Below are 57,671 nucleotides of genomic sequence, written 5' to 3' on the forward strand. Positions count from 1 at the left end.
GTGGCTTTTGTTTTTTTCTGTTCATAAGCTTTTTCGGCGCAAGCCAGCAAGCTCTCCCGGCGCCAGCCCGACAGGCGATCCGCCAGGCCCTGCGGCGTCAATTGCGATTGCGGCAACAACCAGCCCCCGCCCTGCGCGCACAGGAACTGGGCATTGGTGGTTTGGTGGTCATCCACCGCATGAGGAAAGGGCACGTAGAGCGCCGCCGCCCCCACGGCCGCCATTTCAGTGACGGTGCTGGCCCCTGCACGGCAGATCACCAAGTCGGCTTGGGCAAAAGCGCTGGCCGTGTCGTCGATGAAAGGCGTCAACTCGGCTTGCACACCTGCCGCTTGGTAATTGGCACGCAAGGCCTCAATTTGTTTGGCGCCACTTTGGTGAATGACCACCGGGCGCACAGCCGCTGGCATCAAGGCCAAGGCCTGTGGCACGGTGTCGTTCAAGGCTTTGGCCCCCAGACTGCCGCCCACCACCAGCACACGCAGAGGGCCGGTGCGGCCTGCAAACCGCATCGCTGGTTCGGCTTGCTCGGTGAAGGCTTTGCGCAGGGGGTTGCCCACCCATCGGCCTTGTTTGAACACCCCCGGAAAAGCCGTGAACACCCGGGCCGCGACCCGGGCCAGCACCTTGTTGGACAGACCTGCCACAGAGTTTTGCTCGTGCAGCACCACCGGTTTGCCGCACAGACGCGCCATCAAGCCGCCCGGCAAGGTGATGTAACCGCCCAGGCCCAGCACCACATCGGGCTGGACACGGCGCACGACTTGCAGGCTTTGCCAGAAGGCGCGCAGCAATTTGAACGGCAGCTTGAGCCAGGTCATGAGGCCTTTGCCCCGCACACCACCAAATTCGACGGTTTCAAACGGGAAGCCGCGCGGCGGCACCAACTGGCTTTCCATGCTGTCGGGTGCGCCCATCCAGTGCACGCGCCAGCCTGCTTCGCGCAAGGCTTCGGCCACGGCCAGGCCCGGGAAGATGTGCCCGCCGGTTCCGCCAGCCATGACCAATGCGCATCGGCGGTTCATGATCGCCCTCCACGCATCAGTTGTTTGTTTTCGGCGTCGATGCGCAACACAATGGCGATGGCCACCAGATTGAGCATGATGGCGGAGCCGCCATAGCTCATCAGCGGCAAGGTCAGCCCTTTGGTGGGCAAAGCGCCCAGATTCACGCCCATGTTGATGAAGGCCTGAAAGCCGATCCAGATGCCCACGCCTTGCGCGACCAGTCCGGAAAAAACTTTGTCCAGCGCGATGGATTGGCGACCGATGACCATGATGCGGCGGCTCAGCCACAAGAACAGAAAAATCGCCACCGACACCCCGACCAGACCGAACTCTTCACCGATCACGGCCAACAGAAAGTCGGTGTGCGCTTCGGGCAACCAATGGAGTTTTTCGACACTGCCCCCCAGGCCCACGCCCCAGATTTCGCCGCGCCCGATGGCAATCAGCGAATGCGACAACTGGTAGCCTTTGCCCAGGGCATAGGCCGAGTTGAAGGGGTCAAGGTAAGCAAAAATTCGCTCGCGCCGCCAGGGCGACAAGACAATCATGATCACGAATGCGACCAGCAAACCGCTGAGGCTCCACATGAACATGCGGACATTCACCCCGCCCAGAAACAGGATGCCCATCGCGATAACGGCGATCACCATGAAGGCCCCCATGTCGGGCTCGGCCAGCAAAAACACACCGGCCACCGTCATCGCCGCCATCATGGGCCACACCGCGCGGATGAAATCTTCCTTCACATCCATCTTGCGCACCATGTAATCAGCCGCATAGATGATGGTGGCCAACTTGGCCAACTCGGAAGGCTGAAAATTCGTGATGCCCAGGGCTATCCAGCGCCGTGCGCCATTCACGCTCTTGCCGATGTAGGGAATCAGCACCAGTGCCAGCAGCACCAATGAACAGACAAACAGGGGGCGTGCCATTTTTTCCCAGGTGGCCATAGGCACCTGAAACGCCAGCAAGGCCACCACAGTGCCCATGGCCAACGACATCACATGCCGCCACAGGTAATGGGTGTGCGTCAGCCGCACCAGACGGGGGTTGTCCGGCATCGCAATCGATGCCGAGTACACCATGACCATGCCCCACATCAGCAAGGCCACCACCACCCAGACCAAGGCCTGATCGACCCCTTGCAGCCGGGCACCTGATCGCCCCGACTGGCCTGCAAACTCATAGCCGCCCAGGTTGACGGGCAAGCCTGCATGGCTGACCGCAGGCGTGCCCCCCGAAAACACGGCCCCCAGGCGTGCCACGGCGGCGCTAACGCGTTGCGACAGGCTCAGGGTCTCGCTCACAGGCCGCCCTCCATCGACACACCGGCCGCATCGGCCAATTCGGCCACGGCCTGACAAAAGACCTGCGCACGGTGCTCATAGTTGTTGAACATGTCCAGGCTGGCGCACGCTGGCGACATCAGCACGGCGTCGCCACTGCGGGCCATGTCTTTGGCCTGAACGACCGCGGCCTGCAGACTGTCGGCGTCTTGCAGGGGCACAGCGCTCAGCTGCAGTGCCTCGCGGATCAACGGGGCATCACGGCCGATCAGGACCACGCCACGCGCATAGCGGCTGACGGGCTCGACCAGTGGCGAAAAATCCTGCCCCTTGCCGTCGCCCCCCAAAATGAGCACCACGCGGCGGTCGGCGCCCAGCCCGTGCAAGGCCGCCACCGTGGCGCCCACATTGGTGCCTTTGCTGTCGTCAAAGTATTCCACCTCATGGATCAGGGCCACAGGCTCCACGCGGTGCGGCTCGCCACGGTATTCGCGCAAGCCATACAGCATGGGCGCCAGCGCACACCCGGCCGTGCTGGCCAGCGCCAGCGCAGCCAAGGCGTTGACGGCGTTGTGGCGCCCCCGAATCCGCAAGGCATCCGCAGGCATCAGGCGCTGAATGTGCAGCTCTTCGGCATCGTCTTTGCGACGGCGTCGGGTTTCATCGGCCTCCAGGGCGCGCACCAGCCAGGTCATGCCGTTCATGACTTCGATGCCGAAATCACCGGGCCGCTGGGGCATGTCCCCGCCAAACGACACATAGGGCCGCTCTTGCGGGCGTTGCAACTTGACGCGAATGGGGGCAGGCCGCATGGCCATGACCTGCACGTCTTCACGGTTGAGCACCATCAGGCCTTGCTGCCCAAATATGCGTGCTTTGGCCGCCGCATACGCACTCATGGAGCCGTGCCAGTCCAGGTGGTCTTGGGTGATGTTGAGCACCGTGGCTGCTGTGGGCTCAAAGCCTTCGCTGCTGTCGAGCTGAAAACTCGACAGTTCCAGCACCCAGACCTGGGGCAAGGCCGGGGCCATGGGGTGCACGCGGACGGGTGCTTCGGGCGCCACGATGCCGGGGGGCAAGGCGGGTGTGGCCTCTTCTTCGTGATCCGCTTTGGCTTTCGCTTGAGCATCCACTTCGGCATCCGCCTCGGTATCCGCCTCGGTATCTGCATGGGCAGCCGTTGTGGCCTCGGCTGCCTCGGTATCCGGGCCTTCGCCTTCTGGCGCTGTCGATGGCTCTGCTGCGGGCTCGGGCTGAATCGGTGCAGGCACGTCATCTGCTGCAAGCGGCGCCTCGGCCTGTGCATCCTGCTCTGTAGCCTCCAGGGCTTGCTGTGCAAGCAGCGCTTGGGCTTGCTCAATGGCTTCGGCCAAGGTGTCGAGCAAGGTGGGTCCGATGTTGCCAGCCACCTTCACCGACTTGCCTGCACGCGCCACCAGTTGACCGGTCAGCGAGGTCACCGTGGTTTTGCCATTGGTGCCGGTGATGGCCAGCACTTGCGGGGCGTAGCCGTAAATGGTTTTCAAATCCTCCAAGGCTGCGGCAAACAGCGTCAGCTCACCGCCTTGCCACAAGCCCACGGCCTTGGCCGCATCCACCACGGGTGCCACCACTTCAGGGGCCAAGCCGGGGCTGCGGAACACAGCGCGCACAGGCGTGCCGTCCACCAGGGCTGCGGTGAAGGGGCCAGACACAAAGCGGACCTGCGGCCACTCGGCCTGCAGGGCGGCCAATTGCGGCGGGGCTTGGCGGGTATCGGCCACGGTCACATCCGCTCCGGCACGGGCGCACCAGCGGGCCATCGCCAGGCCCGAAGCACCCAAACCGAGAATCAGAACATTGAGACCTTGAAGCTGCATGGTTTACCTCAGCTTCAGGGTCGACAAGCCGACCAGGCACAGCAGCATGGTGATGATCCAAAAGCGCACAACCACCTGTGTCTCTTTCCAGCCGCTCTTTTCGAAATGGTGGTGCAAGGGCGCCATCTTGAGGATGCGGCGTCCCGTGCCATATTTCTTTTTGGTGTACTTGAAGTAGCTCACCTGCGCCATGACCGACAAGGCTTCGACCACAAAGATCCCGCCCATGATGGCCAGCACGATTTCCTGGCGCACGATGACCGCGATGGTGCCCAATGCACCGCCCAGCGCCAGCGCGCCCACGTCGCCCATGAACACCTGTGCGGGGTGCGTGTTGAACCACAAAAAGGCCAGCCCGGCGCCCGCCATGGCCGAACAGAAAATCATCAACTCACCGGAGCCGGGAATGTGGGGCAAGAACAGGTATTTGGCGTAAACCGAACTGCCGGTCACATAGGCAAACACGCCCAGGGCCGAGCCCACCATGACCACCGGCATGATGGCCAGGCCGTCCAGGCCATCGGTCAGGTTGACCGCATTGCTCGCCCCCACAATGACCAGGTAGGACAGGATCACAAAGCCGAACACACCCAGCGGATAGCTGACTTCCTTGAAAAACGGCACCATGAGACCGGCTTTGGGGGGCAGGTTGACATCAAAACCGGACATGACCCATTTGGCAAACAAGTCCACCACGCGCAGGTTGGAGCTTTCAGAGATGCTGAACACCAGATACAAAGCCGCCAGCAAACCGATCACCGATTGCCAGAAATACTTTTCCCGCGAGGGCATGCCTTCGGGGTCTTTGTTGACCACTTTGCGCCAGTCATCGACCCAGCCCACGGCGCCGAAGCCCAAAGTCACGATCAAGACGATCCAGACAAAGCGGTTGGACAGGTCAAACCACAACAAAGTGGACGTGGCAATCGACAACAGGATCAGAACGCCGCCCATGGTCGGTGTGCCGCTTTTGGACAGGTGCGACTCCATGCCATAACCGCGGATGGGCTGGCCGATTTTCAGCGCGGTCAGGCGCCGGATCACGGCAGGCCCTGCCGCCAAGCCAATGAGCAGCGCCGTCAGCGCCGCCATGACGGCCCGGAACGTGATGTATTGGAAAACACGCAAGAAGCCCCATTCGGGCGACAAACTTTGCAACCATTGCGCCAAGCTAAGCAGCATGGGCTTCTCCCTGTTGTTGGTTTTGTTCTGAGCGGGGTGTCATCAGCGCCTGCACCACTTGCTCCATCTTCATGAACCGCGATCCTTTGACCACGATGCTTTGAAAGCCCAAGACATTGCGTGTGACGGCGTCGAGCAGATCGGCCATGTCTGCAAAATGCCGAGCCTCGCCAAAGGCCTTGGCAGCGTGCACGCACAAATCACCCAACGTGTAAAACGCCTCAATTCCCCGCCCGGCGGCATAGGCGCCCACTTCGGCATGGAACTCAGGGCCCTGGTTGCCGACTTCACCCATATCGCCCAGCACCAGCAGACGTGGGCCGGGCAACTCGGCCAGCACGTCAATGGCGGCCAGCACCGAATCGGGGTTGGCGTTGTAGGTGTCATCCACCAGCGTGATGTCGGAGCCCGGCACAACGCACGCCCGCGAGCGGCCCTTGACCGGCTCAAACGCCTGCAAGCCTTGCGCCACCGCTTCCAGGGGCACGCCTGCTGCCAAGGCGCAAGCACTGGCCGCCAGGGCGTTCTTGACGTTGTGGCGCCCGGCGATATGCACGCGCACAGGGGCTGTGCCTTCGGCGCTTTTGAGGGTGAATTGCCAGGCCCCGGCTTGCCACAGCACCACCGCCGCGCTCACATCGGCTTGCTGCAAGGCAAATGTGCGGCGGGCACGCTGGCCCGACAGCGCTTGCCAGACGCTGGTGTAGGCATCGTCAGCGGGGAAGATGGCCACCCCGTTGGCAGGCAAGGCCTGGAGCACGGCGCCGTTTTCTTCGGCCACGGCCTTGACCGTGCCCATGAACTCCTGGTGCTCACGCTGCGCGTTGTTGACCAGCGCCACCGTGGGCTGGGCCAGCCGCGCCAGGTAGGCTATCTCGCCCGGGTGGTTCATGCCCAGCTCCACCACCGCGATGCGGTGGTGCGCACGCAGGTTGAACAAGGTCAGGGGCACGCCGATGTCGTTGTTGAAATTGCCCTGTGTGGACAAGGCATCGTCTCCCGCATGGGCGCGCAGGATCGAGGCAATCATTTGCGTCACGGTGGTTTTGCCGTTGCTGCCCGTGACCGCAATCACGGGCACATCAAACTGGGCACGCCAGCCTGCGGCCAATTCGCCGAGCGCCAGGCGCGCATCGGGCACCAACAAAGCGGGCATGCCCACTTCGGCGGCAATGGCCTGGCCTGAGGCCTCACACACCACGGCCACAGCGCCTTGCGCCTTGGCTTGCGCGATGAACTGGTTGCCGTCGAAGCGCTCGCCGCGCAATGCCACAAACAAATCACCGGCTTGCAGGCTGCGGCTGTCGGTGTGCACACGTTGTGCCTCAACGCCGTCCAGCCGTTCCCCCCGGGCCTGGCTGAGCCAGCTCAGCGCCAAATTCAAATTCAGGTGCATGGCGCTCATGCCGTCACTCCTTGCGCTGCGCGGCGCTGCAAGGCCGCCTCGACCTGCGCAACGTCAGAAAACGGCTGCCGCACGCCCAGGACTTCCTGGTAGGTTTCGTGTCCTTTGCCAGCCACCAGAACCACATCGCGGGCATCGGCCTGGGCCACCACCTGTGCGATGGCCTGCGCACGATCGGGCTGAATTTGCACTTGCTCGGGGCTTTTCAGTCCTTGCACCATCTGCGCCAAAATCGCTTCGGGCGACTCCGAACGCGGGTTGTCACTGGTCAGCACCACCTGGTCGGCACAGGCCTGGGCGGCTGCGGCCATCAAGGGGCGTTTGCCAGGATCACGATCACCGCCACAGCCCAGCACACACCACAGTTGACCGCCGCGCTGCGCCGCTTGCGTGCGCAAAGCCGTCAGGGCATGCAGCACGGCATCGGGGGTGTGGGCGTAATCGACCAGCACCAGAGGGGCATCGCCTGTTGTGCCCACGCGCTGCATGCGCCCGGGCACGGCACTGAGCTGCGCACAGGCTTGTACCGCGTGGGCCAGGCTCACGCCCAGGGCGCGCAAACTGCCGATGACCCCGAGCACGTTGTCAATGTTGTAGTCACCCACCAAACAGGTATGCAGCGTGTGCACCTGATCGCCTTCGCGCACCTCAAAGGCCAGGCCTTGCAGGCTGGGCACAGAACGGGCTTGCAAACGGGCCGCACAACGGCGCGAGCAGGTCCAAACATCCAGATCCAGATCCAGCGCCCGGCCAGCCAAACTCTGGGCCAGGCTGGCGCCTTGGGCATCGTCGATGTTGATCACGGCCGCTTGCAAACCAGGCCAGTCAAACAGCGCCTCCTTGGCAGCCCAGTAGGCGCGCATGTCGCCGTGGTAGTCCAGGTGGTCTTGCGTGAAATTGGTGAACACGGCCACGCGAATGTGCGTGCCCGCCAGGCGGTGCTCGGCCAGTCCGATGGACGAGGCCTCGATGGCACAGTGGGTGACGCCAGCATCCACCATGGTGCGGAACTGGTGCTGCATCAGCACCGGGTCGGGCGTGGTCATGCCGGTGGTGGTCAGGTGCGGCAGCTGGCCCACACCCAAGGTGCCGATCAGCCCACAAGCCTGGTTCAGCACGGCGGACGACAGGGCTTGCGCCAACCACCAGGCGGTGGAGGTTTTGCCGTTGGTACCGGTCACAGCCAGCACTTTCAGGGCGTGGCTGGGCTGCTCGTAATAGGCATCGGCCACCTCACCCGTCTGGGCTTTGAGTGCGGGCATCGCGGCCAGGCGTTCATCGCCGTGTTGGCCTGTCAGCCCAGGCCAGGCATCCAGCCCTTCAAGCTCCATCAAGCACGCGCTGGCGCCCTGGGCCAAGGCTTGCGCCACATACTGACGGCCATCGGTCGCAGCGCCGGGCCATGCAATGAAGGCATCGCCCGCCTGCACTTGCCGGCTGTCGGTGCGCAGCTGACCCGTGACGCGCTGGCGCAACCAACGTGCGGCATCGAGGGGACTGTGCAAAGTCTGCATCAGAACGACTCCTCGACAGCCTTGGCCACCACTTGCGGCTTGACCGCCATGTCGGGCTGCACCCCCATCAGGCGCAATGTTTGCTGCACGGTCTGGCTGAACACGGGCGCGGCCACATCGCCGCCGAAATAACGACCATTGCTGGGCTCGTCAATCATCACGGCCACGATGATGCGGGGCGCCTCGATCGGGGCCATGCCCACAAAGAAGCCGCGGTATTTTTTGCTCGCGTAGCCTTTGCCTTCTTGCTTGTGCGCGGTGCCGGATTTGCCTCCCACGGAATAGCCCATGGTCTGGGCTTTCGGGCCTGTGCCGCCGGGGCCTGCGGCCATTTGCAGCATCTTGCGCATGGCCCGGGCCGTCTCGACGCTGATGACGCGTGTGCCCGCCACCTGGTGATCGGTTTTCATGAGCGTTGCGGGCACCACTTCGCCATCACGGGCAAACGTGGTGTAGGCCCGGGCCACCTGAAACAAGCTGGCCGAAATGCCGTAGCCATAGCTCATCGTGGCCTGCTCAATCGGGCGCCAGGTCTTGTAGGGGCGCAAACGCCCCCCCACCACCCCCGGAAAGGGCAGCTGCGGTTTTTGCCCGAACCCGACCTGTGTGAACATCTCCCACATGTCATGGGGCTGCATTTGCATGGCCATCTTGACCGTGCCCACGTTGCTGGATTTCTGAATCACTTCGCTGACGGTGAGCATGCCGTGAGGATGCGCGTCGGTGATGGTCGAGCCGGTGATGGTGATGCGCCCGGGGGCCGTCTGTATGGGGGTATCGGGCCTGACGATGCCTTTTTCAAGCGCCAATGAAACCGCAAAGGGTTTCATCGTGGAGCCCGGCTCAAACGTGTCGGTCAAGGCGCGGTTGCGCAATTGCTCGCCGCTCAGGTTGACCCGTTTGTCCGGCGAGTAACTGGGGTAATTGGCCAGGGCCAGCACTTCGCCAGACTGGGCATCGAGCACGACCACGCTGCCCGCTTTGGCCTTGTTGTCCAGCACGGCTTCGCGCAGCTTTTGGTAAGCAAAAAACTGCACCTTGCTGTCGATGCTCAACTGCAGGTCACGCCCGTCTTCGGGTGGAACCGTCTCGCCCACATCCTCCACCGCACGCCCAAAGCGGTCCTTGATGACGCGGCGAGAACCCGACTTGCCAGCCAGCTGCTTTTGGAACACCAGCTCAACGCCTTCTTGCCCTTGGTCTTCCACATTGGTAAAGCCCACGATGTGGGCTGCAGCTTCACCTTCGGGATAGAGGCGCTTGTATTCCTTGATGTCGTAAACGCCTTTGATGCCCAAGGCCAAAACGCTCTTGACCACCGACTCATCGAGCTGCCTGCGCAGCCAGACAAATGTTTTCTCGTCGTCCTTGAGTTTGCGGTCCAGATCGGCCGAAGTCATCTCGAGCAAACGGGCCAGCTCCCGCTCTTTGGCGGGGTCTCGGTCCATCTCGTCCGGGTTGGCCCAGATGCTGGGCGCAGGCACGCTGGACGCCAGCAGCACGCCATTGCGATCGAGCACGCGCCCCCGGTTGGCAGGCAGGGTCAGCGTCCGCGCAAAGCGCACCTGCCCTTGACGGATAAAAAAATCATTGGCGATCACCTGCACATAAGCCGCACGCACCACCAGCCCCAAAAAGCCCAGGGCAATGGCCGCCACAATGAATTGGCTGCGCCAGACCGGCGTCTTGCTGGCCAGCAAGGGGCTCGATGAAAGCTGCACACTGCGGGTGTTCATGGACGCGCCCCCTTGGCCGATGGGCTCCACTCTGCGGCGGTCACGTACTGGGTGATGGCGGGCGTGGCCTCACGCATTTGCAGCTTTTGCCGTGCCAATTGCTCCACGCGCAAAGGGGTGGCCTGAGCCCGGCGCTCAACCTGCAAGCGGTCTTGCTCGACCTCCAGGCGCTTGGCTTCTTTGCGCGCGCTGTCCAGCGCCATGAACAGCTGACGTGACTCGTAATGGCTGTGCACCAGTGCCATGGCACTGAAGACCACTGCCAGCAAAAGCAACACGTTCAGACGGGTCATGCAGGCACCCCCGTGCGCTCGGCGATGCGCATGATGGCGCTGCGCGAGCGCGGGTTGCCACGCACTTCTTCTTCACTCGGCTTGACACGGCCCAGGGCATTCAGGCGCATGGCCACCGGCTGCGCGAATGGCACGCGGCGGTCCACCACCTCCTTGGAGTGCTTGGCAATGAACTGCTTGACGATGCGGTCTTCCAGCGAATGAAAGCTGATCACCACCAAGCGCCCCCCCTCGGCCAGCACACCCAGGCTGGCTTTCAGCGCCTGTTCGAGCTCTTCAAGTTCGGCATTGATGAAAATCCGAAAAGCCTGAAATGTCCGCGTTGCAGGGTTCTGGCCCGGCTCGCGGGTTTTGACCGTGTCAGCCACGAGCTGGGCCAACTCAGCGGTGGTTGAAATTGGGCCCCGCTCTTGTCGGCGAGCCACAAGCGCCTTTGCAATCTGAAAAGCAAACCGTTCTTCGCCATAGTCACGTATCACCTCCGTGATTTGATCCACTGTTGCCGTTGACAACCACTCGGCCACACTCTCACCGCGCGTGGTGTCCATGCGCATGTCGAGTGGACCGTCGAAACGAAAAGAAAAACCCCTCTCGGGGCTGTCAATTTGTGGAGAGCTGATGCCCAGATCCATCAGCACACCATCGACGCTGCCCGCAGGCAACTCCCCCAGGTTGGAAAAGCCTTCATGCCGGATGGCAAAGCGGGCATCGTCAATGCGCCCGGCCTCTGCAATGGCCTCCAGATCTTTGTCGAACGCCTGCAAACGCCCTTGCTCAGACAAGCGCGACAAGATGAGGCGCGAGTGGCCCCCGCGACCAAAGGTGCAATCGACATACCGGCCGTCAGCACCTGCAGCGCCGTCGAGCAAAGCGTCCACCGCTTCGTTCAAAAGCACCGTGGTATGGGTCAGTGGGGTGTCGGTCATGGTGTTCAGAAAGAGAAGTCCTTGAAGACATCGGGCATCTCGCCTTGCATGGCTTGGGCCTCTTGGGCGTCATAGCTGGTTTTGTCCCACAGCTCAAAGTAGCCCCCCATGCCCAGCAGCATGGTGTCTTTGGAAATACCCGCTGCTTGGCGCAGCTCGGGCGAAATCAGCACGCGGCCGGTGCCATCCATCTCCACATCCATGGCGTTGCCCAGAAAAATGCGCTTCCACCACTGGGCAGACATGGGCAACTGGGCAATGCGTTCGCGAAACTTTTCCCACTCGGGACGGGGGAACACCATCAAGCAGCCATGCGGGTGCTTGGTGATGGTCAGCTGGCCTTGTGCGGTGGCGCTCAGCACGTCACGATGCCGGGTCGGCACAGACAGCCGCCCCTTGGCATCCAGACTCAGCGATGAAGCCCCTTGAAACACTGCGAAGACCTTTTTTCAGTTGCAAGCAGCAACAGCGGGCACTTTTACCCACTTATTTGCACTTTTTTGCACTGTATCAGGAATTCATGGCACCACAAAGATGCGCTGACAGATTTTTTTCAATGAAATCAATGGCTTAGCGACGAAACTGAACGCTCAAAAAGATGGAATACCTTTATAAATTAGACACTTAGAGTTTGTAGTGAAAGTGGCGCCTGAAGAAATAAAAAGAATAAATACCAAATATTCATTAAATATCAAATACCAGAAAAAACCTTCAATAAAAGCCTCAAAGCCACCATGACGACCACTTCGAGTCACAACCTGCGGAAAAATCGCATTTTTGGAGGTCGATGGTGGAAGGCTCTGACGCCTTGCCTGCGATTCGACCTGGCTTGTATTGACGGTGTTCGATCACGCGTAAAAAAACCCCTCAACAGGGGTTTTTCTACAGATCAAAATGATCGGGCCTTCAATCACCAAACATCTTCTGTTTGAGCTCACGTCGCTGCTGGGCTTCCAGAGACAAGGTCGCTGTAGGCCTTGCCAGCAAACGGCCAACGCCAATAGGTTCGCCGGTTTCATCACAATAGCCATAGTCACCTGCATCGATCAGCATGATCGACTGCTCAATTTTCTTGAGCAATTTGCGTTCACGGTCGCGGGTGCGCAACTCCAGGGCATGCTCCTCTTCAATCGTGGCCCGGTCCGCCGGATCAGGCACCACCACAGTGTCTTCACGCAGATGCTCGGTGGTCTCACCGGCACTGTTGAGGATGTCCTGCTTGAGCGTGACCAGCTTGCGTCGGAAATACGCCATCTGCACTTCGTTCATGTACTCACTGTCCGGCATGGCCAGAACTTCAGCGTCTGTGAGCTGTTCTGCCGTCTTGGTTTTCCAATTGTTGGCCAGCTTTGGGTCTTTCTTGATGGGCACGAAAGACATCACCGCAGGCGCTGGCGCACTGGGCAAAAAGCTGGCCTTGGCCGCTGTCGATGCCACCGCAGGTGGCAGTGAGGGCACGGTGATCTGGGCCAGGCGTGCCGAAGGGCGCGTGGCACGAACGAGTTGGTCAGGGCCTGCTGGCGTCGCAACAGGGGTGGGGGCTTGAACGGCAGGTGCCTTCACAGGCTCCGCTTTTTTAACAGTCATAGATTTCGCTTGAGGTGCTGGCGCTGTTTTTTTCACAGACGCCACAGAAGCTGCCTTGGGTTTGGCAGCAGGGCTGGGTTGAGACACTGCTGCCGCGGCTTTTTTGGCCACAGGCTTGGCAGCTGGGATTTTGACTTTGGACACAGGCTCAGGAGCTTGTACCTTCTTTTGAACAGGCACCGCTTTGGCCGCAGGTGCGGCCTTGGCTGTTTTGGCCGTCACCTTGCTGGCAGCAGAGGCGGCCTTGGCGGGTGTCGCATTTTTTTGGGGCGCCGCAGCTTTCGCCTTGGGTTCCTCCGCCTTGGATGCCGGTTTTTTCGAGGTCTTCACGTCTTGTCTCCTAGCCGTGTGAAAGGGCAGGTGTCTGATCACTGCAAACACATTGCAGATGAACCGATAACCTGTACATGTTCATTTCAAACCCTTGTTATAGACCTTGTGGGGTTCGCAAGTCGCCCGCAAAGGGGAGGCTTTCAGGCGGGCGATTGTAGCGACTAGAACGATCAAAAAACGTCTGGCTACGGATTAAAGACAAGTCCACCAGAAAAAAGCCGCCAGGCGGTATGCACGGGCCAGGGTTCAAATCAGGCACTGCTCCAGACCCTGCAACAAAATATCCTTGGGCAAATCAATGCCAATGAACACCATCTTGCTCATTTTGGTCTCGCCATCGGCCCACATCGGCCCCAAATCGCTGCCCATGAGTTGGTGCACGCCCTGAAAAATCACTTTGCGCTCAGTGCCGCGCATGTTCAGCACGCCTTTGTAGCGCAACATGCGGGGGCCATAGATGTTCACGATGGCGCCCAAAAAGTCTTCCAGCTTGGCCGGGTCAAAAGCTCGCTCGGACCTGAAAACAAAACTCTTCACGTCGTCGTCATGGTGATGGTGGTGGCCATGACCATGGCTGTGTTCGTGGTCATGCGAAGGATGGTCGCAGTGCTCGCCGTGGACATGGTCATGGTCGTCTTCGTGCGAGGGGTGATCGCAATGCTCGCCGTGGACATGGTCATGGCCTTCGCTCAGGAAATCCGGGTCGATGTCGAGCTTGGCGTTCAGGTTGAAGCCTTTGAGGTCAAACACCTCGGACAGGGCCACCTCACCAAAGTGCACCACCTTTTGCGGCGCACGCGGGTTCATGTGCTTGAGGCGATGCTGCAAAGCGTCCAGATCAGCGGCCGACACCAGATCGGCCTTGCTGATGAAAATCTGGTCGGCAAAGCCCACCTGGCGACGCGCTTCCTGGCGGTCGTTGAGTTGCTGCGCCGCGTGCTTGGCGTCCACCAAGGTCAAGATGGAGTCGAGCAAGAAGGTCTCAGCGATCTCGTCATCCATGAAAAAGGTCTGCGCCACCGGGCCGGGATCGGCCAGTCCTGTGGTTTCGATCACGATGCGCTCAAAGTTCAACAAGCCCTTGCGGCGCTTGGCGGCCAACAGTTGCAGCGTGGCGCGCAAGTCTTCACGGATGGTGCAGCAAATGCAGCCATTGCTCATCTGGATGATCTGCTCTTCGGTGTCCGAGACCAGGATGTCGTTGTCGATGTTTTCCTCGCCAAACTCATTCTCGATGACAGCGATTTTCTGGCCATGGGCCTCAGTCAAAACGCGCTTGAGCAGCGTGGTCTTGCCCGAGCCCAAAAAGCCGGTGAGGATGGTGGCAGGAATCAGGGCCATGAAATGCTCCGCAAAAGATCAATGACAAGAGGTGGGGAGTGTAGCGATGAATGCAAGAAGCGCTCTGGACGGGTTTCGTCCCGGCGGACGGGAAACGGGGCGAGCGAAGCAATGCCCCGTGTGGACTTCACGCCATTCAGGCAGGGCTGAGCAGCACAGCAGCGGGCGGATCAGGGGCGGGTGCTTGTTTGAGCGAAGCGAGTTTGCACCCGACCCCGCCCGATGCGAGCAGCGCAAGGAACCCGAAGGGTCCTGACTGCGGCTCGCCTTTCTTTGCTTACTTTCTTAGGCGAAGCAAAGAAAGTGAGTGCGCTGCCGGGCGCAACACCCGGCCAACAGACTCAAAAAGATGAAAACAATCGGAATCTGACCCCAATTAAAAACCTCACTTGCGCACCACCACCAGGCCTTTCAAATACTCCCCTTCGGGGAAGTTGATGGTCATCGGGTGGTCGGGGGCGCCTTGCAGGCGTTCGCTGATATAGCCGTCCACGCCCGCATCGGTGCCGGCCAAGGCCACGATTTTGTGGAACAGGTCGGCGCTGATGCCGCCCGAGCAGGAGTAGGTGAACAGCTCACCACCCGGGGCCAGCAACTTGAAGGCCAGGCGGTTGATGTCTTTGTAGGCGCGGGCGGCGCGCTCGGCATGGGCGGCCGTGGGCGCGAACTTGGGCGGGTCGAGCACGATGGCGTCAAAGGTTTCACCCGCTTCGATGAAGGCGCGCAGGCTGGCGTTCACGTCGGCGTCCATGAAGCTGGCGCGGGACTCGTCAAAGCCGTTCAGGCGCACATGGGCACGGGCACGCTCGAGTGCCGGGCCAGAAGAATCAATTGAGGTCACATGCCCTGCCCCACCGGCCAGCGCCGCCACGGTGAAGCCGCCGGTGTAGCAATAGCAATTGAGCACCTTTCCAAATTGGCGGTGGCGCGTGTGCTGGGCAAAGCGGTGGCGGCTGTCGCGCTGGTCCAGGTAAAAGCCGGTTTTGTGACCGGTGGCAATGTCCAACGTCAGCTGCCAGTCGTGTTCGCGGATGGTGATCTCGGTGGGGCCTTCGCCGCGCAACCAGCCAGTGACTTCGGGCAGGCCTTCGAGGTTGCGCACGTTGGCATCGGATCGCTCATACAGACGCGAGAGGCCTGTGATTTTGAGCAAGGCATCGGCAATGACCTGCTTGAAGCGCTCGGTGCCGCAGCTGGTGAACTGGGCGACCAGCGTGTCGGCGTAGCGGTCCACGATCAGGCCCGGCAAGCCGTCCGACTCGCCATGCACCAGGCGCACGCCGTCGCTCTGAATGTCAAACCACTGGCGGGCGGCCAAGGCTTGGGCGATGCGTGCCTCGATGAAGGCCGCGTCAATGCGCTGGGCTTCGTCAAAACTCCAAACACGCGCCCGGATACGCGAGCTGGGGCTGAACGATGCCCAACCCAGAAATTGCCCCGCGTGCGATTCCACACGTACCGTCTCACCGGGGTCACCGCCGCCTTTGGCAATGGCAGAGTCAAACACCCAGGGGTGGCGGCGCAGCAAGGAACGTTCTTTGCCGTCTTTGAGTCGAATGGTTTTCATGGAAGGTATTGTCAGGCACCGGCTGGGCCTGTCCGCTGCGCCGACATTCATGGCTTCGGCGCAAGCCCATGTCGTGACTTCGGCGCAAGCCCAAGCTTATTTGCGCTTGGCTCGAGGGTGCGCCGCATCGTAGGCTTTGGCCAAATGCTGAAAATCCAGCCGGGTGTAGACCTGTGTGGTGGTGATGTTGGCGTGGCCTAAAAGTTCTTGCACGGCCCGCAAATCACCGCTGGACTGCAGCACATGGCTGGCAAAGGAGTGGCGCAGCATGTGCGGGTGCACCGGCGTGGCCAGGCCAGCCAGCAGGCTGCGGCGTCTGAGGCGTTGCTCGACGGCCCGGGCAGTCAGCCGGGTGCCACGGCGCCCGGGAAACAGCGCCAGCGCCAGACTCGACGCACCGGGTGTGGGCTGCGTCAGCAGGCCGGGCACCTGAGGGCGCAGTTCCAGCCAACGCGTCAGCGCCTCGATGGCCGAGCGCCCCAGAGGCACGCTGCGGCGCTTGCTGCCTTTGCCTTGCACCTGCACTTCGGCGTTTTGCAGGTCGATCCAGCCTCGCCCGGCCCGACTGGCCTCGGTGCTGGCCACCACGTCCAGGCCCGTGAGTTCGGCAATGCGCAAACCACAGCCATACAGCAGCTCGACCATGGCGGCATCGCGGGCCTCCAGCCAGGGGTCATCGTCGGTTTCTTCATGCTCGGCCAATTGCACCGCCTCATCCACCCCCAAGGCTTTGGGCAAGGGTTTGGCCACCCGGGGGGCACGCACATCTTGCACAGGGTTGTGGCTGATCAGGCCTTCCCGTCCCAGCCACACATAAAAACCACGCCAGCCGGACAAGATCAGGGCAATGCCCCGCCCGCTGCGCCCAGCGCTGTGCATTTGAGCCACCCAGCGGCGGATGTGCCCGGTCTGCACCTGAAGCAAGGGCACTTGGGCGGCCGCTGCCATGTCGGCCAGACGCGTCAAATCCAGTTGGTAGAGCGTGCAAGTGCGATCGGCCAGGCGTTTTTCAAAGCGCACATGCGCCAGATAGCGGGTGACCAATGGATCGGCGTCGCGTGGCGCCGAAGGGGTGTCAACAGCCATGCCTGCCAGAACTCAGTCCTGGGTCGCGCGCAGCACCGTCAAGGCTGCGCCTGCCAGCTCGCCCAGACGCTCCAGCAAATCGGTGCCCATCTGGCTGTTAAAGCGTTGCGGATCAGGTGAGGCCAGGATCAGCAGGCCAAATGGCGGCTGCCCAGGCGCTGGCCGCAAAGCCAGCAGCGCCAGTGAGGCGGCTTGGGCGGGTTCAGTCAACCACTGAACGGCTTCATAGCCGGAGTTGGGGCCGACATACGGGGTTTCCAGCGAAACCGCCAAGCTTTGCAACGACTCGGTCACCCCTTGGGCATAAGGCGCCGATGCATGCTCAGCGCCCAGTGACCACAGGCGCAAAGCCAGCTGGGGCACCTGGAACAGTTCACGGATATTTTCCAGCGCCGACTCGGCCCGCTGCGCAGGCGGCGTGACCAGCAGATCACACGACCAGCGGTGCAGCTTGTCGGTCAGGATCATGTTTTCATTACCGTGCCGGATCATGTCCATGATGCGGTGCTCCAGCCCTTTGATCTTGTCGCGCAGCATCTGCGCTTGGCGCTCTTGCAGGCCCACGGCGCGGTGGCTTTGGGGGTGCGTCAATTGCACCGTGGCCAGCAGCGAGGCATGGCGCTCAAAAAAGTCCGGCGTGTTCACCAAGTAGTCGGCAATGTCGTCTTCGGTGATGGGGCTCATGGGTTCAGGCGTGGTCATGTCTTGGCTCCAGAAATTCAGGAAAGTATGTCCGGCACGTCGATGTCGCCATCGAACACGGGGGTGGCGGGACCGGTCATCAGGACGGGGCTGTCGGCTTGTCCGGCCCACTCGATGGTCAGCACACCGCCCCGGGCCTGCACATCCACGCGGCTGTCCAGCCAGCCCTGACGGATGCCCGCAACCACGGCCGCACACGCGCCGGTGCCGCAAGCCAGGGTCTCGCCCGAGCCACGCTCGAACACCCGCAGCTTGATCTGGCTGCGCGAGACGATTTGCATGAACCCGGCGTTCACCCGCTGCGGGAAGGCCGGGTGGTTTTCAATCAAGGGGCCTTGGGTCAGCACCGGGAAGCTGTCCACATCGTCCACGCGTTGCACCGCATGCGGGTTGCCCATGGAAACGACACCCACCCGGGCGATGCCCTGCTCGCCCAGCGCCAGGTCAAACACCGGCCAGCCATTGACCTGGTCGCTGATCAGGCCAATCGGGTTAAACGGCACGCGTTCCCAGTCAAACACCGGGGCGCCCATGTTCACCGTCACACGGCCATCGGGGTTCATGGTGAGTTCGATCTCGCCTTGTTGCACCTTCACGCGCACCGTGCTTTTGTCGGTCAAGCCCTTGTCGCGCACATAGCGCACAAAGCAGCGCGCACCATTGCCGCAGTGCTCCACCTCACCGCCGTCGGCGTTGTGGATCACGTATTCAAAGTCCAGTCCGGCGGCGGGCGAGGGGCGCACGGTAAGGATCTGGTCGGCGCCCACGCCAAAGTGGCGGTCGGCCAGAAAACGGTACTGGGCGGCGTTCAGGCCCAGACGAGTCTGGGTCTCATCGAGCACGACAAAATCGTTGCCGGCCCCTTGCATCTTGGTAAAGCGAATGTGCATGGCCGGGATTATCGCCCTTGAGCCCCATAGAACCGAGCCCCAGCCGCCTGATAATGGGGCATGGCACGCACATCCCAACTCCTGCACCCCCAACGTGAACCCGCCCCTCTGCGCCCCGCAGCCACTGTGCTGCTCTTGCGCGATGGGCCACAAGGCATTGAGGTCTTGATGACCCGACGCTCCATGACCGCCAGCTTTGCGCCCGGCGCCTATGTGTTTCCGGGCGGCGGCGTCGATGCGGCAGACGCACAGGCCCACCCCCTGGCCACCCGCCGCCCCAAGCAAAGCGACTTGCACCTGACGCAAGCCATTGCCGCGATCCGCGAAAGCTTTGAAGAGCTGGGCATCCTGTTCGCCCGCCATGCCGATGGGCGCTGGGCCGACAACACCGATATTGCCCAGATCGACCGCAAAGCCCCATTTGCCTCGCAATGCCAGGCCAAAGGTTTGACCTTGGCCGCCGACCAGGTGTTTGTGCTGGCCCACTGGATCACCGACCGCGACCTGCCGCGCCGCTTTGACGTGCCCTTTTTGGTGGCCCGCATGCCCGAAGGCCAGACCCCGGTGGCCGACGAGTCCGAGCAGTTCGAGCCGGTCTGGGTGCGCCCGGTGGATGCGCTGACGCGACACGAAGCGGGTGACTTCTTCATCATCTTCCCGACCATACGCACGCTGGAGCGCCTGAAGGCCTTTGCCAAGGTGGATGACGTGCTGCAAGCCTGCGCCGTGAACGACGAACCGCTGTGGACCAGCTGCCCCCGCGCCGGTTGGCTGGCGGGCAACGAAGCGCGCTACATGGAGCACGAAGCCCCGTTTGGCGAGCTGGCCCTGGTCAGCCCCGACGGTCAAATCCAGCACCACCTGGACTGGCAAACCGATGCGCCCGTGCCCTTGCTCAAAAACGTGCAGCGCCTCACGGCTCCCAACCCCGGCGTGATGACCGGCCCTGGCACCAACAGTTACTTGGTGGGCGACCCGAACACCGGTTACATCGCCATCGACCCGGGCCCTGCCGACGACGACCACCTGCAACGGCTGTGGCGTGCGGCAGGTGGTCAAATCAAAGCCATCGTCTGCACACACTCGCACGCAGACCACTCACCCGGCGCAGCCCCCTTGCAAGCGCTGTGCACCAACACCCCCCCCATCCTGGGCTTGGCGTCTCGCCCCACGGCGCGGGCCAACAGCCGCTTCACGCCCGAACGCGAACTGGCTGATGGTGAAAAACTGGTCTTGCAAGGCATCGGCATCGAAGGCGCGATCACCCACACCTTGCGCGTGGTGCACACCCCTGGCCATGCGGCCAACCACCTGTGCCTGGTGCTCGAAGAAGACGGCCTGCTGTTCTCGGGCGACCATGTGCTCAATGGCAGCACCACCGTGATCGACCCACCGGACGGCCACATGGGAGACTATTTGGACTCGCTGGACAAACTGGCTGCGGCCTGCGAGGCCGGAGGCATCGAATTCATCTTGCCTGCACACGGCCATGTGCTGGGTTTTGCGCACCAGGCCATCACACACCTGAAAGCCCACCGCTTGAAGCGCGAGGCCAAAATCGCCGCCGCCATGCAAGCCCTGCCCCAGGGCAGCCTGCAGGAATGGGTGGAAAAAGCCTACGACGACGTGCCTCCCCGCCTGTGGCCAGTGGCCGCCCGGTCCCTGCAAGCGCATGTGGACCACATCCGCGAACAAACCCTTTCGTGAAAGACTTGATGAACGCTTCTGATGAAGGTATCCGCCTGGCCAAACGCGTGGCTGCCGAGCAAAACTGCTCGCGCCGCGAAGCCGAAGCGCTGATCGTGGCCGGTGGCGTGCAAGTCGATGGCCAAGCGGTCACCGACCCGGCCCGGCGCGTACGGCCCGAACAAGCGGTGAGCGTCAACCGCATGGTCTCCATGGCCGCCCTGGCCCCACTGACATTGGCCATCTACAAACCGGCCGATGTGGCCATGAACGTGCACTGGCTGCAAAAAATGCTGGGCCTCAAAGCCCCCAAGCCGGGCATCTGGGGCCATGAACGCCTGGCCAGGCTGCAAGAGCCCATGCCCCTGCCCAAACCGGCCAGCGGCTTGTGCATTTTTTCAGACGACGTGGGCGTGCTGCGCCACCTGGAAGACCGCCGCAGCCCGATGGAGCAAGAATGGATGGCCACCATGGGTGGCGAAGTGCCCGAAAGCCTGCTCAAAGCCCTGAACGGCCCGGGCCTGCGCGCCAGCATCAACCGCCAAACCGACACCCTCACGGTGCTGCGCATCGCGGGCAAAGACATCGATGGCCTGGAGCTGGGCCGCTGGCTGGACCAGCAATGCCCCCTGAAGGATTTGCGTCGCCAACGGGTGGGCCGCATCAGCTTGGCGCCCCTGGAGCCTGGCCAATGGCGCCAACTCGAAGGCTACGAGCGCTTCTGATCAACTTGCCTTTGATTTCTGACAAGTTTCACAGGATTTACCCTTGAAATGTGGGGTAACAGACCAATCTAGGCTATGAGTCTGAGAAAATGACCGAACAGTCACCTCCCCGCACACTCTGCGGGCGGGTGACTCCGGAAAGCCCGCCAAGGGCTTCCTGAACGCAGAAAGGAGCACACATGCGTTTGAGCACCAAGAGCCGATTTGCCGTGACCGCCATGATTGACGTGGCGTTGCGCGAAGACCGCGGCCCCGTATCGCTGGCGGCCATCAGCGTGCGCCACCAGATTTCACTGTCCTACCTGGAGCAGTTGTTCAGCAAACTGCGTCAGCAAGGTTTGGTCGAGAGCACCCGCGGCCCTGGCGGTGGTTATTCTTTGGCCCGCAATGCCGAAAAAATCACCATGGCCGACATCGTCGGCGCCGTGGACGCCCCCACTGAAGAAGAGTTGGCGGCTGAAGGCGGCTGGATGAGCAGCGATCTGTGGGCCAGTCTGAACGACAAAATGCTGAGCCATTTGAAATCGATCAGCTTGCGCCAACTGGTGGCCGAGCAGCGCGCCAAAGGCGTGGCGGTAGAGCCTGCACCACAACCAGCCATCAAGCGTGGCGTGTTTGCCAAGCCCAAAAGCTCATTGAAGATCACTGCGCCCAACTCAGTGTTTGCACTCGCGGGTACTTTGATGCCCTCCCGGGGCTGATACCCGGCGACTGAGCCTCTGGTCTCCAGGACACAAAAACCCGCATCAAGCGGGTTTTTTGTTGTCTTAAAAAAAGTGTGAAGCTCGCCGATAAGCCGGATTCTGTGCACAGCGGTTGCCCGCTGCGTGACCGCCATTACTCTGGGCCGGGGGTTGCCCACCCGGCTCGATGCTACCTACCCGCCAACTCTGCGGAACCACATCAACGCTGGCCTACTTGGTATTGCTGCGCGTAGAGATTGCCCGTTTCACCCGCCAAGGGTTGCCCCCTGGCGACTCGTCTCTGTTGCTCTGATCCTCACCTCACGGTGGAGAGGAGTTACCTCCTACGCTGTCCTGTGCAGTCCGGACGTTCCTCCAGTGCCTCCTTTCGGAGATTGCACCAGCGGCGGTCTGGCGAGCTTCACCAGTTGATTATCGCCTGTGGGCATAAGCTCATGCCGAAAAAGGTCTGAACTTTCACGCACAATGTTTTTTTCATCGATTTTTCAAACGGAGACCCGACCATGAAAGCCAACACCATTCTCGACACCATCGGCAACACCCCTCATGTGCGCATCAACCGCCTGTTTGGTGCGGGGACCAATGTGTGGATCAAATCCGAGCGCAGCAACCCTGGCGGCTCTGTCAAAGACCGCATCGCGCTGGCCATGATCGAAGACGCAGAAAAGTCGGGTGCCTTGAAGCCTGGCGGCACGATCATTGAGCCCACGTCGGGCAACACCGGCATTGGCTTGGCCATGGTGGCGGCCGTCAAGGGTTACAAACTGGTGCTGGTCATGCCCGACAGCATGAGCATTGAGCGCCGCCGCCTGATGCTGGCGTATGGCGCGAGCTTTGACCTCACACCTCGCGAGAAAGGCATGAAAGGCGCGATTGCCCGCGCCGAAGAGCTGGTGGCCAGCACGCCCGGGGCCTGGATGCCCCAGCAGTTTGAAAACCCCGCCAACATCGACGTGCATGTGCGCACCACGGCGCAAGAAATTCTGGCCGATTTCCCCGAGGGCATTGACGCCCTCATCACCGGGGTGGGCACAGGTGGCCACCTGACCGGCACAGCCCGCGTGCTCAAGGCCAAGTTTCCCAACCTCAAGGTGTTTGCGGTCGAACCTGCGGCTTCCCCTGTCATCTCAGGCGGCGCCCCAGCACCGCACCCCATTCAGGGCATTGGCGCGGGCTTCATCCCCAAAAACCTCGACACCTCATTGCTCGACGGCGTGATACAGGTCGACGCCGAAGCCGCGCGTGAATACGCCCGCCGCTCAGCGCGTGAAGAAGGCATGCTGGTCGGCATCTCGTCCGGCGCCACCTTGGCGGCCATCGCGCAAAAACTGTCCGAGCTGCCCACAGGCGCCACCGTGCTGGGCTTCAACTACGACACGGGCGAGCGCTACCTGTCGATCGAAGGCTTCCTGCCTGCTTGAGTCGGCTGACACATCACCAAGTCAGCGCAGAATCTGCCGACCAGTAACTTTGTAGGTCGGCAGTCGAAGACCCCGACGAAGGGTAATGGAGGCAACTGCGATTTTTTGCGCTGTAGGTGAATCGGGCCATTGTCGGACTCTCCGAGTACCGACCTACAAGGTCATGGCCGTATACCTGGACGGCGGTCGAAGTCCCCGACAAGTGCCAACCAAACGCGCATCTGCTGAGCAGATCAGCGACTTCAGCCTCGATATCTCCGTACCCCAGCCGCAGAAACTCAACTCGCGCAAGACTGCGCCCGGTGCAGGGATAATCACGGCTTCTTGCTTGATAACCACAAGCCACGACCATGATACGAATTTCCGAACTCAAACTGCCCCTGTCTGCTCTGCCTGTGGAGGTGCGTCGCGCTGCTGATGCACCGTCTGAAACCGTCGAAGACCGCACCCCGCCACCGCATCCTGAAGCCGCCTTGCGTCAGCTCGCGGCCAAAGCGCTGAGCATGGACGAACAAGACATTGCCTCGCTTCATGTGTTCAAGCGCAGCTTCGATGCCCGCAAAGTCGAGCTGCTCGCGGTGTTCATCGTGGACATCACACTCAGTGATGCAAAGGCCGAAGCCACACTGCTGAACAAATTCAACAACCATCCACACATTCAGCCTACCCCCGACATGCTTTGGCACCCGCCTTGCCATGCGCCTGAAGGCTTTGGCGCCCAAGAAGGCGCGCGCCCAGTGGTGGTGGGCTTCGGGCCTTGCGGCATGTTTGCCGCGCTGAGCCTGGCGCAAATGGGCTTCAAGCCCATCGTGCTGGAACGTGGCAAAACGGTGCGCGAACGCACCAAGGACACCTGGGGTCTGTGGCGCAGGAAGGTGTTGCAGCCCGAGAGCAATGTGCAGTTTGGCGAAGGCGGTGCAGGCACCTTCAGTGACGGCAAGCTCTACAGCCAGATCAAGGACCCGCGTCATCTGGGACGCAAGGTCATGGATGAGTTCGTCAAAGCCGGCGCGCCTGCAGACATTTTGTTTGCCGCCCACCCGCACATTGGCACCTTCAAGCTGGTCAAGGTGGTCGAGAACATCCGCGAACAGATCGCTGCATTGGGCGGCGAGATCCGTTTTGAGCAGCGCGTCACCGATGTACTGCTATCGCCTGAGCAAGAGGGTCGACACATCACCGGCCTGCAAGTGCTCGACCAGCGCACAGGTCAAAGTCACACACTGCCCACGCGACATGTCGTGCTGGCTCTGGGTCACAGCTCACGAGACACTTTCGTCATGCTGCACAAGCGCGGGGTGGCACTGCAAGCCAAAGCGTTTTCGATCGGTGTGCGCATCGAGCACCCCCAAAGCGTGATCGACTTGGCCCGCTGGGGCCGCCACGCGGGCCACCCATTGCTGGGCGCAGCCGACTACAAGCTGGTGCACCACGCGCAAAACGGCCGTGCAGTCTACAGTTTTTGCATGTGCCCCGGCGGCACCGTGGTGGCGGCCACCAGCGAGCCCGGCCGCGTAGTCACCAACGGCATGAGCCAATATTCGCGCAATGAGCGCAATGCCAATGCGGGCATGGTGGTGGGCATCGACCCGCCCGACTACCCGCTGGACACCACCTCCTGGCAAGCCGCCTTTGGTGAAGCAGAGGGCGCACAGCTGGCGCAGGAAGCGAATGCCATGGCGCAGCAACAACCACCCGTCACACATCCACTGGCAGGCATCGTGATGCAGCGTCATCTCGAATCGCGCGCCTTCCTGGTGGGGGGCAGCAACTACGAAGCCCCCGGCCAGTTGGTGGGCGACTTTCTGGCAAGGCGCCCATCGACCCTATGGGGCAGCGTCCAGCCTTCGTACAAGCCTGGCGTCAAACTGGTGGATCTGGCCGAGGTGCTGCCCGACTACGCTGTGGCCGCCATGCGTGAAGCCTTGCCTGTGTTCGGCCGCAAGCTCAAAGGCTTCGACATGGCCGATGCGGTCATGACAGGTGTGGAAACCCGCACCTCATCACCTTTACGCATTCCTCGCGCTGAAGACTACCAGAGCACCAACACCCAAGGGCTTTATCCCGCAGGCGAAGGCGCCAGCTATGCCGGTGGCATTTTGTCGGCCAGTGTGGACGGCATCAAAGTGGCCGAAGCGCTGGCAAGTGCCATTCAATCATCCGCCTGAGCCTGGCGTGTGTACGCACGCCATGAAGGTCTTGATCAGCTTGTCAGTGACATGACCAGACGGCTGTTCGGGTTCGAGGGTGCGCAAAATATGACTTATTGCGCCTGCTCCTGGATTTTTTAAGCCGGGCATGAACGAATGTGATGATTCTGAAAGTTGCTTCAATTTTTAATCTTTTTGCATTTTCTTTTCAATGACGGATACATGTGGATACGACTTAAAAACTTTAAACTTCATGAAAGTTAAATCCATCAAGAAAAATAAATACATTTAATTCATTGAAAACAAGTTAATCACAACAAACCATATTCGCATCGCATATTTCAACAAATACGTTGCCATGATTTGGCTGACTAATCGGGCTATATTCAATCCCCCCTGTACGTGGGTACATTTCGTCATTTTTTAACCCGCGCCCTCTGGCACACATGTTTGGCGTGTACCGGCTGAACATCCTCTTGGCCGCTTGTGAGCTGCGGCAACAAGGTCTGTTGAGCTGTACATGAGGTCTGGTGGAAATACTTGATTGCGAAGATTTCCCAAAAATGGCCTGCAGTTCCGATATGGCTCTTGTTTGATATGCATCAAAAAGTTACCATCACACAAAAAATACTACACTTAATGTGCGATACCAAACACTGCATTACCTCGATTTAACTAAAATTAAGGAACTTTTAAAAAAAGCTGAAACTTTGAATCCATCAATGACTGCTCGCCGCAACACCCTACTCGAACTGCTCCCGGAATCCGTTTATGCCAACTGGAAATTTGAATTCGAGTACGTCGATCTGCCAATGGGCAAGGTACTGTGCGAGCCCGGCAGCATTGTGAGTCACATTTATTTCCCGACGTCAGCCATCATTTCCTGGGTTCATGTGCTGGAAAACGGCGCATCCACAGAAATTGCCATGATTGGGCGAGAAGGGCTGGTGGGCTTTTATCTCTTGTCGGGCGCCGCGCATTCCCCAAATCGGGCCGTGGTCCAAATTGCAGGTCAAGCCATCCGCATCCGTCTGAGCAGCGTGTTAGCAAGCCTTCAAGAAGAAGGCATGTCTCTGCAGAAAATTTTCTTACGCTTCAATCAGGTACTGATCACCCAAATGGCACAAATGGCCGTTTGCAACAGACACCACACGCTTGATCAACAATTGTGCCGACTCCTCCTGCTCACACTGGATAGGCAAGATGGGAACACCATCAATCTGACGCATGAAATGATTGCCAACATGCTGGGCGTGCGCCGCGAAGGAGTCACCAACGCAGCTTCCCGTTTGATGAAAGAAGGTGGCATCAACTACAGCCGAGGTCGCATCACGGTGCTCGATACCTGTGAACTCCAAAAACGCTCATGCGAGTGCTATACCGTAGTCAAAAAAGCATATGACCGACTCAAGGAGGTGCCTAATAAGTTGATGAAATACTGATGACAAAACAGCCCCACTTCCTGTCAAGAGCTAAAAATTTTGTCATGACAACAACCAAGAGATATGCACGTCTCCGACAGTACTCAGCAGTCTGCTCAGATAGCGCCTACAACTTCAGACCGAGACCATCTGATTGCGGATGGCATAACGTGTCAAGTCGGCCACTTTGTGCAAGCCAACCTTGCGCATGATGTTTCGTCGATGCACTTCCACCGTGCTGGGAGCGATCTGCAAATTGCGGGCTATTTCCTTGGACGAATAGCCATCGGCAATCAAGCGCAACACTTGCTCTTCTCGCCAGCCCAACTGACCACGTACGCTGATGTCGCCAGAGCGGGTTTTGCGAACGCTGTCCATCATCTCTGAAGCGGCCGCCTGACACAGATAAATTCGGCCTGCTGCCGCTGCTCGTATCGCCGTCATCAACTCGTCAATGCTGCTGGTCGTGGACACATAGCCTTTGGCCCCCGCATCCAGAATTTCTATGATGGCATGCCGATCCGATGGGCTGCAAAAAGCCACTGTGTTTCTGGGCGGCTGGCGACTAGAAATCTGATGCATCAACTTCAAATCCTGGGTGTCGTTTGAATGCATGCCAAACAAAACGACATCCGGATCCACCTCATCACACAGCTCATGCGTGCGTGCCTCACTGTCTGCCATACCTACGAGATCCATGTCATGATGGGTTCGCAGAAAAGCGGCTATTCCTTCAGACACCGCCTTGTGTTTGGAAGAAAGCAAAACTCGAATGGACATAGAAACTCCTAGAAGCATGAGTCAAAAAAACCTGTGGATTGACTGCCATAGGCCCGTCATGCACCTGTCCGAAAAATAAGGGCCTACTTGTATGTCACCAGAAAAGTTTATACAGGTATATCCCAACTAGATGTGCGCAATAGCACATATGAATAGCATTTTTACAATTCATTTGTGTCACTGAAAAAATGGTCCTCCCCTTCCATCTCCGCGTGAACCAAGTGACACATCTACACCGTGCATTTTTTCGGAAATTTCCAAAGCTTCGTTCAAATGCTCATGCGCATTGAATGAATGATGCTTGGACAATCTGGCGTGATGCAATGCCGCCTTGAAAGCGCCAACCTCATGGTGATGCATGGCCTCCTTGTTACGTTGATAAGCATGCAGCAGCTCTTCCGAAGCCTTGCGGTAATGCTCTGTGATGTGCTCTATGTAGGTGTTTCCAAGCACCTTTTTTACGTCAGTCATGTCGACTCCTGAATGGGAAACAGGGTGCAGCGACAGCGCTGCAACCGCTTAGCAGGCATCACACCAATCCATGCTCCTGCATGTAACGTTGCAATGACATGCGCCCAGGACAATTGAGTTTTTGATAAATGTGATGCAGATGCAACTTGGCAGTACCTTCACTGATGAACAATTTGCTGGCAATTTTTTTATTAGGCCAACCCTCTGTCACCATGCGAGCCACCATCATTTCACGAGGCGTCAAAAGATGCGAAGCCTGCCCATTTTTCTTTTGTTGCTCCAGCAACAAGGACATTGTTTTCACAGTCAAATCGCGGTCCAGCCACTTGCCCCCCTCGTGAACGGACTTGATGCAACGCGTCAACACATGACTGGCCTTCTCCTTGGACACAAGTCCCGGAATGTCCATATCAATAGCGCGCATCACCTCACCCACTGGCGCCCCCGTGAACACAATGGGCCGTGCACGCAAATTCTGTCCTTTGATTTCCTCCAGCAGGGACAAACCGCTGCGTTGGGTCAACGACAGATCCATCACCAAAATATGAGGTTGATGGTGAAGCAAAGCATGCAAAGCGTCATCACCATTTTTGACGCATGACTTGACTGAAAAATCTGGCGACGCACCGAACACATGAGACAAGCCGTCCAGCATGACTGGATAGGGGTCGGCAAGAACAATATCTATACACACGGGATGCCGTCCTTATCAATGAAACTTCAAACAGCGTTCTCTACAAAAGAAAACGACCATTGACCATCCCACTCAGCTTAAAGTCAGAGCACAAAGCACACCATCATCGGAATTGGTGAATCCCACTACTTTCAAACCAGTAAATTTCCAGAATACGGGTAAGTCGATGCATCATCATGCACATCCAGTGTGACAACCCTCACACCATCCTCTTGCACGAATTCTCATGCGATAGAGCATGAGAGTGCTTGATATTCAACCCCTCGCACGCACGGCGATAACGCAACAAAGACTTTTGCGCTCGCCCCAAAAAAGTGTCGACACCGTACCCATGCACACCCCCATCGCCAAATGGCAAGACCGTCTATAAAGCCATACCTTCACCGACCCGATCCGTGGTGTAAACATGAAACTTTCCATCGGCAACGGAAGACACCACCTGTGTGTCCAACATCAAAAGAATCAGATCACGGGCCAACTCACCCAGGCAAGGACATAGCCTGTTGCGGCAGGGTTTTGACGCAAAGAGGCGCACACCTGGTGGGGTGTACCTTTTTGTGTTTTCAGATTCAGCAAAAATGACGGCGAGGGAGATCGCTGTTTCAATGCCAAGACACGCGACTGCAGTTGCCGGGCACTTTCTGCGGTCAAGCAGGCATCCATTCTTTGCCCCACCAAGCCATTGCGGCCTGCTGAATCCACACCCAAATCTTGTGCTGCGGTAACATTTAAATCGATCAGCCGTCCCTGGGCATCCACCACCAGATGTGCACTGGGTGAAGCATCATAAAGTTGACGTTGTGTTGCCAGCATGGACTCCAGGTCCTGACGCGACTGAGTCAGCTCTTCGGTCTGCAAATCCAGCTCCACCTGATACACCTGAAGCTCATGCAACAGCGCCAAGGCATCGGCTGCAGTATCCACGTTGGCCGCCAGATCGAATAAAACGCGCAAAGCTTGCGTGGCATCAATCCAGGTGCCTGTGGCATCGCCTTTCAACTGAGCTTGAGCGCGCGCACGCAATGCGGTGGACGTTAAAGTGAATTTTTTGGGCGAAGTCATGGCAGTGGTACCTGGTTAGGGTTGGTGGCTTGGGTTTGGCGCAATCTCAACTCAAGGTCTTTGGCTTGGGTGATGTCAACAAAAGTCAACACAGCGCCCTGAATCGTGTTTGTCACGGTGCGATAAGGCATGATCCGAATCGTGAACCACCGCCCATCGCTCGATGCAATTGACTTGTTGCATGGCGTCAGTGTCTTCAAGGTCTCCATCAGGTCAATCTTCAGATCGGAGTAGTCCAGTGTATTGGACACATCGCTAAACGGCCGCCCCACATCACCCTCTCGAAAATGGAAGATGCCTGTAGCCTTCTCGGTGTAGCGCCTGACATTCAAATCATTGTCTAAAAAAAGCATGGCAATGTCTGTGCTGTTGAGCAGGTTTTGCATGTCACTTTGGGCCAGCGCCAAATCATCCAAACGACTTTGTAATTCTCCGTTGAGGGTCTGCAGTTCCTCATTCATCGACTGACCTTCTTCTTTGGAGGTGGTCAACTCCTCGTTGGCTGATTGCAACTCTTCATTCATCGATTGCAAGGATTCATTGGATGCTTGCAAGGTTTCCTTGAAAGTTTTCATTTCATGGCGCAAGGTCAAAATTTCTTCACGCGCATTTTGCAGCTCTGACATCAAGGAATGATCTGGCGCTGGTATGGCCTGAAAGTCACCACCGGTCACCGGCATGTCCATCTCTTTGAAAATCACCATGACCATGCCAGACAAAGCCTGGGGCTCTTGCAACGCTTGCACGGTCAACAGCAAACTACAAGGCATTTCATCTTCCAGTTGTTGCACCTGGACAGACACGGGTTGTTGTGTTTTAAGTGACTGACGCAGGGCTACGGCCAAAGGGGCTCGCAAACATGGAATGGCCATCACATGAACATTCCAGTTGGCGTTGCCCGCAGCAGGCTCCAGATAATGGCCTATGCGTCCATTGATGTACAGGATATCGCCCGCCTCATTGACGAGCACCGCTGGAGGAGTGAAGTTTTGAAGCAACATTTTCTCTACCATCGACTGCAAGTTGGGGAGCGATGGTGCAAGAATTTCTGGAACATGCATGGGTATAGGTATTGAGCGTTGAACAGGAAAATCGACAGCACCAGGTAACAACGGCAAATCATTGCGTCGAAAAATCCGTGATTTGGAAACCAATGGTGTGAACAGTGCATGCGATCGCCCCACAGTCTCAGCACCACCCAAAATCAACACACCGCCCGAACGCAAACTGTAGTGAAAAAGGGGCAACAGGCGATGCTGCAATGCTGCATTGAAGTAAATCAGCACATTGCGGCAGGTCAACACATCCAATTGCGTAAACGGTGGATCAAGGATCACGTCATGCCGTGCAAAAAGCACCATGCCGCGAATGGCTGGACGGATAACAAACCCACCCAAGTGCGGGGTAAAAAACCTCTCCAGACGCTCATGCCCCATGCCCTGCACAGCCTTGGCGGAATACCAGGCTTTGCGAGCTACGGTTATGGCGTGTGGATTCAAGTCGGTGGCAAATATTTGCAGGCGCAAGTCCAGTAGATGTGGTTGACTATCTTGCAACTCCTGAAAAATCATGGCCAGGGTGTAGGCTTCTTCACCGCTTGAGCATCCCACAACCCACGCTCGCAACATACCTTTATGAACACGCGATTGAATCAGGTCCGGCAACACCTTATTTTTCAAATCATTCCAGACCTCGGAATCTCTGAAAAATGCGGTCACGCCAATCAGCATTTCAGCGAAGAGAAAGTCCAGCTCTTGCGCATTGCCACGCAACAATTTGATGTAATCGTCCATGACTGTCACGCCATGCGCCACCATTCGCCTCTTAATTCGGCGCAATATGGTGCTGGTCTTGTACATGGACATGTCGTTCTTGGTGTGCTCTCGAAGCAAATTCAAAATCGTGTTCAATGCTTGGCCCTGTACTGGTACAGAGGCTGCCGTGCCACTGCCCTGTTCATGCACCATTTGAATGATCCGGTCTGGCATGTCCTCCGGGATCGCCACCACACGTACACAACCCGCATCAATGGCACTTTGAGGCATGGATGGAAAACTAGCCGTTTCAGGCTGCTGGGCAAAGGTCAAGCCACCTTGGGCCTCAATAGCCCGCAGGCCTGCGACACCATCGTTTCCCATACCCGATAACAGCACCCCAATGGCCTGAATCCCTTGCTCCTGAGCCAGAGTCTGAAAAAAAACATCAATCGGATGATGCGACACCTGCGCAGTTGTTGACGCCCGAAAGTGCAGACAACCATGCGCCAATGTCAATTCCCCTCCAGAGGGCATGACATACACCGCATTGGCTTGCACCACCGTCACCTCTTGCACATCGTGCATAGGCAGTGCAGTCACGCGGGACAGCAAATGGGACAACGAGGTTTTGTGGTCAGGGCCCATGTGTTGCAGCACAACATAGGCCAGTCCAGAGTGCAGTGGCACATGCGCAAAAAATGCTTTTAGAGCTTGCAACCCTCCAGCAGAGGTACCCAAGCCCACCAAACGGGTCATCCCACTGGATGCATCAAGCTCACCCTGTTTCAGCGGAGCAGTCGTGTGCGAAGTCGACATCATGGCACCCAAGTGGCGGGTAAAAGACGTTCATATTCTTTCTTGATCGCTCCATAGCACTCACAGCTGCCATGCGCCAAGCCGCTGCGGTCCAGCACCACAATACGTCCGCGAGAATATTGGATCAATCTGGCGCGTTGCAATCGTACAGCCGCCTCGCTCACCCGTTCTCTGCGCACACCCAATACCTGAGCAATCAATCCCTGAGTCATGTTCAGTTCAGTCGACTGCACGCAGTCCAGGCTTAAAAGCAGCAAACGGCTCATGGCCTGGTCAACCGTATGGTACTGATTGCACACGGCCGTCTGGGCCATTTGAGAAATGAGGGCCTGCGTGTATCTCAACATCAATGACATCACAGCACTCGAATTTTCAAACTCGTACCGCATTGCCATAGCCCCCATGCGCAAAGCAGGCCCTGACGATAAAACGATTGCATCGCTGGTACTGGAGCCCCCGCCCAGGAAACTGACGATCCCGACCAGACCTTCACGTCCAATCAATGCCAATTCAGACATCAAGCCACTTTGGCTCATGCCATGCAATGCAACGATGGACCCCATCGGAAAGTACACATAATTCAAGGCCTGCCCCGATATATAAAGCGATTGACCTTGCCGTAAATAAACGTATTTCAACAGCGGCAACCATCGCGCCTTGTCCGCTGCTGGCAACAAAGCCAAAAGCTGATTTTCCAATTGGCCCTCAGAAAGTACCAATGAATAGTCCTTCTCGATAATGGCAAAAACCCGTCAAGAACCAGCGTGCATGCATCACGTTTAAATACCTTTTTGATCGTACGGACAAGCGCCAACATTTGAAAAAAAACGGTGGGGGGATCGCAAAAAGCTATGTCAATACGCTTGGTCAAGACACTCGAGACCCAGTCTCATTCTTGAAAATATCGTCATCGTGCGTCTGTGCGATAAACCACTGTCTTGCACAAAAATCACGCGCAAACCACCCCTTCAAGCACAAGTGAATCTGGACACACAAAAACAGAAGAAAATGCAAGCCATGCAACCGATCCCTGCCCCATCCGAACAACCGCGCAACCCACTGCACGGCCTGACCCTGGAAGCCCTCGTCACACAACTGGCTGACCATTACGGCTGGGCTGATCTGGGCAGCCGCATCCCGATTCGCTGCTTCACCCATGAGCCCAGTGTGGGCTCCAGCTTGAAATTCCTACGCAAGACGCCCTGGGCCCGAGAAAAGGTGGAAAGTCTTTATCTGTTCATGCTGCGCGAGCAAAAGCGCCATGCCGCTTATAACCCTTGACGCGAAGTGGGCACCGCAGACTCCCGCTTTACAGCCGCATGCCTGTAAAAACGCTTTTTGGTCACCTCAACCGCGAGCACATAAGCCAGCGTCAATCCGACCAGACCGAGCATCAATGAGGCAGGCAAAGGCACAAACCCAAACAAAGGACTGAAAGGCCAATAAGGCAAGGTCAGTGCCACACACAACACCACCGCACTGCTGACCCACAAGCCAGTGCCTGGACGGCTGCGGTAAAAGGGCCGGCGTGTTCTGACCACCATGGCAATCACCAACTGGGTCAGCAAGGACACAATGAACCAGCCCGTCCTGAATTCGTCGGGCACAGCCTGGAAAATCCACAGCAAAACCCCAAACGCCATGAAGTCAAATGCCGAACTGAGCAACCCAAACACCACCATGTAGTTGCGAATGAACACCGTGTCCCAATGACGCGGTTGGGCCACTGACTCCGGATCGACCCGGTCACCCGCAATGGTGGTGGCCGGAATGTCGGCCAGAAAACTGTTGAGCAAAATTTGCGAGGCCAACAGCGGCAAAAACGGCAAGAAGACCGAGGCCACCGCCATGCTGACCATGTTGCCAAAGTTGGCACTGATGGTGGTCAGGATGTATTTGAGCGTGTTGGCAAAGGTCATGCGCCCCTCGTCAATGCCTTCGCACAAAATATCCAGATCCTTGCGCAGCAGCACAAAGTCAGCGGCATCCTTGGCCACATCCACCGCTGTGTCCACCGAGATGCCCACATCGGCCGAGTGCAAGGCCAGCGCATCGTTGATGCCATCGCCCATGTAGCCCACCACATGACCTGTTTTTTGCAGGGCCAGGATAATGCGCTCTTTCTGGTTCGGGTCCACCTCGGCAAACACCGTCACCTCTTTGACGATGTGCATCAAGGCTTCGTCGCCCAAATCGAGCAGATCACGCCCGGTCACCACACGGTTCACCGGCAAACCCACGGCTGCGGCCACATGCCGGGCCACCTTGTGGTTGTCGCCCGTGATGATCTTGAGCTTGACGCCCCGCTGTGCCAAGTCCAGCAAGGTCTTCTGCACATCGGGCTTGGGCGGGTCCATGAACAGTAGGAATCCTTCAAAATTCAAAGCACTTTCATCGTCACGGGTGTAGGGCACGCTGCGCGGGTCGATCGCCCTGGAAGCCACGCCCAAGACCCGATATCCCTGCTCGCTCCAGGCATCAAATTGCGCATCGATGCGTTGCGCCCAGGCCGCATCCAGCGGCTGCCCATCGCCCACACTGACACAACGCGCCAGCACCTTGTCGAGCGCGCCCTTGGTGATCAAGGTGCAGCCCTTGGGGTCATCGACCACCACCGACAAACACTTGCGCACAAAGTCGTACGGAATTTCATCGCGCTTGTGCACAAGACGCACGTCAACTTGCGCTTTTTGCAAAGCCGACGTCACGGCCTCATCGAGCGGATTGGCCAGTCCAGACTGAAACTGCGCGTTGATCCCCGCCAATTCCAGCACCCTGGCTGACGCTTGTCCCTGCGCATCGAAAGCGCCATCCAGCGCCACCACACCCGCCGTCAGGGTGCCGGTCTTGTCGGTGCACAGGACATCCATCGCCCCCAGGTTCTCGATTGAATTGAGGCGACGCACAATCACCCCCAGCTTGGCCATGCGCTTGGCGCCATGTGACAAGGTGATACTGACGATGGCGGGCAACAACTCCGGTGTGAGCCCCACGGCCAGCGCCAAGGCAAACAGCAAAGAATCAATCGGCGGCTTGGCCATGAAAATATTGATCGCCAAAACAATCACCACCATCACCAGCATGATGCGGGTGAGTAAATACCCAAACCGGTGAATGCCCCGCTCAAATTCGGTCAAGGCCGGGCGCAGCGCCAGCTTGCCTGCGATCTGCCCGAACACGGTAGATGGACCCGTTTGCACCACCAGCATGCGCGCTGTGCCACTGCTCACACTGGTGCCCATGAACACCCCATTGCTGCGCTCACTCAGACTGGCCTGCGCATGGACCACACCGGGCCGTTTTTCCACCGGGAACGTCTCCCCGGTGAGCACCGCCTGATTGATGAAAAAGTCTTTGGCCTCCAACACCACCCCGTCGGCCGGAATCAAGCTGCCTGCCGACAACAAGACCACATCACCCGGCACCACCGCGTCAGAGGCCTGGTTCTGTGCCCGGCCATCGCGCAGCACCTGAGAATGGATCTTGACTTGGATGCGCAGCTTTTCAATCGCATTGCCCGCGATGAACTCCTGCCCAAAGCCCAGCAAGGTGCTGCCCAGCACAATGGTCAGCACCACCCCGGCGTCGATCCACTCGGCCGCAAACATCGAGATGACCGAAGCCACGATCAGGATCAAGACCAGTGGACTTTTGAATTGACTGAGCAGCAAACCCCAGGTCGAAGAAGTCGTCGACGCCGCCAGGACATTGGGCCCCAGACGCTTGAGCCTCAATTCGGCCTGGCTTTGTGCCAAGCCATTGGGCGATGAGTGCAGCGCTTGCAGCAGCTTTTCAGCAGGACTGCTCCAATAAGCGCCGTCTGCGACTGTCTGAACGGAGGTCGAGTCTGCGGGACGGCGGCGAAATCGGGCCAAAAAAGGCATCTGAGGACTTTCCGGGCAGGGCGAATGTGCAGGCCGCAGAATGACAGCCATTCAATGGAATCGTCAAACCCCTGCGTCACCTTGTTTGACCCAAGTCAACAACATGCCGCTTGACATATAAGCGCCAATCGCTCGTGCCTTGGCACAAGGTATCGGTGATCGGGGACATGTCGGACTCTGCGAGTGCCGACCTACAGGGCGTCTTTCAGGTCGGCGGCTTCGGCCCCGACACGGGTCTGTGCCGGAGCCAACTGTTCAGCGCCCCGTCCAGAGGGGCTTGCGCTTTTCGTTGAAGGCAGCCAGGCCTTCGCGTGCATCTTCGGTCATGGCCAGCAGGGCGATCTGGCTTTCGGTGTAGGCAATGGCCTGGTCAAAAGACATGGCCTCGATGGCGCGCATGGCGTATTTGCCGCGCCGGATGGCGGTGGGTGATTTGTTCACGATGCGCTCAATCAACCATTGGGTTTTGGCATCCAGCTCGGCGCTGGGCACCACATGGTTGACCAGCCCCGCTTGCTGGGCCTCATGGGCAGAAAATGGCTCACCGGTGATGGCCCATTCGCGCACGGTGCGCGGCGGCACCAAGTCTTTCAGCAAGCTCATGACCTGCATCGGGAACACGCCCACCTTGACCTCTGGCAAGCCAAACAGCGCATGGTCGGCGGCAATGGCGAAATCAGTCATGCAGGCCAGGCCCATGCCACCGGCCATGCAGGTGCCGTTGATGCGGGCAATCAGGGGCAAGGTGGCGTTTTGCGCGGCGCGCAGCAAATCGGCATAGGCCGAATTGGGCTTGGAATGGTCAAAATTAAAGCCCTTGCCGGGTTGCAAGTCGCCACCGGCACAAAAGGCTTTGTCTCCGGCCCCGGTCAGAACCACGGCGCGCACCTCGGGGTCGGCATGCGCCAGGCGCAGGCCTTCGCGCAGGCCCTGAACCACCTCGTCATTGATGGCATTGCGCTTGTCCGGGCGGTTGATGGTGATCCAGAAGGTGGGGCCCTTCACTTCGTGCAAGACAGCGGCTAATTCATTCATGGTGTGTGTCCTTGTTGGGCTGTGAATGGGCATGTGCAGGTGCAACCGGTGGAGGGTGGGCGCTGCATCGCGGCGAGGGCGCCGCTCCTACAGGAGAGGGTCAGCGACATCATCTTCGGGCCAAATCCATCGTTGGCGCTTGTTCAGTATGAACGGCGACGGCATCCGCCTCAATTTCGACCACCACACGGCCCGCTTGAACCTGCTCGCCCGTGGCGATGTGCAAGGCCACCACCGTGCCAGACACAGGCGCGGCGTGCACATGCTCCATCTTCATGGCTTCGAGGGTGACCAGGGGCTGCTTAGCCTGCACGCGCTCGCCCACGGTCACCAGCACGGCGACCACGCGGCCATTCATGCTGGCGCGCACTTTGCCATCGCCACCGGCTTGCCCCTGTCGCGCACTGGGCTGGCGCGTGCGGTCGATCACCTGATACGGGCGTCCCGCATGCAACAGCCACAGGCTGTGCCCGTCGCGCTCAAAGGCCACATGCTGCATGACACGGTCCAAAATGAAACGGACTTCATGCTGCCTCAGCGACACCACGTCGATGGTGTGCAAAGCCTCGCCCACTCGCACGTCAAAGCGCTGCGGACCTGTTTGTGCCACGCTGACCTGAATGTCCTGACCGTCGATGGCCAGACGCATGCCCATGGGCAAGGCGTGGGTCAGGCGTTGGCCACTCTCGCCATGCACACTCACGCCCTGCGCGTCCTGGTCATGCAGGCTGCGCCCTGCAGTCTGGTGCAGCAAGCAAGCGGCCACGGCCACGGCTTTGTCTTGCGCGGCCATATCCACATCGAGCAGGGCGGCCTCATTCTGGGCGATGAAGGCCGTGCTGGCCTGGCCTGCTGCAAACACGGGGTGGGCTAGGCACCGGCCCAAAAACGCCTGATTGGTCGTCACGCCCAGCGCCACCAGATCGTGCAGGGCATTCATGAGCTTGCGGCGGGCTTCTTCCCGTGTCTGGCCGTGGGCAATCAGCTTGGCTACCATCGAGTCGTAATAAGGCGGAATCACCGCGCCTGAATGCAGCGCATGCTCCACGCGCACACCGGCTGGCAACTGCCAGCGGCTCAGGGTGCCGCTTTGCGGCATGAAGCCCCGGGGCACGTCTTCGGCGCACAGCCGCACCTCGATGGCATGCCCCTCAAACGCCACCTCAGCCTGCGTCAGCGGCAAGGCCTCGCCCGCCGCCACACGCAACTGCCAAGCCACCAGGTCCAGCCCCGTGATGGCTTCGGTCACCGGGTGCTCCACCTGCAGCCGGGTGTTCATCTCCATGAAGTAGTAGTGCCCGTCCTGATCGAGCAAGAACTCCAGCGTGCCCGCGCCCTCGTAGGCAATGGCTTTGACCGCCGCCACCGCGGTGGCCCCCATGCGCTCGCGCAATGCCGCATCGACAGCAGGCGACGGCGCCTCTTCCACCAGCTTTTGGTGGCGCCGCTGCACCGAGCAATCGCGCTCGCCCAGGTGGATGGCGTTGCCGTGCCGGTCCGCAAAGACCTGGATTTCAATGTGGCGCGGCTGCTCAATGGCCCGCTCCAGGATCACGGTGGCATCGCCAAAGGCGTTGAGCGCTTCGGACTGGGCACTGCGCAATTGCTCGGCAAAGTCTTGCGCCTGCGTGACCAGGCGCATGCCGCGCCCACCGCCGCCTGCGGTGGCCTTGATCATCAACGGGTAGCCCAGTTGCGTGGCCTGTTCGGCCAGGTGCTGCGCACTTTGGTCGGCCCCTTGGTAGCCAGGAATGCAAGGCACGCCTGCATCGATCATGAGCCGCTTGGCGCCCGCCTTGTCGCCCATGGCCCGGATGGCTTCGGGCGAGGGGCCGATGAAGACCAGCCCGGCCTCACGGCAAGCAGCAGCAAAGTCCTCGTTTTCGGCCAAAAAACCATAGCCGGGATGGATGGCATCGGCCCCGCACAGCCGGGCCGCTTCGAGGATGGCCGCAATGTTCAGGTAGGACTGCGCGGGCAAGGGCTCGCCAATGCACACCGCCTCGTCGGCCGCCTGCACATGGCTGGCTTGGGCGTCGGCGGTGGAGTACACCGCCACCGTGCGGTAGCCCAGCGCTCGCGCCGAGCGCATCACCCGCAGCGCAATCTCGCCCCGATTGGCAATGAGAACTTTGTGAAATGGTGTGACTTTTGACATGTGATGAATTCGTGAATGGTGGTCAGCATCAGCCCGTCAGGGACGGGCCACCGAGAACTGCATTTTTTGCGGCTCACGGGCCTCTGCCTCACGGCAAACGGCCAGTACTTTAGACAGCACGGCGCGGGTGTCGCGGGGGTCGATCACGCCATCGTCCAGCAGCAGGGCGCTGGTGGTGAACACGCTCATCTGGCTGTCAAAGCGCTCGACGATGCGTCGGCTCATGTCGTCAAGCTTGGCCTCGTCCACCTCGCCTTTGCGGCGCATGCCCGCTTCGGTCACGATGCGCATGGTGCCTGCGGCCTGCTCGCCGCCCATGACGGCGGTCTTGGCGTTGGGCCAGCTGAAGCAAAAGCGCGGATGAAAACCCCGGCCACACATGCCGTAATTACCCGCCCCGAATGAGGCACCGCAATACAGGGTGATTTGCGGCACGGTGGCATTGGTCACGGCCTGGATCATCTTGGAGCCGTGCTTGATGATGCCCGCCTCTTCATAAGCGCGCCCCACCATGAAGCCGGTGGTGTTGTTCAGGTAGATGATGGGCGTGCGCGACTGGCAGCAGGCTTGGATGAAGTGGGTGGCCTTGGTGGCACCGGCCGGGTCGATCGGGCCGTTGTTGGTGATCACGCCCACCGGCCAGCCTTCGATCTTGAAATGCCCGCACACCGTGGCGCTGCCGTAGTTTTCGCCAAACTCCAGAAACTCCGAGTCATCGGCAATGCGGGCGATCACCTGGCGCATGTCCACAGGCCGTTTGTGGTCTGCGGGCATGATGCCCAACAACTCTTGGGCGTCGTAGCGCGGCGGCTTGAAGCTGCGCGGGGCCTGAGTCGGCATGCCCCGATTCCACTCGATTTGCCCCATGATCTCGCGGGCAATGCGCAGGCCATCGCGGTCGTCTTCGGCCAGGTAGTCGCCCAGGCCCGAGATGCCGGTGTGCATGACAGCGCCACCCAACTCCTCTTCAGTGGCGACCTCGCCCGTGGCCGCCTTGAGCAGCGGCGGCCCGGCCAAAAAGGCCCGCGAGCGGCCACGCACCAGGATGATGTAGTCCGACAAGCCCGTCTGGTACGCCCCACCGGCGGTGGACGAGCCGTGGGTCACCGTGACCACGGGCAGCCCGGCCGCAGAGATGCGCGCCAGGTTGCGAAAGGAATTGCCGCCGCGCACAAAATCTTCGACCCGATACGTCATCAAATTAGCCCCGGCGCTTTCAACCAGTTGCACATAAGGCAGCTTGTTGTCCAGGGCGATTTCCTGCACCCGCAGCAATTTGTCCAGGCCCATGGGCTGCAGGGCACCGGCATCAATGCCAGAGTCGGACGCCAGCACCATGCAGCGGATGCCGCTGACAAAGCCAATGCCCGCAATCACCCCGCCCCCGGGCACGCTGCGTGCCAAATCGGGCGTGTCCAGGCCCAGACCGGCCAGGGTCGACAACTCCAGAAAAGGTGCCCCCGGGTCCAGCAGCAGGGCCAGCCGTTCACGCGGCAAAAGCTGCTGGCGCTTTTCAAAACGCTCACGCGAGGCGGCCGATTTGGTGTGTGTGCGCTGCTCATAAGCGCGCACCTGCGCCAGCAGCGCCAGCATCTGCTCGCGGTTGGCCACAAAGGCAGGGCTGCTGACGGAGACGGTGGACTCAATGTGTGCCATGTCGAAAACTTTCACCAATCGGGAAGATCAAAAAAACGCAGTCCACCTGCGGTGGTGCGCCTTGGAAACAAGCATAGTGAATGGGGCATCACGACTCTTGCGAGAACTGGCTGACGCGCCACTTCTGGATCATTTGCGCAGGCTGGTAGCTGAGCTTGGTGCGCCGGAAATTGGCCAGCCCCATGTCTTGCTCGAAGTTGAGCCATTGCACAGGCCCCGGCGCAGACAGCGCAAAGTGGTGAAACATGTACTGGGCCATGCCCTTGAAGTTCACCAGGGCCTTGGCAAAGCGCACCACCACCACGCCCGGCTGCAACGCTTCGGCCAGCAAAAAACCGGCGGGCTGCGCGTCGGCCCAGTACACAAAACCTGACAAGCCCAACTGCGGCGCCAGCGCCAGCGCCTCGCGGCAGGGCAGGTCATCGGCAGCGCCTGGGGCTTTGTCTTTGTCCTGCAACCAGCCTTGCAAGACCTGCAGGGCATCGCCTTGCAGCGTCAGTTCATAAGGCTGGGCCGTCACGCTGTGCTGCGCCAGCAGCTGGGCCATGAGGTTGCGTTTTTTTTGCAGCACGCGACCGGGGTAATGGCGAAATTGCTCTGCGGGATAAAGGTAATCGGCATCATCGCGCTGGGTCTCGACACGGTAGTGCGCCAGATCAAAGTGCTGGGCCTCGCGTTCACTCAGCGGGTACAGACAGCCAAAGCGGCTGAGCAGCCCGTCCAGCACAGCCGCCGGGGCGTCACGCACATCAAACAGGGGCAAGGCATGGGCTTGGCCATCGTAGGTCTGACCGCTGATGCAAGGCCAGGGTCCGGCGTGGTAGCGGTAATGGTGGGGCCTTCGAAACAGCCAGAGGTTGCTGTACGACAACTCGGCCAAGGCCTGCGCGCCCAGCCCTTCCAGACGCTGCGCCAGGCGGGGGGCCAAGGCCGGTGCCAGGTCCAGCGTCAGGGCCTGCCCCGCCATGCCGTCTTCGGGCAGGGGCACACCCCCTGGCTCAGCGGGCGCGGCCACGCACCCCTCGCGCTGGGCCATCGGCAGGTGGACCGGCAAAACATTGCGCGATCAAAGTCCACTGCTCGGCCCCTGCGCCCGCCCAACGCAAAGCGGTGTCATCGCGGTGACGCCGCTGGGTCACCAGCAAGGCAAAGTCCATGGCAGGCCCCGTCACGCAGTCGGTGGCAGACGGCTCTCCCCAAGTCCAATGGCTGCCATCGGGCGCCACCAAGTCCACATGCGGTACAGGTTGCGGCACTGGCAAGCCCCGGTTAACAAAGGTCCAGCCATACGTCGTCACCCCCAGATGGGCGATGTGACGCAGGCCAGGACTGAGTTCGCGTGTGCGGCCCAGCATGTCCCAGATGTCCTGGCCATGGGCCCAGGTTTCCATCAGGCGTGCCGTGGCAAAAGAGCGGGCACTCATGTCCGGCCCATACCAAGGCAGACGCGCCTTGGGGTCCAGCGGGGCCAGGGCCGCCACCAGCGCTTCATGTCGCTGACGCCACAAGGCCAACAAAGCAGGCCCTGACAGATCGCCAAAATGATCACGCGCCACCCCACGGATCGGGTCGCCCCGCAGCATCACCCGGACCAGCGAAGGCATGTCCTTGGCAAATGCGGCCGCATCGGTGACGGCTTGCAGCGCGGTTTCATCGAAAAAAGCCAGGTGGGCGATTTCATCCCAAGGCGTCCAGTCATAAAAGTCCGTGCGCATCTGCCACTGCGCGGGGGTCAGGGTGTCGCACAAATCGGCCAGAGCGCGGTATTCACCCAGCAGGTCGTCACAGAGGGATGTCATGGCTTGTCCTTGGCCTCAAATGCCCAGCTGCCGTGCAGCCAGGTCTTTCATGATTTCTTCTGAGCCGCCACCGATCATCATGACCTTGACCTCGCGGTAAATGCGCTCGCAGCGTGTGCCGCGCATGAAACCCATGCCGCCCAGAATTTGCACGGCCTGATCGGCGCAAAACTGCATGGCTTGCGTGGACAAAATTTTGGCCATGCAGGTACGCGCCACCAAGTGTGCGGGGTCACCTTGTCGGTGCTCAACCTGCCAGGCCAGTTCGTACACCAGACTGCGGGCGGCCTCGATCTTCATGGCCATGTCCACCAGCTTGTGGCGGATCACTTGGCGCTGCGACAGCGGCTGGCCAAAGGTCTGGCGCTCACGCGCCCAATCGGTGGCTTCTTGCAGGCACACCTGGGCAAACATGCAGGCCTGCGCCGACATGCCCAGGCGCTCGGCGTTGAAGTTGTTCATGAACACCTTGAAGCCCTGGTTTTCTACCCCCAGCAGGTTCGCCACCGGCACACGCACGTTGTCAAAGCGCAGCTGCGCCGTGTCCGAAGACCACCAGCCCATCTTCTTAAAGGGCGTGCGGGTAAAGCCTGGGGTGTCAGCCTCGATCATCAGGGCCGAGATGCCGCCCGCGCCCTGGTTGGCCGGGTCGGTGCGAACCGCCACCGTGAAATAGTCAGCCCGCATGCCCGAGGTGATGAAGACTTTTTCACCGTTGACCACATAGTGGTCACCATCCAGCACAGCCGTGGTTTTGAGCGCGGCCACATCCGAGCCGCCGCCGGGTTCGGTCACGGCCAGTGCGGCAATTTTTTCACCGCGCAGTACAGCAGGCACGATGCGCTGCTGCAGGGCCTGGCTGCCGTAATTGGCAATGGGGGGCAGGCCAATGGTGTGAGAGAGCAGCGAAGCCGACACGCCACCGCTACCCGAACGCGCCATTTCTTCGGCCGTGATGATGTGGAAAAAGAGATCGGCCGGTGTGCCGCCCAGGGCTTCGGGATAACCAATGCCCAAGACGCCCAGGCGAGCAATGCGCTGGTACAGATCGCGAGGGAAGGTCTCGGCTTCGTCCCAGTCATGAACGTGGGGCGTGATTTCGAGGGCCACAAAATCGCGCAGCGAAGCGCGATATTCCTCATGTTCCGCAGAAAAATAATGGGGCAGTGATTGCGTGTCCAGCATGGCAGGGGCCGTCATGGGTTTCAGATCAGGGCAGCTTAAACGCCGCATGGGGCACGTCTTGCGTGAACTGGTTGCCCCCACCCGGCGTCATCTGCGTTCAAGTCAGCCATCTTGCCCCCTGTCTGGCACCTGCACGCCCCAGGTGTGTCGCCATGGCGCCAGATTCAATGACACTGGGCATTCATGCACATGTCGGGGTCTTCGACCACCGACCTACAAAAACACCGCATTCCCGTAGGTCGGCACTCGAAGAGTCCGACATGGGTGACCCACCACTTTGATTCAGCACCAGGCTGATCCGCGCACATGTCGGGGTCTTCGACCACCGACCTACAAAAACACCACATTCCCGTAGGTCGGCACTCGAAGAGTCCGACATGGGTGACCCACCACTTTGATTCAGCACCAGGCTGATCCGCTTGCACATGTCGGGGTCTTCGACCGCCGACCTACAAAAACACCGCATTCCCGTAGGTCTGCACTCGAAGAGTCCGACATGCAGTAGTGTCCGGTTAAAAAGTGAACAAATTCAACTGCTTAGCGCAGTCCGGTGTTGCGTTTGTGTAGGCATCGCTCTGCAAGGCGCATGAAATCGAGGTTTTCTCGAAAACAGACACCGACAAAATCTGTAGAAAAGTGTAGAGCGAGGCTTTCAATTGCAACTCCTTCTTGACAACGGCAATCAGCACGTAAGTGGCCACGGCGCACCAGATTTGCGTCTTGACTGCGTTCTCGCTGGTGCCCAAAAACTTCTTGATTCGCAGATGCTGCTTGATCCATTTGAAGAACAACTCGACCTGCCAACGGTTCTTGTACAGGGCTGTGATGGTCAACGCTGGCAGTGTCATGTTGTTGGTCAGAAAGACCAACACCTTTGCCGTCTGCGGGTCCTTGAACTTGATGCGCCGCAAGTGCTCGGGGTAGTCCTTGCTGGCGTAGTGCCCATTGAGCGCAATGGTCTGATCGCAGACAAGGCCCGTGGTTCTGTCTACAGGGGCCGAGTACACACGCCGGGCGTTCATATTGCTCTTGGCACGGGTGAAGAAGAAGGCGGCGCACTGGTGCATGGTGTACAGGCGAGAGAAGTCCAGATAGCCCCTGTCCATGATGTAGAAAGCGCCCGCCTCGATGGGCAGCATGTCCAGCACATGCACATCGTGCATCTTGCCGTCGCTGATGTGGATGAAGGCAGGAATTGCACCGCGCAAGTCCAGCAAGGTGTGCATCTTCACAGCGGCCTTGGTGGAGCGAAACGGTGCCCAGTCGAACAAACCCAGACACAGGTCGATGGTGGTGGAGTCCAAGGCGTAGACGGTGGCATCCAAATCCACGCCCATGGGTTCTTGTGCATACAGTCTGCGGGCTCGGTCGATCAATCGCATCGCCAGAGCATGGTAAATACGCCAGTCGCGAGAGTTCAGGGCATCGGCCAGCGTCGAGCGTGCAGGAATGTGGCGCATGCCCATGTGAAAAAGTTTGGACTGATTGGCCGTCAAACATGCTTCGATGTCGCGCAAAGACTCGCGCCAAGTCAGTTGGGCAAACGCCATGATGCGAAACAGCTCGGTACAACTGAGCGTGCGCACCCCAGCATCGCCGCGATGGCGATCGACGATGCGACCAAAGGTCTTCCAGGGCACAAAGTCCATGACCTGCGCGAACAAGGTTTTGCCTGCGTTCATGGGCATCTCCAGGTGATTGAACCCTTGGAGCATGCCTAGTGTGCAAAATAAAATTCAAATCGTGGACACCCATGAAACCTCTGAAACCCTTGCCGTTACTCGCTTGCAGCGAGTTGGCTATCAAATAAACCGGACACTACTGATGTTGGACATATCCAGACCATGAGGTTGTAAGAAGAATATTGATCCGGCACGCAGAAGTTTGAAATGTGTGGGGTATGTCATCTCCCAGAGTCCGACATGAGGGGTTTGGGCACAGGCCCATGTCGGGGTCTTCGACCGCCGACCTACAACATCGTTGAGCATTGAAATTTCTCAGGGCCGAATCAATAGATCGGAAATTCAAGCACATAGCGTCAACTGTGTCGGTGCTTCAGGACCAATAGGGCCTTGTAACGGCGCGTTTCTTTGGGCCCGCTCTGACCCTCAAGCCCGCCCGAAGCCGATTTCCCATACAGAGATAATCACCCCTCCGAACGCTCTACTGCACCGTGGTAGGTCCATTCCTCTTCATTTGAAAAATCTGCCATGGAAATCAAAGTCAACTTTCTTGACAAGCTTCGTCTTGAAGCCAAATTCGATGACTTCACGGTCGTCGCTGATCAGCCTGTCCGTTACAAGGGCGATGGTTCGGCCCCGGGACCGTTCGATTATTTTTTGGCCTCATCGGCTTTGTGTGCAGCGTACTTTGTCAAGCTGTACTGCGTGACGCGCAATATTCCGACCGAAAACATCCGTCTTTCGCAAAACAACATCGTCGATCCAGAGGACCGCTACCAGCAGATTTTTAAAATCCAGGTGGAGTTGCCGTCCGACATTGAAGAGGTTGATCGGCGCGGGATTTTGAAATCGATTGAGCGTTGCACGGTTAAAAAAGTCGTGCAAGCGGGCCCCACGTTTGTCATCGAGGAAGTCGACAACCTGGATGCCGATGCGCAGTCTTTGCTGACGCTCAAGCCCAGCGCTGACTCCCACACGTTTATTGCGGGCAAGGATCTACCGCTCGAGCAAACCATCGCCAACATGTCGGGCATTTTGGCCAGCTTGGGCATCAAGATTGAAATTGCTTCGTGGCGCAACATCATTCCCAATGTGTGGTCCTTGCACATCCGCGACGCGCATTCGCCCATGTGCTTTACCAATGGCAAGGGCGCGACCAAGGAAAGCGCCTTGGCCTCGGCCTTGGGTGAATACATTGAGCGGCTCAACAACAACCATTTCTACGCCGGTGCCTTTTGGGGAGAAGACATCGCCAACGCTGCATTTGTGCATTACCCGAATGAGCGCTGGTTCAAACCGGGCAAAAAAGATGCGCTGCCCGCTGAAATTCTGGACGCGTACTGCCGCAACATTTACAACCCCGATGGCGAGTTGCGTGGCTCGCATCTGGTGGACACCAACTCCGGCAACACCGCGCGCGGCATCTGTTGCCTGCCGTATGTGCGGCATTCGGACGGCGAGGTGGTGTACTTCCCTTCCAACCTGATTGAAAACCTGTTTGTCAGCAATGGCATGAGTGCGGGCAACACGCTGGCCGAAGCGCAGGTGCAGTGCCTGTCCGAAATTTTTGAGCGGGCGGTCAAACGCGAAATCATCGAAGGTGAAATCTGTTTGCCAGATGTGCCGCAAGATGTGCTGGCCAAATACCCCGGCATCCTGGCCGGCATTCAAGGCCTCGAAGAGCAAGGCTTTCCGGTGCTGGTGAAAGACGCGTCGCTGGGCGGGGCCTACCCGGTCATGTGCGTGACCTTGATGAACCCACGCACGGGTGGTGTTTTTGCATCGTTTGGCGCGCACCCCAGCTTGGAGGTGGCGCTGGAACGCAGCCTGACCGAGCTGCTGCAAGGCCGCAGTTTTGAAGGCCTGAATGATTTGCCCCCGCCCACGTTTGAGAGCAACGCGGTCACTGAGCCCAATAACTTTGTGGAGCACTTCATCGATTCCAGCGGCATCGTGTCGTGGCGCTTTTTCAGCGCCAAAGCAGATTTTGAATTTGTGGAATGGGATTTTTCTGGCCAAGGTGAAAACAGCAATGCCGAGGAAGCGGTCACTTTGTTGGGCATTCTCAAAGACATGGGCAAAGAGGTTTACACCGCGGTCTATGACCAGTTGGGTGCCATCGCCTGCCGGATTTTGGTGCCTGGGTATTCCGAGGTGTACTCCATCGAAGATTTGATCTGGGACAACACCAACAAGGCCTTGCTGTTTCGCGCCGACATTCTGAATTTGCATCGCCTGGACAATGCCAGCTTGTCAGCCCTGCTGGAACGCCTGGAAAACAATGAGCTGGATGAGTACTCTGACATTGCCACCTTGATCGGCATCGAGTTCGATGAAAACACAGAGTGGGGTCAGCTGACGGTGCTTGAGTTGAAGTTGTTGATTCATCTGGCTTTGAAACAGTTTGACCAAGCGCATGAATTGGTGGGCGCCTTCCTTCAGTACAACGACAACTCGGTCGAGCGCGGCTTGTTTTACAAGGCCTTGAACGTGGTGCTGGAAGTGCTGCTCGATGATGAGCTGGAACTGGATGACTACGCGGTCAACTTCCGGCGCATGTTTGGCAACGACCGGATGGACGCCGTCATGGGTTCGGTGGAGGGCAGCGTGCGCTTTTTTGGCCTCACGCCCACGAGCATGCAACTGGAAGGGCTGGACAGGCACCACCGCTTGATGGACAGCTACAAAAAAATCCACCGGGCCAGGGCCAAGCATTCGGCCCTTTTAGGTTTTTTGGGCAAAAGACAAGGGCTGTATTTTTGCAAGAACGCACCTTTGTGGGCGATGGTTTTTGCCTTTGTAGGAGCCCACCCCTGTGGGCGATGGTTTTTGTCCTTATGGGAGCCCCACCCCTGTGGGCGATGGTTTATTGTCCTTGTGGGAGCCCACCCCTGTGGGCGATGGGTGGTGGTCTGCGAGGGTGATCGCGACGAGGGCGTCGCTCCTACAAATACCCCGGTTTTGTGGGTGCGGATCGTTAAGGCGAAGACGCTGGAGTGCCCTTTTTGACCCCCGCCCCGCGCACTTCCAGCTTGACTTCGTCCAGCACCTTGCCTTTGGCGTCGGTGATTTGCAAGGTGTGGCGTCCGGGCCAGGGCAGCCACAGCGCTTGGTTGCCTTGTGCCAGCTTTTTGCCGTCAAGCAGCCAGCGCAGGTTGTGGCCTTGGGCTTGAAGTGTCAGGCGCTGCCTTTGTGGCGGGATGTCGGGGTCCAGGGCGATGATGCTGCCGTGTGTGGGCGAGGTGATGCGCCCGACATTGGCGAGGGTGCTTTTGTCCTGGCTGGCCGTGTCAAAAGTGGCTTGTTCTGTGCCTGTGATGAACCACTCTTGTCGGGCGGCCTCGGCATGGGCTTGTCCTTCAAACTGCACCCTTTGTTGCACCATGCCGGGTGGTGCTTGGGGGGCCTGGCTGCTTTGCTGGCTGTGCAGAAAGTTCATGGTGGCGGCCCAGATGGGGGCTGCGCCTGTGGTGCCGCTCACGTCCCACATGGGGGCGCCGCTGGCGTTGCCCACCCACACGCCCACGGTGTAGTGTTGTGAGTACCCGATTGCCCAGTTGTCGCGCATGTCTTTGCTGGTGCCGGTTTTGACGGCGGTCCAAAAGCGTGTGGCCAGCACGCTGTCGGTGCCAAAGGTGCGGGCGCGTGCCAATGGGTCGCTGAGGATGTCGCTGATGATGAAGGCGGCGCGTGGGTCCAGTGCCGGGGGCGGGGCGGGTGTCAAAGTCGGGGCAGTATTGCTGGGCGGCAACAGGGTGGTGGGGCTGCTGCGTCCGCCGTTGGCCAATGTGCGGTAGGTGTTGGTCAAGTCGAGCAAGGACACTTCGGCGCTGCCCAGGGCCAGGCTGTAGCCGAAATAGTCGCCGCTTTGCGGGAGGGGCAGGCCCAGCCTGCGAAGTTGTTTGTGAAAGGCATCGGGGCTGACCATGACCAAGGTGCGCACGGCCGGCACGTTGAGCGAGGCGCCCAGCGCCGTCCGGGTGCTGACCCAGCCTTTGAAGTGGTGGTCGTAGTTTTGCGGAATGTACAGGCCGCCCGAGGTCTGGATTTGTGCGGGCGAGTCTTCCAGCAGCGATGCGGCGGTGATGCGCCGCTCGGCCAGGGCTTGCGCATACAAAAAGGGCTTGAGTGTCGAGCCGGGCTGGCGCAGCGCGGTCACGGCATCGACCTGGGTGGCCTGGCTCAAGGGGCCGGATGAGCCGACCCAAGCGCGCACTTGGCCGCTGGCGTTGTCCAGCACCAGCAATGCGCCGTCTTGCACATGCCGTCCGCTCAGCTCGCGCAAATGGGTTTGCAGGGTTTGCACGGCAAAGCGTTGCAGGGGTGCGCTCAAGGTGGTGGTGATGCGTTGGCTGGCGCCACTGGGGCCGCGCGTGGGGGCGACTTGCCGGGCCACATGGGGGGCGATGCCTTCGTCTGCGGCATAGTCGCGTCGCGCCAGGGCGTTGCTGACAAAGGGGGCGATGAATTCGCAGTCGGCTTGGGCTTGCAGGCTTTTGAGGACTTGACAGGTGCGCAGGGCCACTTGCCGCTCTTTGGCGTTGGGGGCGCGCACCAGGGCCACGGCCAAGGCGGCTTCGTGGTGGTTGAGGCCGTGTGCGGCTTTGCCAAACAGGGTTTGGCTCAGGGCTTCAATGCCGACCAGTTCGCCGCGAAAGGGCACGAGGTTGAGGTAGGCCTCCAGGATTTGGTCTTTGCGCCATTGGCGCTCCAGGCTTTGGGCGGAAATGGTTTGGCCGATTTTTTGCACCACGCTGCGCCCCGCGTTGCTGCGGCGCAAGTCCTCGTCCAGCAGGCCTGCCAGTTGCATGGTGAGGGTGGATGCGCCCCGCGTGCGGGTGTTCCACAGATTGGCCCAGGCCGCCGCCGAGACGGCTTGCCAGTCCACGCCGCTGTGTTCGTAAAAGCGTTTGTCTTCGGAGAGCACCAGCGCGGTTCGCATGGCCGGTGAGATGTCGGTCAATGCCCGCCAGGGGCCGCGCCGCGCCTGTTTGTCGGTGCGCAGGCGGTGCAACACGTCGCCTTGACGGTCCAGGATCACGGTGTCAGAGGGCTGGTGCGCCGCTTTGACCTCTTCAAAGCTGGCCGCCAGGCTGCAGGTGTGCAGACACAGCAGCCAGATGCCTCGCACCCAGGCTTTGCGCCCATTCACCGAGGCGCCTCCACTTTGAGTTTGGCGTTGGGGGTTTCGCCAAACATTTCGGGGGCGTACATGGCTTCGACGCGGCTGGGGGGCAATGAAAATTCGCCCACGTTGTTCAGCCGGAAGGTGTAGCTCATTTTGACCTTGCCCTTGGGCAGGAACTGGTAGTAACTGCGGAAGGATTCAAAGCTGCGCTCTTCAAAGGCCACCCAGGCGTCGCCTTCGCTTTTTTCGCCCTGGATGGCGATCTCGCTGTCACGGCCCATGCCGCTGCCCAGAATGGTGCCGCCGCCAGGAATCGGGTCGGTGACCACGGCCCAGCTCATGTCGGCGCTGCCGTTGACTTCGAGCGTGACCCGCAGCACATCGCCCCGGGTGTAGGTGTTGGCGGGCAGGTTTTTGTTGGCCTGTTCAACGGGGGTGATGGTTTTTTTGATTTGATAACCGGCAAAGAACGGCGCCTTCAGGGCCACAGCGGCCACCGATTGCAAGGTCATCCAGGGTTTGCCGGGGCCTTGGTGGGTGACGCTCAAGATATGGGCGGCGCTGTCTTGGCTGCTGGTTTTGGCCCAGGGTAGAAAGGCGGTGTTGTTGCGCAATTGGCCGGGCACAAAGGGCGCGCCAAAAAGATTGAACGCCTGCGATGCGCCCGGGACGTCATTCGGTTTGACGCGTTCAACTTTGCTCCAGTCGACGGCCGCCGTGGCGGTGCCCAGCTTGGCCTGGGTGGTGCCCGAGACGGTGACGGCTTCAAATTTGGCCGAGAATTTTTCCAGCGCCAGACCGCCCCACAAGTTGGCGGTGGTGGTGTACCAAGCGCCGTTTTTCTGGCGTCCGATGAAGCCATTGGCCAGCCGGCCCATGTCGTCTTTCCAGGCGGGATCGTCGATCACGGCCAGGATCAGTTTGGCGGTGTTCACATCCCCGTTTTGCATGAGCCACCACCAGTAATCGTCTTTTTCGGTGCTGAAAATCATTTTGGTGCCCTGGTAGCTGATGCGCGCACGCAGCACCTGGGTGGCTTCGGTCAGGCGTTTGTTGCGCTCGGGCACGTCCTGCACGCGCTTGAGGATGTTCAGCCAGTCAAGGACGGCATGGGTGGGCCACTGGTTGGGCGCAATGGTGATGCTTTGCAGCATGCGTGCTTGCGCTTTGCCGTAGCGCGACAGCGCTTCGATGGCGGCAAGTTTGCGCACATCGAGGTCTTTGCCGGTGCCCCGGGGGCTCCAGACGTCGCGTTGGAGCTTGCCTTCCACAAAGGCGATCAGGCCACGTTCCATGGGGGCGCGCACTTCGTCGCTCAGCGCAAAGGCGGGGTTCAGGCTGGACGCTTCGTGGGTGGCGGCCAGCAGGTAGGCGGTCAGTGTGTCGCTGCCCGTGTTGGCGTTGCCGCCTTGTGGCGGAAAGTAGTTGGCCAGGCCGTCGCTGTCCAGGTAGCTTGGAATTTGCGCCGCCACGGTTTGCCAGAGTTTGCCGTCACGCAAGCCCACCGATTTGCTGGTTTTTTGTTCCAGGCAGGCAAACGGGTATTGGGCGAACCAGTTTTTCACACCCGGCAGGCCTTCGGCCAGTTGCGGCTGCAGGGCCATGCGCAAGCCGCCCCGGCCGGGCAAGGCGTCTGCAGGCGGTGTCACATTCAAACTGAAGGGGCCGTCGAGTTGCACCAAGGTCGCTTGCTGCACGGTCAAGGACACGGCCGGGATGATGCGCTGGCTGGCCTTGAGCGCATCGCGTGCGCCGCTGAGGGTGTCTTTGGCTTCGATCTCCCACAAAATGGCTTCGTTGCGCGTGCTGGCCAGTTGTGCGGGGGCGGTGACTGACCAGGCGACTTCTCGCGCATCGCCCGCCGGAATGTCCACCGTTTGGGCGGGCAAATCGAGCAGGGTGGCGCGGGGCGTCACCACCACTTTCATGGCTTGCCGGGTGGTGTTGCGCAGGGTCAGTTGCGCGCGGTATTGGTCGTCCTCGCGCACCAGGGGCGGCAAGCCGCTGATGATTTGCAGGTCTTGTGTGGCGCGGATGCTGGCGCTGCCGGTGCCAAACAAGCCGGTTGATGCGTCGGCCACGGCCACGATCTTGAAGGTGGTGAGTGCGTCATTGAGCGGCACGGTGATGCGGGCTTGGCCCTGGGCGTCCAGCTTGACGGCGGGTTGCCACAGCAACAAGGTCTCCAGCAGTTCGCGTGCGCCGCTGTGGCCACCGCCACCGCCCGGGGCCACGGCTTTGCGCCCGTAATGCCTGCGGCCAATGATTTCCATTTGCGCGGTGGAGGTGTCCACGCCCCAGTTGCGGCGTTGCATCATGGCTTCCAGCAGATTCCAGCTGCTGTTGGGCATCAGTTCAAGCAGGGCCTGGTCCACCGCGGCCAGCGCGATTTCGGCATGGGCGGCGGGTTGGCCGTTGGGCAGTTTGACTTGCACGGTGACTTGCGCTTTGCCACGAACGGGGTAGCTGTCTTTGTCGGTTTTGACGCTGACTTGCAATTGATGCGCCTGGGTGCCGATCTGGATTTCGGCCACGCCCAGCCTGTAGGCCGGTTTGCTCAAGTCCACCAAGGCGGTGGGGGCGACGTATTCGCGTCCTTCGTACCAGAAGGAGGTCCACCATTCACGCGGTGCTTTGAAGCCCCAGGTGAAGAAGGAGTACCAGGGCACTTCGCGCAGGCGACCGCGCAGCGCCAACACGCTCACGTACACATTGGGCCCCCAGCCGTCCTGGATTTTGAGCTGAATCGTCGGGTCTTGGCCGTTGAGTTGCACCACTTCGGTGTGGATCACGCCTTCGCGCTCCACCGTCACCAAAGCGGTGGCAAAGCGGAACGGCAGGCGCACCTGGAATTTGGCGATGTCGCCAGGCTGGTAGCTCTTTTTCTCGGGCAGCAAGTCCATGCGGTCGTGGTTTTCGCCGCCAAACCAGAGTTCACCCTGGCGTGTCACGTACACGCTGGAGGCGGCCTGGATGCTGTTGCCGTTGCTGTCTTTGGCGGTCACCACCAATTCGATCTCGCCAGCCTCATTGATGGCGGTGTCGCACAGCAGCAGGCCGCGTGCATCGCTTTTGCCGCTGCACACACTGCCCAGGTCTTTGATGCTGGTTTGGTTGTCATAGGTGTAGAAGCCACCGATCATGCGTTTGCGCGAGGTGGTGGTGATGCGTGCGGTGGCTCGAACATCGAGTGCCACGCCTTCTTGTGTTTTGCCTGAGAGGTTCAGGGCCAGGGCCTGGAACTTCATGTTCTGGCGCGAGGACACCCAGCCTTCGGTTTTGATGCCCGCCACCACCGCGGCGGGCCACAGGGTGTTTGTGCTGCGCAGGGTTTGGATTTCACCGTTGGGGTCGGCGTAGGTGGCTTCGAGCAGCAAATCCTGGGGCTGTTGGCTGGCCGGGATGGGCTGGACTGTGAGCTTGCCGCCGCCGGTTTTGCCCAGTGTCAGGGGCAGTTTGTCGGCCACCACACGCGCATCGGTGCTGGGGCCGTTTTCATCGTCGCCTTCATTGGGCGTTTTGTTTTGCGTGCCGCGAGGTGGGTTGAAGCTGAATTCGCTGAAGTCGTTGAAGGAGAGGCTTTTTTGCCGCACCAGTGCCGACACGCGCACCGGCAGGTTCACGGCGGGGCCGCCTGAGAGGTAGTTGATCTGCACATCGACGGGGACGTTTTTCACGTTGACCAGAGGCTTGTTCTCTTGCGGTGCAATGCGACCCTCCAGCACGGGCAGGCGGAATTCTTCCACGCGGAATTGGCCGGTCGAAAAAGACCGGTCTGCGTTGTTGATCAGCGCCACTTCATAGACACCCAATTTGGCCGCGGCAGGAATGGCAAAGCTGTTTTCAGCACTGAGGCCGCCGGTGGCCGTTTTTCGCCACATCAGGGCTTGTGTGTAGCTTTGACCGCTGCCCATGTGGGTGATGCGCAGCGTCTGAGGCCGCGCTTGGGGCAACCCGAAGCCTTGGCTGTTTTGTTCACGCAAGACATGTTTCATCGACACGGTTTCGCCCGCTCGCAAAAGCATGCGGTCAAACACTGTGTGGGCTATTTGATCGGGGTGAGGTGAGTTGTCTGTGGGCAGGCCAAATCGCCAAGACTCGATGCCCCGGTTCCAGTCGCTCCAGGTGAAGGCGAGGTCTTCCACCGTGCCTTTGCCGCCGGCCTGGGCTTGCGTTGCGCGTGCGCTCACGAAATAGGCTTGCCGATACCCGTCCTCGTCATGGCCACGGCCACACGCGGGGGCTTGTGGCGAAATGCCCAGCAGGGTCACCATGCCCTGTGCGTTGGTGACACCCTGGGCCAGGGGTTTGCCGCTGCAATCGGAGACGGCCACTTTGGCGCCTGCCACGGGTTGGCCTTTGTCCAGCGTGGTGACCCAGGCCAAGGCGTTTTCGCGGCCCAGCTTGAAATGCACCCCCAGGTTGGTGACCAGTGCCGAGGTGCGCACATACAGGGTTCGTTGGGGGCCATGGCGCTCGTCGAGCAAGCTGCTGCCCAGCTTTTGCGATGCGATTTCGACCACATGAAAGCCCGGGGTCAGCGGAATGCCCACGACTTCAAACGGGCGCGGGTCTTGGGCTGCAGGCTGCGGCAAGTTCAGGGTTTTGGCTTGTGCCTGGCTTTGCAGCAAAGACACCATGCGCGACTGCACCATGCCCGCGTCGTTGCTGTCGAGTGGTGGGGGCACTTTGCCCCCCGTGTCCTTGAGGGCTTGTGGGCGAGAAATCCAGTGGTTGTCGTAGTGTTGAACTTTGCGAAACCAGGCAATGATGTCCGCGTCGGTGTCGGCCTTGAGTGTGCTGACTTTGCCCGTGGACGTGTTCAGGCTTTTGACCTTGAGTTGGGCTTCTACATTGCGCAGGGTGACCGGCAGCATGGCCGTGCCGTCGGGTTCGGCCAGGCGCTCCACAATGCCAAAGGGTGAGGCTGCAAATTTAGCCAAGGGTGGCATGCTTGCTGTGGCGGTTTGCAATGGAAAGCTGTCTGCATTGCGAAGGCTGCGCCCGGACGCGTCCTGGAAACCTTTGGGCAGGGTGACGCTCAGTGCCGTTTGCTCGGGCAATGGGCTGGCAAAGCTGACGCTGTCGGCCACAGCGCTGTCGTCGCCCGAGGCTTCGACCACGGGCTTGAGGCTGTCTTTGCCATGGACCAGTCGAATCCCCTGCAAGAGTTTGATGGGCACCGGGGCGTTGAAGCTCAGCGTCATGGGCCGGATCGGCAAACACGCGGCTTTGGCGTTTTCCCGTTCACAGTTGAAGCTGGCCGCAAAGGGCTCGCGCACTTCAAAGTCAAAACGCTTTTCGACCGAGTTGGCCACCCCCGCACTTTGGGCGGTCGCAGGCGTAGAGACGCCTTTGCCAAACACCAATTGAACTTTGGCCGAAGGCGAGAGGCGGCGGTTGCAGGCTAGTGTCACGATGCTCAAGGGCGAGGCTTGGGCTTGTTTGATGAGGCCCTGGGCTTGCAGCAAGGCCTGTCGTTCTTTGTCATTCAGCAGCCGAATCGGGACTTTTTCGCCCAGATCAGAAACTTGGCACCAGACGTTGTTTTGCAGGCTTTGCAAGCTGGCAGGGCCATTGAGTTGCAAGGTGAAAAACTGGTCTTCATCGATGTTGTTCCAACCTGGAGGTTGAATGTATTTCACATAAGGCCCCCCTGTGTTGAAGGCGAAGCGGGTCGTGCCTGTCAGGGTTTCGCCCTGGGGGGATTTGAATCCCGCTTTGGTTTGAAGCTGGCAACGCACACCGGGGGGCAGTGTCGTGCTGAAGTCGTAGACCCATGAGCGGTCACTCAACCATCTGCCCGTGCCTTGACTCACTTGTGCGTCTGAACAATGGAGCGTGACCGGGGCTGGGGCTTTGGGGTCGCCAAATTGGACGGCGCTTGTGTCAAATTTGATTTGAACCTGCTGGACCTGAGAAATTTCGCCTTGAGGAGAGAGGGAGACGATTTCAAGGGCATGCGTAGCCCATGTTGCAGTCGCCAGGCCCAAGGCCAGCCATGATTGATTCCAGCTCACATCCACTCCTCAAACAATCATTGAGGGTAACTGAATTAATGGATTCTTTTGTTTTATTTCAGGGTTGGTGCCGTCTGGTTTCAACGGGCAAAGACCGCTGTGATCGGTCCAGCCCCATGAGGTTTGAATGGCCCCTGTAGCGCATTCCCGTCGCTGCCCTTCCTTGTAGGAGATGGTTTTTTGTCCTTGTGGGAGACCACCCCTGTGGGCGATGGTTTTTTGCCTTTGTGGGAGCCCCGCCCTCGGGGCGATGTGTGGTGGTCTGCGAGGGTGATCGCGACGGCGATGTGTGGTGGTAAGCGAGGCTGATCGCGACGAGGGCGTCGCTCCTACAAATACCCCGGTTTTTTGTGGGAGCCCCGCCCTCGGGGCGATGTGTTTGGTGGTCTGCGAGGGTGATCGCGACGGCGATGTGTGGTGGTAAGCGAGGCTGATCGCGACGAGGGCGTCGCTCCTACAAATACCCCGGTTTTTTGTGGGAGCCCACCCCTGTGGGCGATGGTTTTTTGTCCTTGTGGGAGCCCCGCCCTCGGGGCGATGGTTTTTGCATTTGTGGGAGCCCCGCCCTCGGGGCGATGTGTGGTGGTCTGCGAGGGTGATCGCGACGAGGGCGTCGTTCCTACAAATCTGCCTCTGTGGCTGACAGCGTCCGCCTACAGCCCTCAGCCCATTTACCCTGCGCTGCCCAGCGCCAAGCCCGCGTGCTCGCGTAGCGGGTGAAAG

General features: G+C 59.6%; 40 protein-coding genes, 1 other RNA gene and 1 pseudogene (2 of these 42 only partly in view). 8 read left to right on the top strand and 34 right to left on the bottom strand.

The annotated features are described in order from the left end of the window. The 16 genes from murG to dapF all read right to left on the bottom strand — a co-directional run. Positions 1-1,025, bottom strand: partial view of an undecaprenyldiphospho-muramoylpentapeptide beta-N-acetylglucosaminyltransferase gene (gene murG, locus B9Z51_RS04740; protein WP_108372215.1) — the 5' portion only. 40 nt of this gene lie to the left of the window's left edge; only the first 1,025 of its 1,065 coding nucleotides appear in the window; its start codon is at positions 1,023-1,025; its stop codon lies off the left edge, out of view. Continuing rightward, positions 1,022-2,272, bottom strand: a complete 1,251-nt coding sequence (ftsW, locus tag B9Z51_RS04745) for a putative lipid II flippase FtsW (protein ID WP_233254849.1) — start codon at positions 2,270-2,272, stop codon at positions 1,022-1,024. Before ftsW ends, murG begins: the two co-directional genes overlap by 4 nt. A gap of 38 nt (positions 2,273-2,310) precedes the next feature. Then, on the bottom strand, positions 2,311-4,152 hold the full coding sequence (gene murD, locus B9Z51_RS04750; RefSeq protein ID WP_108372217.1) for a UDP-N-acetylmuramoyl-L-alanine--D-glutamate ligase: 1,842 nt from the start codon (positions 4,150-4,152) through the stop codon (positions 2,311-2,313). 3 nt (positions 4,153-4,155) lie between these two features. Then, positions 4,156-5,334: a phospho-N-acetylmuramoyl-pentapeptide-transferase gene (gene mraY / locus B9Z51_RS04755; RefSeq protein ID WP_108372219.1), complete on the bottom strand. Its 1,179-nt coding sequence runs from the start codon at positions 5,332-5,334 to the stop codon at positions 4,156-4,158. Then, the gene (gene murF, locus B9Z51_RS04760) at positions 5,324-6,739 is read right to left on the bottom strand and encodes a UDP-N-acetylmuramoyl-tripeptide--D-alanyl-D-alanine ligase (protein ID WP_108372221.1); all 1,416 of its coding nucleotides are present in this window, start codon (positions 6,737-6,739) and stop codon (positions 5,324-5,326) included. Before murF ends, mraY begins: the two co-directional genes overlap by 11 nt. Beyond that, complete coding sequence (locus B9Z51_RS04765; protein WP_108372223.1) at positions 6,736-8,253, bottom strand: UDP-N-acetylmuramoyl-L-alanyl-D-glutamate--2,6-diaminopimelate ligase; 1,518 nt, start codon at positions 8,251-8,253, stop codon at positions 6,736-6,738. The genes murF and B9Z51_RS04765 overlap by 4 nt, the downstream gene beginning before the upstream one ends. Continuing rightward, positions 8,253-9,989: a penicillin-binding protein 2 gene (locus B9Z51_RS04770; RefSeq protein WP_108372225.1), complete on the bottom strand. Its 1,737-nt coding sequence runs from the start codon at positions 9,987-9,989 to the stop codon at positions 8,253-8,255. The genes B9Z51_RS04765 and B9Z51_RS04770 overlap by 1 nt, the downstream gene beginning before the upstream one ends. After that, complete coding sequence (ftsL, locus tag B9Z51_RS04775) at positions 9,986-10,282, bottom strand: cell division protein FtsL (protein WP_108372227.1); 297 nt, start codon at positions 10,280-10,282, stop codon at positions 9,986-9,988. Before ftsL ends, B9Z51_RS04770 begins: the two co-directional genes overlap by 4 nt. Next, positions 10,279-11,208, bottom strand: coding sequence for a 16S rRNA (cytosine(1402)-N(4))-methyltransferase RsmH (gene rsmH / locus B9Z51_RS04780; protein WP_108372228.1), 930 nt, complete (start codon positions 11,206-11,208; stop codon positions 10,279-10,281). The genes ftsL and rsmH overlap by 4 nt, the downstream gene beginning before the upstream one ends. A gap of 5 nt (positions 11,209-11,213) precedes the next feature. Then, positions 11,214-11,642 (bottom strand): division/cell wall cluster transcriptional repressor MraZ, encoded by a 429-nt coding sequence (gene mraZ, locus B9Z51_RS04785; RefSeq protein WP_108372230.1) that lies wholly within the window; start codon positions 11,640-11,642, stop codon positions 11,214-11,216. A gap of 472 nt (positions 11,643-12,114) precedes the next feature. Beyond that, a complete protein-coding gene (dksA, locus tag B9Z51_RS04790) occupies positions 12,115-12,882 on the bottom strand; it encodes an RNA polymerase-binding protein DksA (protein ID WP_369958647.1) in 768 nt (255 codons plus the stop codon). Positions 12,883-13,374: 492 nt separating this feature from the next. Further along, a complete protein-coding gene (locus B9Z51_RS04795; RefSeq protein WP_108372232.1) occupies positions 13,375-14,469 on the bottom strand; it encodes a GTP-binding protein in 1,095 nt (364 codons plus the stop codon). A gap of 385 nt (positions 14,470-14,854) precedes the next feature. Then, on the bottom strand, positions 14,855-16,036 hold the full coding sequence (locus tag B9Z51_RS04800) for a class I SAM-dependent rRNA methyltransferase (protein ID WP_108372234.1): 1,182 nt from the start codon (positions 16,034-16,036) through the stop codon (positions 14,855-14,857). 96 nt (positions 16,037-16,132) lie between these two features. Then, positions 16,133-17,122 (bottom strand): tyrosine recombinase XerC, encoded by a 990-nt coding sequence (locus B9Z51_RS04805; protein WP_108372236.1) that lies wholly within the window; start codon positions 17,120-17,122, stop codon positions 16,133-16,135. A 12-nt stretch (positions 17,123-17,134) separates the two neighbouring features. Next, on the bottom strand, positions 17,135-17,824 hold the full coding sequence (locus B9Z51_RS04810) for a DUF484 family protein (protein ID WP_108372238.1): 690 nt from the start codon (positions 17,822-17,824) through the stop codon (positions 17,135-17,137). Positions 17,825-17,841: 17 nt separating this feature from the next. Continuing rightward, positions 17,842-18,714 carry a diaminopimelate epimerase gene (gene dapF / locus B9Z51_RS04815; protein ID WP_108372240.1) on the bottom strand — a complete coding sequence of 291 codons (873 nt, stop codon included), beginning with the start codon at positions 18,712-18,714 and terminating at the stop codon, positions 17,842-17,844. Between the two features lie 60 nt (positions 18,715-18,774). Between dapF and B9Z51_RS04820 the strand changes: the two genes are divergently transcribed. The 3 genes from B9Z51_RS04820 (at position 18,775) to B9Z51_RS04830 (ending at position 21,826) form a co-directional block, all read left to right on the top strand. Beyond that, positions 18,775-20,421: an MBL fold metallo-hydrolase gene (locus B9Z51_RS04820; RefSeq protein ID WP_108372242.1), complete on the top strand. Its 1,647-nt coding sequence runs from the start codon at positions 18,775-18,777 to the stop codon at positions 20,419-20,421. An 8-nt stretch (positions 20,422-20,429) separates the two neighbouring features. Further along, positions 20,430-21,125, top strand: coding sequence for a S4 domain-containing protein (locus B9Z51_RS04825; RefSeq protein ID WP_108372244.1), 696 nt, complete (start codon positions 20,430-20,432; stop codon positions 21,123-21,125). 179 nt (positions 21,126-21,304) lie between these two features. Further along, entirely contained in the window at positions 21,305-21,826 is a 522-nt protein-coding gene (locus B9Z51_RS04830; RefSeq protein WP_108372246.1) for an Rrf2 family transcriptional regulator, read from the top strand. A 75-nt stretch (positions 21,827-21,901) separates the two neighbouring features. On the opposite strand, the gene rnpB is transcribed toward B9Z51_RS04830, so the two are convergent. Continuing rightward, positions 21,902-22,231: RNase P RNA component class A (gene rnpB, locus B9Z51_RS04835), an RNA gene on the bottom strand. A 101-nt stretch (positions 22,232-22,332) separates the two neighbouring features. Here rnpB and cysK point away from each other — a divergent pair. The 3 genes from cysK (at position 22,333) to B9Z51_RS04850 (ending at position 26,842) form a co-directional block, all read left to right on the top strand. Next, positions 22,333-23,250 (top strand): cysteine synthase A, encoded by a 918-nt coding sequence (gene cysK, locus B9Z51_RS04840; protein ID WP_108372248.1) that lies wholly within the window; start codon positions 22,333-22,335, stop codon positions 23,248-23,250. A gap of 350 nt (positions 23,251-23,600) precedes the next feature. Then, positions 23,601-25,418, top strand: a complete 1,818-nt coding sequence (locus tag B9Z51_RS04845; protein ID WP_108372250.1) for an NAD(P)/FAD-dependent oxidoreductase — start codon at positions 23,601-23,603, stop codon at positions 25,416-25,418. Positions 25,419-26,122: 704 nt separating this feature from the next. Continuing rightward, the gene (locus tag B9Z51_RS04850) at positions 26,123-26,842 is read left to right on the top strand and encodes a Crp/Fnr family transcriptional regulator (RefSeq protein WP_108372252.1); all 720 of its coding nucleotides are present in this window, start codon (positions 26,123-26,125) and stop codon (positions 26,840-26,842) included. Between the two features lie 114 nt (positions 26,843-26,956). Here B9Z51_RS04850 and B9Z51_RS04855 read toward each other — a convergent pair whose 3' ends face one another. From B9Z51_RS04855 to B9Z51_RS04880, 6 genes are all read right to left on the bottom strand, one after another. Beyond that, a complete protein-coding gene (locus tag B9Z51_RS04855) occupies positions 26,957-27,619 on the bottom strand; it encodes a LuxR C-terminal-related transcriptional regulator (protein ID WP_369958621.1) in 663 nt (220 codons plus the stop codon). A gap of 159 nt (positions 27,620-27,778) precedes the next feature. Further along, complete coding sequence (locus tag B9Z51_RS04860) at positions 27,779-28,072, bottom strand: hypothetical protein (protein ID WP_108372256.1); 294 nt, start codon at positions 28,070-28,072, stop codon at positions 27,779-27,781. Positions 28,073-28,130: 58 nt separating this feature from the next. After that, the gene (locus tag B9Z51_RS04865; protein WP_233254822.1) at positions 28,131-28,766 is read right to left on the bottom strand and encodes a response regulator transcription factor; all 636 of its coding nucleotides are present in this window, start codon (positions 28,764-28,766) and stop codon (positions 28,131-28,133) included. 462 nt (positions 28,767-29,228) lie between these two features. After that, complete coding sequence (locus B9Z51_RS04870; RefSeq protein ID WP_108372260.1) at positions 29,229-29,828, bottom strand: hypothetical protein; 600 nt, start codon at positions 29,826-29,828, stop codon at positions 29,229-29,231. Further along, positions 29,825-32,404: a chemotaxis protein CheB gene (locus B9Z51_RS04875; RefSeq protein WP_233254850.1), complete on the bottom strand. Its 2,580-nt coding sequence runs from the start codon at positions 32,402-32,404 to the stop codon at positions 29,825-29,827. Before B9Z51_RS04875 ends, B9Z51_RS04870 begins: the two co-directional genes overlap by 4 nt. Beyond that, a complete protein-coding gene (locus tag B9Z51_RS04880) occupies positions 32,401-33,099 on the bottom strand; it encodes a Crp/Fnr family transcriptional regulator (RefSeq protein WP_233254823.1) in 699 nt (232 codons plus the stop codon). Before B9Z51_RS04880 ends, B9Z51_RS04875 begins: the two co-directional genes overlap by 4 nt. 319 nt (positions 33,100-33,418) lie before the next feature. Between B9Z51_RS04880 and B9Z51_RS04885 the strand changes: the two genes are divergently transcribed. After that, positions 33,419-33,682, top strand: a complete 264-nt coding sequence (locus tag B9Z51_RS04885) for a VF530 family DNA-binding protein (RefSeq protein WP_369958622.1) — start codon at positions 33,419-33,421, stop codon at positions 33,680-33,682. Here B9Z51_RS04885 and mgtA read toward each other — a convergent pair. The 8 genes from mgtA to B9Z51_RS04925 all read right to left on the bottom strand — a co-directional run bounded on the left by mgtA (position 33,670) and on the right by B9Z51_RS04925 (position 45,800). Next, positions 33,670-36,285, bottom strand: coding sequence for a magnesium-translocating P-type ATPase (gene mgtA, locus B9Z51_RS04890; protein WP_199227450.1), 2,616 nt, complete (start codon positions 36,283-36,285; stop codon positions 33,670-33,672). The two genes, B9Z51_RS04885 and mgtA, sit on opposite strands and share 13 nt — an antisense overlap. A 255-nt stretch (positions 36,286-36,540) precedes the next feature. Beyond that, positions 36,541-37,320 carry an enoyl-CoA hydratase/isomerase family protein gene (locus tag B9Z51_RS04895; RefSeq protein WP_108372266.1) on the bottom strand — a complete coding sequence of 260 codons (780 nt, stop codon included), beginning with the start codon at positions 37,318-37,320 and terminating at the stop codon, positions 36,541-36,543. Between the two features lie 109 nt (positions 37,321-37,429). Continuing rightward, positions 37,430-39,478 (bottom strand): acetyl-CoA carboxylase biotin carboxylase subunit, encoded by a 2,049-nt coding sequence (locus B9Z51_RS04900; RefSeq protein WP_199227451.1) that lies wholly within the window; start codon positions 39,476-39,478, stop codon positions 37,430-37,432. Positions 39,479-39,514: 36 nt separating this feature from the next. Continuing rightward, a complete protein-coding gene (locus tag B9Z51_RS04905) occupies positions 39,515-41,134 on the bottom strand; it encodes an acyl-CoA carboxylase subunit beta (protein ID WP_108372750.1) in 1,620 nt (539 codons plus the stop codon). An 88-nt stretch (positions 41,135-41,222) separates the two neighbouring features. Then, entirely contained in the window at positions 41,223-42,149 is a 927-nt protein-coding gene (locus B9Z51_RS04910) for a phosphatidylglycerol lysyltransferase domain-containing protein (protein ID WP_158272825.1), read from the bottom strand. Next, positions 42,133-42,933 (bottom strand): TIGR03084 family metal-binding protein, encoded by an 801-nt coding sequence (locus tag B9Z51_RS04915; protein ID WP_108372272.1) that lies wholly within the window; start codon positions 42,931-42,933, stop codon positions 42,133-42,135. The genes B9Z51_RS04910 and B9Z51_RS04915 overlap by 17 nt, the downstream gene beginning before the upstream one ends. A gap of 15 nt (positions 42,934-42,948) precedes the next feature. Next, entirely contained in the window at positions 42,949-44,118 is a 1,170-nt protein-coding gene (locus B9Z51_RS04920) for an acyl-CoA dehydrogenase family protein (protein WP_108372752.1), read from the bottom strand. A 512-nt stretch (positions 44,119-44,630) separates the two neighbouring features. Then, positions 44,631-45,800 carry an IS4 family transposase gene (locus tag B9Z51_RS04925; protein WP_108372754.1) on the bottom strand — a complete coding sequence of 390 codons (1,170 nt, stop codon included), beginning with the start codon at positions 45,798-45,800 and terminating at the stop codon, positions 44,631-44,633. A 528-nt stretch (positions 45,801-46,328) separates the two neighbouring features. On the opposite strand from B9Z51_RS04925, the pseudogene B9Z51_RS04930 reads away from it, so the two are divergent. After that, a pseudogene (locus tag B9Z51_RS04930) lies at positions 46,329-48,512 on the top strand (OsmC domain/YcaO domain-containing protein); the annotation flags it as partial. A gap of 265 nt (positions 48,513-48,777) precedes the next feature. Here the strand turns inward: B9Z51_RS04930 and pbpC are convergent. The 3 genes from pbpC to B9Z51_RS04945 form a co-directional block, all read right to left on the bottom strand. Then, the gene (pbpC, locus tag B9Z51_RS04935; RefSeq protein WP_108372274.1) at positions 48,778-50,952 is read right to left on the bottom strand and encodes a penicillin-binding protein 1C; all 2,175 of its coding nucleotides are present in this window, start codon (positions 50,950-50,952) and stop codon (positions 48,778-48,780) included. Further along, positions 50,949-56,948, bottom strand: coding sequence for an alpha-2-macroglobulin (locus tag B9Z51_RS04940; protein ID WP_233254825.1), 6,000 nt, complete (start codon positions 56,946-56,948; stop codon positions 50,949-50,951). The genes pbpC and B9Z51_RS04940 overlap by 4 nt, the downstream gene beginning before the upstream one ends. Positions 56,949-57,619: 671 nt before the next feature. Then, positions 57,620-57,671, bottom strand: the final stretch of a protein-coding gene (locus tag B9Z51_RS04945; RefSeq protein WP_108372276.1) for a peptide chain release factor 3. 1,577 nt of this gene lie beyond the right edge of the window; the window shows 52 of its 1,629 coding nt (coding positions 1,578-1,629); its start codon lies off the right edge, out of view; it ends in the stop codon at positions 57,620-57,622.

The organism is Limnohabitans sp. T6-5, assembly GCF_003063315.1.
Classification (GTDB): domain Bacteria; phylum Pseudomonadota; class Gammaproteobacteria; order Burkholderiales; family Burkholderiaceae_C; genus Limnohabitans_A.

What these genes read in the sequence shown, in the direction of transcription:
- murD (WP_108372217.1), bottom strand. Translation starts at nt 4,152, where the DNA reads ATGCAGCTTCAAGGTCTCAATGTTCTGATTCTCGGTTTGGGTGCTTCG.
- mraY (WP_108372219.1), bottom strand. Translation starts at nt 5,334, where the DNA reads ATGCTGCTTAGCTTGGCGCAATGGTTGCAAAGTTTGTCGCCCGAATGG.
- murF (WP_108372221.1), bottom strand. Translation starts at nt 6,739, where the DNA reads ATGAGCGCCATGCACCTGAATTTGAATTTGGCGCTGAGCTGGCTCAGC.
- B9Z51_RS04765 (WP_108372223.1), bottom strand. Translation starts at nt 8,253, where the DNA reads ATGCAGACTTTGCACAGTCCCCTCGATGCCGCACGTTGGTTGCGCCAG.
- B9Z51_RS04770 (WP_108372225.1), bottom strand. Translation starts at nt 9,989, where the DNA reads ATGAACACCCGCAGTGTGCAGCTTTCATCGAGCCCCTTGCTGGCCAGC.
- ftsL (WP_108372227.1), bottom strand. Translation starts at nt 10,282, where the DNA reads ATGACCCGTCTGAACGTGTTGCTTTTGCTGGCAGTGGTCTTCAGTGCC.
- rsmH (WP_108372228.1), bottom strand. Translation starts at nt 11,208, where the DNA reads ATGACCGACACCCCACTGACCCATACCACGGTGCTTTTGAACGAAGCG.
- B9Z51_RS04795 (WP_108372232.1), bottom strand. Translation starts at nt 14,469, where the DNA reads ATGGCCCTGATTCCTGCCACCATCCTCACCGGCTTTTTGGGCTCGGGC.
- B9Z51_RS04800 (WP_108372234.1), bottom strand. Translation starts at nt 16,036, where the DNA reads ATGAAAACCATTCGACTCAAAGACGGCAAAGAACGTTCCTTGCTGCGC.
- B9Z51_RS04805 (WP_108372236.1), bottom strand. Translation starts at nt 17,122, where the DNA reads ATGGCTGTTGACACCCCTTCGGCGCCACGCGACGCCGATCCATTGGTC.
- B9Z51_RS04810 (WP_108372238.1), bottom strand. Translation starts at nt 17,824, where the DNA reads ATGACCACGCCTGAACCCATGAGCCCCATCACCGAAGACGACATTGCC.
- dapF (WP_108372240.1), bottom strand. Translation starts at nt 18,714, where the DNA reads ATGCACATTCGCTTTACCAAGATGCAAGGGGCCGGCAACGATTTTGTC.
- B9Z51_RS04820 (WP_108372242.1), top strand. Translation starts at nt 18,775, where the DNA reads ATGGCACGCACATCCCAACTCCTGCACCCCCAACGTGAACCCGCCCCT.
- B9Z51_RS04825 (WP_108372244.1), top strand. Translation starts at nt 20,430, where the DNA reads ATGAACGCTTCTGATGAAGGTATCCGCCTGGCCAAACGCGTGGCTGCC.
- B9Z51_RS04830 (WP_108372246.1), top strand. Translation starts at nt 21,305, where the DNA reads ATGCGTTTGAGCACCAAGAGCCGATTTGCCGTGACCGCCATGATTGAC.
- cysK (WP_108372248.1), top strand. Translation starts at nt 22,333, where the DNA reads ATGAAAGCCAACACCATTCTCGACACCATCGGCAACACCCCTCATGTG.
- B9Z51_RS04845 (WP_108372250.1), top strand. Translation starts at nt 23,601, where the DNA reads ATGATACGAATTTCCGAACTCAAACTGCCCCTGTCTGCTCTGCCTGTG.
- B9Z51_RS04850 (WP_108372252.1), top strand. Translation starts at nt 26,123, where the DNA reads ATGACTGCTCGCCGCAACACCCTACTCGAACTGCTCCCGGAATCCGTT.
- B9Z51_RS04855 (WP_369958621.1), bottom strand. Translation starts at nt 27,619, where the DNA reads ATGCTTCTAGGAGTTTCTATGTCCATTCGAGTTTTGCTTTCTTCCAAA.
- B9Z51_RS04860 (WP_108372256.1), bottom strand. Translation starts at nt 28,072, where the DNA reads ATGACTGACGTAAAAAAGGTGCTTGGAAACACCTACATAGAGCACATC.
- B9Z51_RS04870 (WP_108372260.1), bottom strand. Translation starts at nt 29,828, where the DNA reads ATGACTTCGCCCAAAAAATTCACTTTAACGTCCACCGCATTGCGTGCG.
- B9Z51_RS04875 (WP_233254850.1), bottom strand. Translation starts at nt 32,404, where the DNA reads ATGATGTCGACTTCGCACACGACTGCTCCGCTGAAACAGGGTGAGCTT.
- B9Z51_RS04885 (WP_369958622.1), top strand. Translation starts at nt 33,419, where the DNA reads ATGCAACCGATCCCTGCCCCATCCGAACAACCGCGCAACCCACTGCAC.
- mgtA (WP_199227450.1), bottom strand. Translation starts at nt 36,285, where the DNA reads ATGCCTTTTTTGGCCCGATTTCGCCGCCGTCCCGCAGACTCGACCTCC.
- B9Z51_RS04895 (WP_108372266.1), bottom strand. Translation starts at nt 37,320, where the DNA reads ATGAATGAATTAGCCGCTGTCTTGCACGAAGTGAAGGGCCCCACCTTC.
- B9Z51_RS04900 (WP_199227451.1), bottom strand. Translation starts at nt 39,478, where the DNA reads ATGTCAAAAGTCACACCATTTCACAAAGTTCTCATTGCCAATCGGGGC.
- B9Z51_RS04905 (WP_108372750.1), bottom strand. Translation starts at nt 41,134, where the DNA reads ATGGCACACATTGAGTCCACCGTCTCCGTCAGCAGCCCTGCCTTTGTG.
- B9Z51_RS04915 (WP_108372272.1), bottom strand. Translation starts at nt 42,933, where the DNA reads ATGACATCCCTCTGTGACGACCTGCTGGGTGAATACCGCGCTCTGGCC.
- B9Z51_RS04920 (WP_108372752.1), bottom strand. Translation starts at nt 44,118, where the DNA reads ATGCTGGACACGCAATCACTGCCCCATTATTTTTCTGCGGAACATGAG.
- B9Z51_RS04925 (WP_108372754.1), bottom strand. Translation starts at nt 45,800, where the DNA reads ATGAACGCAGGCAAAACCTTGTTCGCGCAGGTCATGGACTTTGTGCCC.